The 57,671-nt window shown below is 68.3% G+C and carries 42 protein-coding genes and 2 tRNA genes (1 of these 44 running past the window's edge); 13 read left to right on the plus strand and 31 right to left on the minus strand.

What is annotated here, in order from left to right:
* The 11 genes from ACNI14_RS00005 to ACNI14_RS00055 form a co-directional block, all read right to left on the minus strand.
* A partial coding sequence (locus ACNI14_RS00005; RefSeq protein WP_420517869.1) for a ThuA domain-containing protein occupies positions 1 to 7,233 on the minus strand: 7,233 nt, incomplete at its 3' end.
* 359 nt (positions 7,234 to 7,592) lie between these two features.
* Complete coding sequence (locus ACNI14_RS00010; RefSeq protein WP_420517870.1) at positions 7,593 to 7,844, minus strand: hypothetical protein; 252 nt, start codon at positions 7,842 to 7,844, stop codon at positions 7,593 to 7,595.
* Positions 7,845 to 8,125: 281 nt separating this feature from the next.
* Entirely contained in the window at positions 8,126 to 8,743 is a 618-nt protein-coding gene (locus ACNI14_RS00015) for a response regulator (RefSeq protein ID WP_420517871.1), read from the minus strand.
* Positions 8,744 to 8,779: 36 nt separating this feature from the next.
* Entirely contained in the window at positions 8,780 to 9,709 is a 930-nt protein-coding gene (mutM, locus tag ACNI14_RS00020; protein WP_420517872.1) for a bifunctional DNA-formamidopyrimidine glycosylase/DNA-(apurinic or apyrimidinic site) lyase, read from the minus strand.
* A 51-nt stretch (positions 9,710 to 9,760) separates the two neighbouring features.
* A complete protein-coding gene (rnc, locus tag ACNI14_RS00025; protein ID WP_420517873.1) occupies positions 9,761 to 10,480 on the minus strand; it encodes a ribonuclease III in 720 nt (239 codons plus the stop codon).
* A gap of 31 nt (positions 10,481 to 10,511) precedes the next feature.
* A complete protein-coding gene (rpmF, locus tag ACNI14_RS00030; RefSeq protein ID WP_062132798.1) occupies positions 10,512 to 10,706 on the minus strand; it encodes a 50S ribosomal protein L32 in 195 nt (64 codons plus the stop codon).
* Positions 10,707 to 10,708: 2 nt separating this feature from the next.
* On the minus strand, positions 10,709 to 11,260 hold the full coding sequence (locus tag ACNI14_RS00035; RefSeq protein WP_420517874.1) for a YceD family protein: 552 nt from the start codon (positions 11,258 to 11,260) through the stop codon (positions 10,709 to 10,711).
* A gap of 119 nt (positions 11,261 to 11,379) precedes the next feature.
* Complete coding sequence (gene coaD / locus ACNI14_RS00040; RefSeq protein ID WP_420517875.1) at positions 11,380 to 11,859, minus strand: pantetheine-phosphate adenylyltransferase; 480 nt, start codon at positions 11,857 to 11,859, stop codon at positions 11,380 to 11,382.
* Positions 11,856 to 12,416: a 16S rRNA (guanine(966)-N(2))-methyltransferase RsmD gene (gene rsmD / locus ACNI14_RS00045; protein ID WP_420517876.1), complete on the minus strand. Its 561-nt coding sequence runs from the start codon at positions 12,414 to 12,416 to the stop codon at positions 11,856 to 11,858. The genes coaD and rsmD overlap by 4 nt, the downstream gene beginning before the upstream one ends.
* A 63-nt stretch (positions 12,417 to 12,479) precedes the next feature.
* Positions 12,480 to 14,753 carry an ATP-dependent DNA helicase RecG gene (locus ACNI14_RS00050; RefSeq protein WP_420517877.1) on the minus strand — a complete coding sequence of 758 codons (2,274 nt, stop codon included), beginning with the start codon at positions 14,751 to 14,753 and terminating at the stop codon, positions 12,480 to 12,482.
* A complete protein-coding gene (locus ACNI14_RS00055) occupies positions 14,750 to 16,252 on the minus strand; it encodes a DAK2 domain-containing protein (RefSeq protein ID WP_420517878.1) in 1,503 nt (500 codons plus the stop codon). The genes ACNI14_RS00050 and ACNI14_RS00055 overlap by 4 nt, the downstream gene beginning before the upstream one ends.
* Before the next feature lie 262 nt (positions 16,253 to 16,514).
* On the opposite strand from ACNI14_RS00055, the gene rpmB reads away from it, so the two are divergent.
* Positions 16,515 to 16,706, plus strand: a complete 192-nt coding sequence (gene rpmB, locus ACNI14_RS00060) for a 50S ribosomal protein L28 (protein ID WP_420517879.1) — start codon at positions 16,515 to 16,517, stop codon at positions 16,704 to 16,706.
* A 118-nt stretch (positions 16,707 to 16,824) separates the two neighbouring features.
* On the opposite strand, the gene ACNI14_RS00065 is transcribed toward rpmB, so the two are convergent.
* Genes ACNI14_RS00065 through ACNI14_RS00075 form a run of 3 tightly spaced genes read right to left on the minus strand, consistent with a single transcriptional unit; the run spans position 16,825 to position 19,851 of the window.
* Positions 16,825 to 17,469: a hypothetical protein gene (locus ACNI14_RS00065; RefSeq protein ID WP_420517880.1), complete on the minus strand. Its 645-nt coding sequence runs from the start codon at positions 17,467 to 17,469 to the stop codon at positions 16,825 to 16,827.
* Between the two features lie 54 nt (positions 17,470 to 17,523).
* On the minus strand, positions 17,524 to 18,468 hold the full coding sequence (locus ACNI14_RS00070; protein WP_420517881.1) for a thiamine-phosphate kinase: 945 nt from the start codon (positions 18,466 to 18,468) through the stop codon (positions 17,524 to 17,526).
* A 9-nt stretch (positions 18,469 to 18,477) separates the two neighbouring features.
* The gene (locus ACNI14_RS00075) at positions 18,478 to 19,851 is read right to left on the minus strand and encodes an MATE family efflux transporter (protein WP_420517882.1); all 1,374 of its coding nucleotides are present in this window, start codon (positions 19,849 to 19,851) and stop codon (positions 18,478 to 18,480) included.
* Between the two features lie 98 nt (positions 19,852 to 19,949).
* Between ACNI14_RS00075 and ACNI14_RS00080 the strand changes: the two genes are divergently transcribed.
* The 4 genes from ACNI14_RS00080 to ACNI14_RS00095 all read left to right on the plus strand — a co-directional run bounded on the left by ACNI14_RS00080 (position 19,950) and on the right by ACNI14_RS00095 (position 32,567).
* Positions 19,950 to 20,417, plus strand: coding sequence for a DUF3515 family protein (locus ACNI14_RS00080; protein ID WP_420517883.1), 468 nt, complete (start codon positions 19,950 to 19,952; stop codon positions 20,415 to 20,417).
* Positions 20,418 to 20,609: 192 nt separating this feature from the next.
* Positions 20,610 to 27,482 (plus strand): PQQ-dependent sugar dehydrogenase, encoded by a 6,873-nt coding sequence (locus ACNI14_RS00085; protein ID WP_420517884.1) that lies wholly within the window; start codon positions 20,610 to 20,612, stop codon positions 27,480 to 27,482.
* Positions 27,483 to 28,209: 727 nt separating this feature from the next.
* A complete protein-coding gene (locus ACNI14_RS00090; RefSeq protein WP_420517885.1) occupies positions 28,210 to 31,524 on the plus strand; it encodes a PQQ-dependent sugar dehydrogenase in 3,315 nt (1,104 codons plus the stop codon).
* Positions 31,525 to 31,769: 245 nt separating this feature from the next.
* On the plus strand, positions 31,770 to 32,567 hold the full coding sequence (locus ACNI14_RS00095) for a sugar phosphate isomerase/epimerase family protein (protein WP_420517886.1): 798 nt from the start codon (positions 31,770 to 31,772) through the stop codon (positions 32,565 to 32,567).
* A gap of 63 nt (positions 32,568 to 32,630) precedes the next feature.
* Here ACNI14_RS00095 and ACNI14_RS00100 read toward each other — a convergent pair whose 3' ends face one another.
* From ACNI14_RS00100 to murA, 4 genes are read right to left on the minus strand one after another with little or no spacing between them, the layout of a single operon-like run.
* A complete protein-coding gene (locus ACNI14_RS00100) occupies positions 32,631 to 33,731 on the minus strand; it encodes a D-alanine--D-alanine ligase family protein (RefSeq protein ID WP_420517887.1) in 1,101 nt (366 codons plus the stop codon).
* Between the two features lies 1 nt (position 33,732).
* Positions 33,733 to 34,734 carry an NAD(P)H-dependent glycerol-3-phosphate dehydrogenase gene (locus ACNI14_RS00105; RefSeq protein WP_420517888.1) on the minus strand — a complete coding sequence of 334 codons (1,002 nt, stop codon included), beginning with the start codon at positions 34,732 to 34,734 and terminating at the stop codon, positions 33,733 to 33,735.
* Positions 34,731 to 35,444: a lysophospholipid acyltransferase family protein gene (locus ACNI14_RS00110; RefSeq protein WP_420517889.1), complete on the minus strand. Its 714-nt coding sequence runs from the start codon at positions 35,442 to 35,444 to the stop codon at positions 34,731 to 34,733. Before ACNI14_RS00110 ends, ACNI14_RS00105 begins: the two co-directional genes overlap by 4 nt.
* Positions 35,445 to 35,447: 3 nt before the next feature.
* The gene (murA, locus tag ACNI14_RS00115; protein ID WP_420517891.1) at positions 35,448 to 36,758 is read right to left on the minus strand and encodes a UDP-N-acetylglucosamine 1-carboxyvinyltransferase; all 1,311 of its coding nucleotides are present in this window, start codon (positions 36,756 to 36,758) and stop codon (positions 35,448 to 35,450) included.
* A gap of 150 nt (positions 36,759 to 36,908) precedes the next feature.
* On the opposite strand from murA, the gene ACNI14_RS00120 reads away from it, so the two are divergent.
* Positions 36,909 to 37,781, plus strand: coding sequence for a PfkB family carbohydrate kinase (locus ACNI14_RS00120; protein ID WP_420517892.1), 873 nt, complete (start codon positions 36,909 to 36,911; stop codon positions 37,779 to 37,781).
* Between the two features lie 9 nt (positions 37,782 to 37,790).
* On the opposite strand, the gene ACNI14_RS00125 is transcribed toward ACNI14_RS00120, so the two are convergent.
* From ACNI14_RS00125 to leuC, 3 genes are all read right to left on the minus strand, one after another.
* The gene (locus tag ACNI14_RS00125) at positions 37,791 to 38,633 is read right to left on the minus strand and encodes a CPBP family intramembrane glutamic endopeptidase (RefSeq protein WP_420517893.1); all 843 of its coding nucleotides are present in this window, start codon (positions 38,631 to 38,633) and stop codon (positions 37,791 to 37,793) included.
* 125 nt (positions 38,634 to 38,758) lie between these two features.
* The gene (gene leuD / locus ACNI14_RS00130; protein WP_420518412.1) at positions 38,759 to 39,400 is read right to left on the minus strand and encodes a 3-isopropylmalate dehydratase small subunit; all 642 of its coding nucleotides are present in this window, start codon (positions 39,398 to 39,400) and stop codon (positions 38,759 to 38,761) included.
* Positions 39,401 to 39,413: 13 nt separating this feature from the next.
* On the minus strand, positions 39,414 to 40,847 hold the full coding sequence (gene leuC, locus ACNI14_RS00135; protein ID WP_420517894.1) for a 3-isopropylmalate dehydratase large subunit: 1,434 nt from the start codon (positions 40,845 to 40,847) through the stop codon (positions 39,414 to 39,416).
* Between the two features lie 50 nt (positions 40,848 to 40,897).
* Between leuC and ACNI14_RS00140 the strand changes: the two genes are divergently transcribed.
* The 4 genes from ACNI14_RS00140 (at position 40,898) to ACNI14_RS00155 (ending at position 46,402) form a co-directional block, all read left to right on the plus strand.
* On the plus strand, positions 40,898 to 41,617 hold the full coding sequence (locus tag ACNI14_RS00140) for an IclR family transcriptional regulator (protein WP_420517895.1): 720 nt from the start codon (positions 40,898 to 40,900) through the stop codon (positions 41,615 to 41,617).
* Positions 41,618 to 41,861: 244 nt separating this feature from the next.
* Positions 41,862 to 45,170 (plus strand): glycoside hydrolase family 9 protein, encoded by a 3,309-nt coding sequence (locus ACNI14_RS00145; RefSeq protein ID WP_420517896.1) that lies wholly within the window; start codon positions 41,862 to 41,864, stop codon positions 45,168 to 45,170.
* Between the two features lie 153 nt (positions 45,171 to 45,323).
* Positions 45,324 to 45,920 (plus strand): hypothetical protein, encoded by a 597-nt coding sequence (locus ACNI14_RS00150; RefSeq protein WP_420517897.1) that lies wholly within the window; start codon positions 45,324 to 45,326, stop codon positions 45,918 to 45,920.
* A 14-nt stretch (positions 45,921 to 45,934) separates the two neighbouring features.
* On the plus strand, positions 45,935 to 46,402 hold the full coding sequence (locus ACNI14_RS00155) for a thiol-disulfide oxidoreductase DCC family protein (protein ID WP_420517898.1): 468 nt from the start codon (positions 45,935 to 45,937) through the stop codon (positions 46,400 to 46,402).
* Here the strand turns inward: ACNI14_RS00155 and ACNI14_RS00160 are convergent.
* Together ACNI14_RS00160 and ACNI14_RS00165 are read right to left on the minus strand one after the other, a co-directional pair.
* Positions 46,374 to 46,802: a sigma factor gene (locus ACNI14_RS00160; protein ID WP_420517899.1), complete on the minus strand. Its 429-nt coding sequence runs from the start codon at positions 46,800 to 46,802 to the stop codon at positions 46,374 to 46,376. The genes ACNI14_RS00155 and ACNI14_RS00160 overlap by 29 nt on opposite strands.
* A gap of 118 nt (positions 46,803 to 46,920) precedes the next feature.
* Positions 46,921 to 46,993: transfer RNA gene (locus ACNI14_RS00165), tRNA-Glu, on the minus strand.
* A gap of 296 nt (positions 46,994 to 47,289) precedes the next feature.
* On the opposite strand from ACNI14_RS00165, the gene ACNI14_RS00170 reads away from it, so the two are divergent.
* Together ACNI14_RS00170 and ACNI14_RS00175 are read left to right on the plus strand one after the other, a co-directional pair.
* Positions 47,290 to 49,443, plus strand: coding sequence for an ATP-dependent Clp protease ATP-binding subunit (locus ACNI14_RS00170; RefSeq protein WP_420517900.1), 2,154 nt, complete (start codon positions 47,290 to 47,292; stop codon positions 49,441 to 49,443).
* A gap of 86 nt (positions 49,444 to 49,529) precedes the next feature.
* Positions 49,530 to 50,309, plus strand: coding sequence for an SDR family oxidoreductase (locus tag ACNI14_RS00175; protein ID WP_420517901.1), 780 nt, complete (start codon positions 49,530 to 49,532; stop codon positions 50,307 to 50,309).
* A gap of 46 nt (positions 50,310 to 50,355) precedes the next feature.
* On the opposite strand, the gene ACNI14_RS00180 is transcribed toward ACNI14_RS00175, so the two are convergent.
* From ACNI14_RS00180 to ACNI14_RS00215, 8 genes are all read right to left on the minus strand, one after another.
* Positions 50,356 to 50,430 (minus strand) — tRNA-Gln (locus ACNI14_RS00180).
* A 105-nt stretch (positions 50,431 to 50,535) separates the two neighbouring features.
* Positions 50,536 to 51,546 (minus strand): hypothetical protein, encoded by a 1,011-nt coding sequence (locus ACNI14_RS00185; RefSeq protein ID WP_420517902.1) that lies wholly within the window; start codon positions 51,544 to 51,546, stop codon positions 50,536 to 50,538.
* A 64-nt stretch (positions 51,547 to 51,610) separates the two neighbouring features.
* Positions 51,611 to 52,777, minus strand: a complete 1,167-nt coding sequence (locus ACNI14_RS00190) for a glycosyltransferase family 4 protein (RefSeq protein WP_420517903.1) — start codon at positions 52,775 to 52,777, stop codon at positions 51,611 to 51,613.
* 108 nt (positions 52,778 to 52,885) lie between these two features.
* On the minus strand, positions 52,886 to 53,851 hold the full coding sequence (locus ACNI14_RS00195; protein ID WP_420517904.1) for a hypothetical protein: 966 nt from the start codon (positions 53,849 to 53,851) through the stop codon (positions 52,886 to 52,888).
* A gap of 4 nt (positions 53,852 to 53,855) precedes the next feature.
* Positions 53,856 to 54,593, minus strand: a complete 738-nt coding sequence (locus ACNI14_RS00200) for an HAD family hydrolase (protein WP_420517905.1) — start codon at positions 54,591 to 54,593, stop codon at positions 53,856 to 53,858.
* Positions 54,566 to 55,153 carry a GNAT family N-acetyltransferase gene (locus tag ACNI14_RS00205; protein WP_420517906.1) on the minus strand — a complete coding sequence of 196 codons (588 nt, stop codon included), beginning with the start codon at positions 55,151 to 55,153 and terminating at the stop codon, positions 54,566 to 54,568. The genes ACNI14_RS00200 and ACNI14_RS00205 overlap by 28 nt, the downstream gene beginning before the upstream one ends.
* 4 nt (positions 55,154 to 55,157) lie before the next feature.
* Positions 55,158 to 56,678: a glutamate--tRNA ligase gene (gltX, locus tag ACNI14_RS00210; protein WP_420517907.1), complete on the minus strand. Its 1,521-nt coding sequence runs from the start codon at positions 56,676 to 56,678 to the stop codon at positions 55,158 to 55,160.
* Positions 56,675 to 57,460: a fumarylacetoacetate hydrolase family protein gene (locus tag ACNI14_RS00215; RefSeq protein ID WP_420517908.1), complete on the minus strand. Its 786-nt coding sequence runs from the start codon at positions 57,458 to 57,460 to the stop codon at positions 56,675 to 56,677. Before ACNI14_RS00215 ends, gltX begins: the two co-directional genes overlap by 4 nt.
* Before the next feature lie 91 nt (positions 57,461 to 57,551).
* On the opposite strand from ACNI14_RS00215, the gene ACNI14_RS00220 reads away from it, so the two are divergent.
* Positions 57,552 to 57,671: the 5' portion of a heparan-alpha-glucosaminide N-acetyltransferase domain-containing protein gene (locus tag ACNI14_RS00220; protein ID WP_420517909.1), read on the plus strand. Its footprint extends 957 nt past the window's final position; the window shows 120 of its 1,077 coding nt (coding positions 1-120); it begins with the start codon at positions 57,552 to 57,554; the stop codon falls past the right edge of the window.

A 57,671-nucleotide genomic window follows, 5' to 3' on the forward strand; every position in this document is an offset into this window, starting at 1 on the left:
GGTCGCCACCAAGTCGAGCTTGACGTAGTTGTCGTCATCGGCACGGACGATCAGGCCCGCCTGCTGGTACTGGTGCACCAGCTCCGACGTGTCGACCATGGTCTCCACGGTCCAGTCGCCCGACTGCTCCTGCACCACGAAGTTCGTGGCGCCGGTGGCGGCCTGGTAGATGTCGCCCGCTGCGGGGTCGATCTCCAGGAAGCCATTGGCAACGCGGTACGCGTCAGCGTCCTCGTTCTCAACAGTCCAGCGGCAGTTGTCCAGCGAGTCCCCATTGAACTCGTCGTCCAGACCGACAACCGGGTCGCAGACGGGCTCGTCGCTGATCACTCGGAAGTAATCGAACGCCACCGTCCTGGACTCGTCACCCTGGTTGGGGTGGCCGAGAGAGTAGACGCCCACCTGACCTGCGGCCGCAGCCGCATTGGTGAACTCCTCGCCGAACGGAACCCAGGTCTCACCATCAAGGCTGTACGAGCTCGTGAACACGTCACCAGTCTTCGACAGCTGGAACCAGATGATGCCGTCCTCGGGAACTGCATCGATGTTCGGCTGAGGCTGCTGAACCTCGCCGTCGATCTCGCTGCGCATCTCGAGGTTGGTGTCCACTGCGTTGCCGGCCTCGTTAGTCGCGAGGAAGTCGACCTTGACGTAGTTGTCATCGTCGGCCAACGCGATCAGTCCGGCCTGCTGGTACTGGCGATCCAGGGTCGAGACGTCCACCGACGTCTCCACGGTCCAGTCACCAGGCAGGTCCTGCACCACGAAGTTCGTGACGCCGGAGCCTCCCTCGTAGATGTCCGCAGAAGACGTGTCGATCTCGAGGTTGCCACCGGTGACCCGGTAGGCGGACTCGTCCTCGTTGATCACGGTCCACAGGCACTTGTCCAGGGCATCGCCCTCGAACTCGTCATCCCGCGATACGACCGGGTCGCACACGACCTCCTCGTACTCAGGGACATCGGCGGTCGCCGCCGCGGACTGGTTGCCCGCGGCGTCGATCGCACGTGCCGTGATGGTCTGAGCGTCGTTGGAGAGCTCGACGTCAGCCGTGAACTCCGTCCACGCACCTCCGTCGAGCTGGTACTCGAGCAGGGCCACGCCACTGGCCTCGTCCACGCCCGACACCGTGAAGGTGCGGGGCTGGGACGAGAGCTCAGTGTCGATGCTGGCCGTGGGGTCCGTGCCGTCGATCTTGAACGACACGGACTCGGTCACGGTGGCGGTGTCAGGGTTGGACGCGCGCACCTCAGCGGTGTGCTCACCATCCTCGGACACCTCGACGGGTGCAGTGAAGGCACTCCACTCGCCGCCATCGATGCTGATCTCCAGCTCGTTGCCGGCCTCCCCGCCGCCGGTGACGGTGGCATCCACCGTCACCGCCGACGTGTACCAGTCCGCGTCGCCGTCCGGGGTGGCGGGCGAGACGGAGACGCTCAGCTCGAGCGGGTCCACCTCGTCCACGGGTCCGAACTGCTGGTTGTACCGGTTGAGGAACGCGGCGAACGCGTCACGGGTGGTCTTGTTGAACGGACGGAACTCGGCAACGCCGTTGTCCACCCATCCCTCGGTGATACCCGTGGACTCGAGCCACGTGATCTCGGTGTAGAACTCCGTGTTCTCCGACGTGATGTCAGAGAACGGAGACTCGACCGGGTCGGTCCACTCGGGCTCGCCCGCGAAGCGGTACAAGAACGCTGCAATCGCGTCACGAGTGATCGGCTCGAACGGACGGAACTGCTGCTCGCCGTTCACCGTCCACCCAGTGGAGATGCCCTCCTGAGCCAGCCACACGATCTCCTTGTAGAACTCCGTGTTCGTGGGCGTGATGTCCACGAACGGAGACTGCGCAGGAAGCGTGACGTCCGGCTCACCGGCGTAGCGGTACAGGAACGCCGCCATCGCATCACGCGTGATCGAGTTGAACGGACGGAACTCAGTGCCCGACTCGGTAGTCCAACCCTTCGTGATGCCCTGGCTCGCGAGCCACATGATCGACTCGTAGTGCTCCAGGGAATTGTCGACATCCGTGAACACCATGTCACCGAGCTCCGGGACGAAGGCGTTCGCCGTCGCGGACACGTTGCCCGCAGCGTCGATGGCCCGCGCCCTGATGGTCTGCTCGTTGTCGGAGAGCTCGACCTGAGTCGTGTACTCCTCCCACGGACCACCATCGATGCGGTACTCGAGAGTGGCCACACCGCTCTCGTCGTCCTCGCCCATCACCACGAGGGTGCGGGGGTCGGCCGAGAGATCGGTGTCGATGTCAACCGTCGGAACCGTGGCGTCGATCTTGAACGACACGGACTCCGTGACCTCTGCAGCCCCGGAGCCGGAGGCGCGCACGTCAACCGTGTGCTCCCCGTCCGTCGAAACCACGACAGGAGCGGTGTACTCGCTCCAGTCGCCGCCGTCGACCCGGTACTCGCGGTAGACGGTGGACGCGCCGCCGCCGGTGACGGAGGCTTCCACCGTCACATCAGAGGTGTACCAGTCGTTATCGCCGTTCGGCGCCGCAGGCGACACCTCGACGTCCAGCACAATCGGATCCACCACGTCATCCCCGACCACTCGGAAGTAGTCGAAGCGGACGGTAGGCGTCACCGTCTGGTTGTTGGTCCCGAGCGCGAACACACCGACCTGGCCGGCAGCTGCACCGGGGTTGGTCATCTGATCGGGGAAGTCGGTCCACGTCTCTCCGTCGGAGCTGACGGCGCCAGTGATGACGTCGCCCTCCTTGGACATACGCAGCCAGACGATGCCGTTTGCAGGAGCGGGCAACTGCGAAGCCCCTGCTGTCACGGAACCATCGATCTCGCTCAGGATCTCGATACCGGTGTTCTTGGTACCACCAACAGCGTTGGTGGCCACCAGGTCGACCTTGACGTAGTTGTCCTCGTCGGCGAAGGCGAGCAAGCCGCCCTGCTGGTACTGGTGCTCCAGCTCCGACGTGTCAACCTTGGTCTCCACCGTCCAGTCACCCGCAACGTCCTGCATCACGAAGTTCGTGACACCGGTGCCGTCCTGGTACATGTCGCCGGCAGCAGGATCGATCTCCAACTGACCGCCGGTCACCCGGTAGGCGTCCGGGTCCTCGTTGTACACGGTCCAGCGGCACGCATCGAGAGCCGTGCCGTCGAACTCGTCGTTCGGCTCACCCGCGGCCGACGTGTCGTCGGGCGTGAAGTGGAACCAGTCGAACTCCGCGTCGATCTCTGCAGCGGGCGAGCCGGCGCTGGCAAGCGCAAGCAGGCCGATGCGGGGATCCTGGAGGTCCGCGATCGAGAACGTCTCGGGCATGTCAGTGAAGTTCTGACCATCGTCCGAGTAGGAGCCGTTGATGGACGAGCCATCGCTGGTGAGACGGACCCAAACGGTGTCCGGGTACTCGTCGCCGAGTGCTCCGGTGTTGTCTTCCGTGGCAGAGCCGTCAACCTCGTTGGCAAGCTGGAAGATACGACCGGCCGCGCTCTCGTCACGAGCCTGGACCACCATCTTGGTGTAGTTGTCGTCATCGCCATAGACCACGAGCCCTGCCTGCTGGTACTGCGCGCGAGCGGGGATCGTCACCTTCGTCGTGGCCTGCCAGGAGCCTGCGGGCAGGTCCTGGAGGACGATGTTGGGCGTGTCGTTGCTGTCCTGGTAGATGTCGGTGAGCGAGGCGGGGATGACCAAGTGGCCGTCCACGACACTCACTTCCTGGTTGAGGCGGACCGAAGCGTTCCAGCGCTCAGTGTCGAGCTGGTCGCCAGTGAAGTCGTCCGACCGTCCATCGAAGCAGAGAGCAACCTCCTGCGAGACGGTGATCTGGACATACTCTTCACCGGCCACGCCGGTCGCGTCCGTGGCACGCACACGCAGCAGGTAGCTGCCGGGCGTGTCGTAGACGAACTGCTCGGACCCGGTACCGGACACGAAACCGTTGCCAGTTCCCTGGTCCCACTCGAGCGTGACGTCGGTGCCCTCGGGGTCGACCGCCGAAGCAGTGGCGTTCACCGTGAGAGGAGCGATCCCCGACACGGTGTCGACCTCGAAGTCGATGACGGGAACGGAGTTGCCGTCCACGCCGTCGCCGAGCCACTCGAAGTAGTTGACGTTGACCTGGCCCTCGCGGTGAACGAAGTACAGGCTCCCCGACTCGGTCGGGAGTCCCGTCAGAGCGACCTCGAAGTCCTCGTAGGCCTGCCAGTCGCCGGTCTCCGTGAAGACGATCTCACCGAGCTCGGGTCCGTCAGGTGCACCCCAGTGCATGGTCATCGAACCAGCGCCACCCTCAGGAGACGCGAGGCGTGCACTCACACCGTCGATGCCCTTGAAGTTGATCGGGTCGTATGACCACCAGTCGCCGGGCTCGACGAAGGACAGGTTCTGTCCCTGGTCGAGGTCCGAGTTGTCCTCTACCTGGACGCCCTGACCATCGTTCGAGGGGTAGTCGTCCGTCAGCGCGCCGGTGGCGTCGAAGAACTCCGCCTCCATGCGCTTGGGGTTGAGGATGTGGGTCGTGGAACCCGACAGGGGAACCTCGACTGCGCCACCGTCGTCGGTGAATGACACGTCCACGGTCCAGAAGATGTTCTCCGTGATGCCGTGACCCTCATCGCGCTGCGTGGGAATGACTCCCGTGCAGCCGCTGAGCGCACCCGACGGGTGCTGGTGCGAGGCGTGTCCCAGTGCCGGAAGCACGTTGACGTTGTCGCAGTTGATCTCGCCGGTGGCGTCCGGGTCATCGATGATGACCTCGTAGTCGATCTGATCGCCCCAGTTGAAGAATCCTCCCTGTTCGGGGAAGACGATCTCCACGGTGGGAGCGGCGTTGCCGACCACGATGGTGACGTTCGAGACGCCGGTGAGGCCGTTCACATCCGTCACCGTGAGCTGCGCGGTGTATTCGCCCATCGCGGTGTAGGTGTGAGTCGGGTTGTCCTCGGTGCTGGTGTTTCCATCACCGAAGTTCCACTCCAGCGTGTAGTCGAGGAAGCCCGGGTGACGCGTTCCCTCGGAGGAGAAGTTCACCGTGAGCTCGTCGCCCGCACCGCTGGTGACATCGGCTGCTGCCCGCGCGATCGGCGAGGGGTTGCCCTCGACGTAGTCGATGCGGTAGACGCCGGAGTCCGGGTTGTTGGTGCCGTAGCCGGTTCCCCAGTCGATGACGTACAGCGAGCCTTCCGGGCCCCACGTGGCGTCCATGACCTGGTTGAAACTGGCGTTGTCCGAGATCAGACCAGGCAGCAGCGGGGTGATCTTGGTGATGTCCTCACGCGACTCGTTCATGGTGATCGCGAAGGCGTCGCCGGCGTTCCAGTCTCCGAGGAACGCCTTGCCGTCCCAGTACTCCGGGAACTTCGTCTCGGAGACGAGGTCCGGGTCGTAGTCGTAGGCAGGGCCACCCATGGGTGCACCGGTGTAGCCGTTGCCACCGACGATGGGCCACGGGTTGTCCTGAGCACCGCGCTCACCGTAGTACTCGGGCCAGATGACTGGCGGGAGGTTCGTCAGACCGGTGTTGTTCGGGCTGTCGTTCACGAGCGCGTTGGGGTCGAACGGGTCGCCCGAAGCGCCATTGGCGAAGTTGTAGTCGTTGTAGCACTTGACTCCGTGGCAGAACGGCCAGCCGTAGTTGCCCGGCTCGTCGACGATGTTCCACTCGGTCGTCGCGGCAGGACCGCGAGTGCTGCTGGCGCTACCAGCGTCGGGCCCGTAGTCCGCCACCAGCAGGTTGCCGGTGTGGGGGTCGAGCCCGATGCGGAACGGGTTGCGGAAGCCCATGGCATAGATCTCCGGGCGCGTCAGGTCGACGCCCTCCTCGAAGAGGTTGCCGTCGGGAACCGTGTAGGAGCCATCGGGCTGAGGCGTGATGCGCACGATCTTGCCGCGCAGGTTATTGGTGTTGCCCGAGGTGCCCTGGGCGTCCCACGAGGAACGGCCAGCACGCTCGTCGATCGGCGTGTAGCCGCTCGAATCGAACGGGTTGACGTTGTCGCCGGTGGCGAGGATCAGGTTGCCGTCGTTGTCGAAGACCATGTCTCCACCCGCGTGGCAGCACTCATCGCGCTGGGTCTCGACCTTCAGGACCAGGACCTCGCTGGAAGGATCGAAGGTGCCCGAGGACGGGTCGTACGTGAAGCGCGAGATGCGGTTGTGCGGTCCGTCCTCTGGTGACACCGTCGCGGGAGACCAGTAGATGAACGCGTGATAGTTGGTCTCGAAGTCCGGGTCCAGGGCCATTCCCAGGAGTCCGTCCTCGTTGCCGTTCGTCACGTTGAGGTTCATGGCCGTCGAGACCTGCTGGGTGTCGGGGTCGATGCGCAGGAGCTCGCCGTTGCGCTCGAGGTAGAACACCGTCCCGTCCTCAGTCACGTTCAGCGACATCGGGTTGCGAGTGTCCTCGTCGAGAGCCACGAGCTCGTACGCGTCGCTGTCCGAGGCGTTGCAGTCGGACTGGATGACGCCCGCCGCGGTGCGGATGCCCTCGAGCACGTGCGTAGTGAACTCCGGCTCAGAGAAGGACTGGGACGTGTGCCCACCTGCCGTGTACCAGGAACGACCACCGTCGTAGTTGTGACACCAGGCGATCGGGTGGTCGTCACCCATGGTGCCGCCGGTGTAGGAGTCGTTATCGAGGCTCGCCAGCACGTGAACGTCCGCACGGGGGTTGCTCGTGAAGGAGTACCACTCGTCCGTGCGGTTCCACACGCTGGGGAGGTGCTCCGTGGAGGGGTGAGCGAAGTCCTCGACGATCACGTCCGCGTTGGGCGTGCCCGGGGGGTGGCCCTGGAAGTATGCGCCGACCAGGCCCTCGTACCACGGCCAGTCGTATTCGGTGTCGCTCGCGGCGTGGATGCCGGCGAAGCCGCCGCCGTTCTGAATGTAGGTCTCGAACGCGGCTTCCTGGTCAGTGTTGAGGACGTTGCCGGTGGTCGAGAAGAAGATGACGACGTCGTAGTTGGCGAGGTTCTCCTCGGTGAAGGCCGTGGCGTCCTCGGTGGCATCCACGGTGAACCCATTGTCGAGGCCCATCTGCTCGATGGTCGAGATGCCTGTGGGGATGTTGCCGTGACGGAAGCCTTCCGTCTTGGTGAACAGGAGGGCCGAGAACTCGGGTTCCCCGGTGACGTCAGTCGCCAGGATGTTCGGGGCCTCGGATAGCGAAGCTTGGGAGGCTGTGCCGACAGGCTCAGCCTGAGCGGGTGCTGCTGCCACGAGCAGTGAGGTGCCGGCTAGCGCCGCTCCCATCACCGCCGCGGTGAGCCTAGAGCGGCTCTTATGCACGTCTTTGTACAAGGGCTTTCCTTCCGATCATCGCGACATCGCGACTCAGCTGGTGTTCGGGTCGCGCACACCGGGACCTAGGTCCTGGGGCACGCTGATAGCGACACTACGAAGACTTATGTTGATTGTCAACACAAAGACCCCCCTCCCGACAGTCTTTCGACGCAAACCACGCACTAGTAGCCGTCGACGCGGCGAAAGATGGCGGAAACGGCTGGTATGGCACAGATGTGCGGTGAGTTCTGCCGGGTTCCTCTGCCCATCTGGAGCGCCCAATACTGAACGAAGCGCACTCGCGTCACAAGCCGTCGTCGCGCCCCTTGCTACCCCGCCGCCGTGAGCGGAAGGGGTGGGCGGCGCTGCCCGGTCACTCGTTGAAGCGAGGCGGTCATGTGGGGGTGTTCACGTGGGTGCAGCGGTAGAGGAACGCCGCCATCGGTGTCGTGGCCCGTGGTGACCTCCGTGCTCGCGAGCCACGTGGTCTCGACATAGAAAACCGTGTTCTCGATGGCGATGTCGTCCAGCAGAGCCTCAGTCGGCACTTCCCACGTGGGCTCGTCTGCGTTGCGATGCAAGCGCGTAGCAATTAAGTAAGGCCACTATCTATTCGAGGGCCACGATTCCCGTCGGGATGCGCCCGCGCCGCCAACGTTCGGTCGTGGACAAGACGGGCGCCGAGGATGCAGGGGCGCCCTCTCCGTCCTGCGCAGGAACCGGCCAGCGCCGGACATCACCGAGGGTCCGCTCATGCCAACGCAGGAAGGGTTTTGACGAGAGTCGACTTAAGAGCGACAGGCGTCACTCAAAAGTAGACCGCAGTCGCGCACACGCGCGGTTCAGACCGGCTGCGGCCGAGTCAGCGGCGGAAGGACTGCGCGCGGCGCTGGGTCGCCCATGCGACCACCTGCGTGCGCCGCTGGAGGCCCATCTTGGCGAGGATGCTCGTCACATGGTTCTTCACGGTCTTCTCTGCGATGCCGAGCTGGTCCGCGATCTCCTTGTTGGACAGCCCGTCGCCGACGGCCGTCACGATCTTGCGCTCGGTGGGCGTGAGCGTGGCGATCGCCGCGTCCTCCTGCACATCGATGTGCTGTCCGTGCTCCCGGCCCGAGGCTGCGTCCCGCACGGCCTTGAGCACCTCGGCCGAACCCGCGGTCTTCGCCACGAAGGCGTCCGCTCCCGCAGTGCGGGCGGCGGCCTTGGCGTCGTCATCGTCGTAGCTGGTGAGCACGACGATGTGCGTGTCGGGATGAGTCGCCCGCACGTGCGCGATGACGTCCAGCCCGGTGCCGTCAGGCAGGCGCAGGTCGGACAGCACCACGTCGGGGCGGGTCGCGTCCACGCGGCGGATCGCCTGCGCGACGTTGGCGGCCTCCGCCACCACCTCGATCCCGTCGGCGCGGTCGAGGATGTCGCAGATCCCTCGTCGCACGACCTCGTGGTCATCCAGCACGAGCACTCTCACATCAGACATACCCCGCATCGTAGCCCGATGCTCGCTCCGTCTCCCTCAGCCGCGCGCGGCGTAGCGACGCTGGCAGCGCGCGCACCAGTGAGTGGACCGGCCGCCGATGCTCTCTCGGCGGATGATCGAGCCGCATCTCGCGCACGGCTCGCCCGCGCGTCCGTACGCCTCGAGCGATCGGGAGAAGTAGCCGGACTCACCGTTGACGTTGACATAGAGCGCGTCGAAGCTGGTGCCGCCCTGCGCCAGCGCGCGGCCCATCACCGCCCGCGCCGCGTCCAGCAGGGCGCGTGCCTGTGGCGCCGAGACGGCCGATGCGGGCCGCTCGGGATGGATGCGCGCGAGCCACAGCGCCTCATCGGCATAGATGTTGCCGATCCCGCTCACCAGGGTCTGGTCCAGCAGCACCTGCTTGATCCCGCGGGCGCCTCGCCTCCACGCCCGTGCCACCGCACGCTCGTCAAGGTGCGGGTCGAGCGCGTCGCGGCCGATGTGCGCCACCGATCCCGGGACCGACGCGAGGGCCGAACCCTGTCCCCCGGCCCGCGCATCGGCCGTGGGCTCCAAAGGCTCGATGTGCAGGTAGCCGAAGGTGCGCTGGTCCAGGAAGTCGAGAGTGAGGGCCGTGCCGCCGCGGTCGAGCCGCAGCCGCGCACGGCAGTGCGGATGGGGGTCGGGGGCCTCGTCCCAGGGCCCGAGGTGGACTCGGAACTGCCCGGACATGCCCAGGTGCGCCGACAGCGCCTCGTCCGGCTCACGATCGCCCGCATGAGTGAGAGGCAGCCACAGGAACTTTCCGCGCCGCACGACGGCGGCGACCCGCGCATCTGTCGCGAGACCCGCGAACTCGGCCGGCCCGCCCGGCAGCAGGCGCACGCAGCTGTCGCGGCGGATGTCGACCGCCCGGATGTCGGCGCCCGTGATGACCGGCGCCAGGCCCGCACGGACGGTCTCGACTTCGGGGAGTTCGGGCATCGTCAGTGCTCAGGCAAGGTCATGAGGCGCGCGTCGCGACGAGTACGAGGGTCAGGACAGCGTGGCCGAGGCCGGATCGTCCGCGACGATCGACGCATACGCGCGCTCTGCGGCCTCCTGCTCCGCGTGCTTCTTCGCACTGCCGGTGCCGGTGCCGCGCACGTCGCCGTCGACGGTCACGGTGGCCGTGAAGGTGCGGGAGTGATCGGGGCCGGAGCCCTCTGCGGAGTACACGGGCACTCCCAGGCCGCGCTGCGCGCATGCCTCCTGCAGCGAGGTCTTCCAATCCAGGGCGACCCCGGACGAGGCCGCCGCGATCATGGTGGGTCCCACGAGCCGCAGGATCACCTCGCGAGACTTCTCGATGCCGTGAGTGAGATAGACCGCGCCGAACACGGCCTCGAGAGAGTCGCACAGGATCGAATCCTTGTCGGCTCCGCCCGTGGCGGTCTCGCCCTTGCCGAGCAGCACGCACGGGCCAAGCTCGAGTTCGCGAGCCACCTTCGCCAGGGCGCGCTGAGAGACGGTGCCCGCGCGCATCTTGGCGAGCTCGCCCTCGGGGAGGTCGGGGTGATCGCGGTACAGACGGTCGGTGACGACCACGCCAAGCACCGCATCCCCGAGGAACTCGAGGCGCTCGTTGGTGGGCAGTCCGCCCGCCTCGTACGCGAACGACCGGTGCGTGAGCGCGAGAACGAGCAGTTCGGGTTCGACGACGACACCCAACCGCTCGGCCAGGGCATTGGCCGCAGCCTGCCCCGGAATGCTCACCTGCTCGCCTCGCACGTGCGGCGAGGCCCGATCAGGCCCCGTGCTCGGTGCGGAGCGCCTCGGAGTACTGGCGGCCGTTGTAGGCGCCGCACGTGGGGCATGCTGCGTGTGCGAGCTTCGCACCCTTGCACGCCGGGCACGCGGTGAGGTTCGCAGCAGTGGTCTTCCACTGGGAGCGACGTGCACGCGTGTTCGAACGCGACATCTTGCGCTTCGGAACTGCCACGGTTAACTCTCTTCCTGTTCAGTCAAACTTGTGAGCGCCGACCACCTCGGGTCGATCACTTCGTGGGCGTGGTCTGGATCGTCCTCGAGCCTAGCGCCACATTGGTCGCACAGCCCCGGGCAATCCGGCCGGCACAGCGGGGTGAACGGCAGCTGCAACACCACCGCGTCCCGCACCACCTCTTCGAGGTCCAGGGTCTCCCCGTCGAACTCGAAGACGTCCTCCGACTCACCTTCCTCGTCACCCACCTGGGATTGGTCGAACACGAACAACCCTTGGACCGGGGCGGCGACGTCGAATCGCACCTCGTCCAGGCATCGTCCGCACTCGCCGACCGCTTCAGCGGCGACGGTTCCGGAGACCCAGATTCCTTCGGACACGGCTTCCAGGCTCGCGTCGAGCCTGATCTCCGCACCCTCCGGCACGCCGACCATCACTGTGCCGAGGACCGCGGGGGCCGGAAAGGTCTCGCTGACCGTGCGCTGGGCGCCCGGGCTCCGCGCGAAATCCCTGATGAGGAACCGATACGGAGAGCTGTCTGGGCGGTGCGACATCCGCGCCTCCCATCCTTCCGGTCCTAGTGGACCCCGGCCCGTGCTCGTTCGGCAGGACCGGCGCACTATCCTACGTGATCCCGGGGAGGTCTCTCAACACGGGTGCCTCTGGTCCGAAGCTAGTGGGTCTCGAGCGCTGCTCGGACCGCTGCGCCGACACCGGCGGGCACGTACGCGTCGATGTCGCCGCCATGCCGCGCGACGTCTCGTACCAGCGACGACGCGATGTGGCTGAGCGCGTTGTCCCCGGTCAGGAAGACGGTCTCGACGCCGGTGAGTGAGCGGTTCATGAGCGCCATGGGGCGCTCGACGTCGTAGTCGGCTCCACCCCGCAGTCCCTTCACGATCGCCGTCGCACCCACCTGCTCGCAGAAGTGCACCAACAGCCCTTCGATGACCTCGACACGCACACCCTCGAGGTGCGCGGTCGCCTCTCGAGCGAGGCCTGCGCGGGTCTCGACGTCGAGCAGCGGGGTCTTGGTCGAGTTGTGGGCGATGCCGATCACCACCTCGTCGAAGAGCGTGGCGGCACGCGCCGCGATGTCGACGTGCCCCAGGGTGATGGGGTCATAGGTGCCTGGCAGGACCGCGAGCGTCATGCCTCGACGCTACCCCAGCGAGCCCAGTGCACCCGGGTCTCCCCGTAGTCCCGCTCCCGCTCGACCTCGAGCCCGCGTGGCCACTCGAGGCGCGGAGCCCTGCTGGTCCATTCCAGGACCACCACCGCATCGGCCGCCAGGCGCGGCGTGAGCGCGCCGAGCACGGCGGTCAGGTCCGCGAGCGGGATGTCGTACGGAGGGTCGAGCAGCACGAGGTCCCACTCGTCGGTGGTGCGAGTGAGGAACGGCAGTGCCTTCTCCTTGACCACGCGCGCACGGTCGCCGATGCCGAGATCGCGGGCATTCGCCTGGATCACCCGCGCCGCAGAGGAGGCCGCCTCGACGAACGTCGCCGCGGACGCACCGCGGCTGATCGCCTCGAGCCCCAGCGCACCCGAACCGGCGTACAGATCGAGCACCCGCGCGCCGTGCATCGCGTCCTGATGATCCAGGCGCGAGAACAGCGCCTCGCGGACGCGATCGGTGGTGGGTCGGGTGCCGCGCGGGGGCACGGCGATGCGGCGCCCCCCGAGGTCTCCGGCGATGATGCGAGTCACGCGGACACTCTATGACCCGCAGTCGGGAACGCACGGACACGTGCGGACCACGAGCGGGTCCGGTCAGCCGCGCTCCAGGTAGTCCTCGCGCTCGGGGCCGAGCCACGCATCGATCGCCGATGCGAGTGCCGGCGCCCCTGCCAGCTCAGGGTCGGCGGCGACCAGCCGCCGCGCGATCCCGCGCGCCAGGTCGATGAGATCGGCGTCCTTCACGACGCGCAGCAGTCGGAGCGAGTTGCGACCGCCCGACTGCGCCGCCCCCAGCACGTCGCCCTCGCGGCGCAGCTCGAGGTCCTTCTCGGCGAGCTCGAAGCCGTCGGTCGTGGCCGCGAGCGCGTCGAGGCGTTCGCGAGAGAGCGATCCCGGCTCGGCCCTCGTCACCAGGAGGCACAGGCCCGGGAGCGTGCTGCGTCCCACGCGACCGCGCAGCTGGTGCAGCTGGGACAGGCCAAAGCGCTCGGCGTCGAGCACGATCATCACGGTGGCCTCGGCGACGTCCACGCCCACCTCGATCACGGTGGTGGACACCATCACCGGCGCCTCTCCCGCGGCGAAGGCCGCCATTGCGGCGTCCTTGGCCTCGGCGGCCAACCGGCCGTGCATGCGGCCGATGCGCACGCCCACCAATTCGGGACGCTCCGCCAGCATCGCGGCAGTCTCGGCGACGGAGGCCATGGGCACGGCCGGCCTCTGGGCCCCGTCCCCCTCCCACTCGAGGATCGGCTGCTCGTCGCCGGGAGCATCGGCGCCAGGGTCTCCCCCGGCCCCCGCGAGCGCGGCCTCCGGCTCGGGACCCGGCTCGTCGGGGTCGATGCGCGGGCACACCACGTACACCCGCCTGCCCTGGTCGACCTCTTCTCGCACCCGCTGCCAGGTGCGCGCGAGCCACGCCTCGTTGTCCGCCGGCACCACATGCGTCACGGTCTCGGCGCGGCCGGGAGGGCGTTCCCCGAGCGTCGACGTCTCGAGGTCGCCGAACACCGTCATCGCGACCGTGCGGGGAATCGGGGTGGCGGTCATCACGAGCATGTGAGGCGGTCGCTCTCCGCGCGCGCGCAGGGCGTCCCGCTGCTCGACGCCGAACCGGTGCTGCTCGTCCACGACGACGAGCCCGAGATCCGCGAACTGGACTCCCTCGCTGAGCAGCGCGTGAGTGCCGACCACGATGCCGGCGGCCCCCGATGCGGCCTCGCCGAGCGCCTGGCGCCTGGCCTTCGAGCCCTGCGAGCCCGTGAGGAGCGTGACGCGCGTGGCGCGTTCGTCGCCACCGAGCATCCCGCCGTGACCAAGCGGCCCCAGCAACTGCTCGAGGCTGCGCATGTGCTGGGCGGCGAGCACCTCGGTGGGCGCCAAGAGGGCCGCCTGCCCACCTGCATCCACCACCTGCAGCATCGCGCGCAGCGCGACCACGGTCTTGCCTGCCCCCACATCCCCCTGGAGCAGCCGCATCATCGGAATGGTGCCGGTCAGCGAACGCGAGATCTCCTGACCCACGGCGTCCTGAGCAGAGGTGAGAGCGAACGGCAGGCGCGCGTCCAACGCGCTCACCAGGCCGTCGTCGCGCGCCGGACGCGGCGTCGCCGCGAGCTGCTCTCTCGCGGCCCTGCGCCGCGCGAGAGCGGTCTGCAGCACCAGCGCCTCCTCGAACCGCAGCCGATCGCGCCCGCGCTGCCAGGCCACGACGGAATCGGGCACATGCACGGCTCGAAGCGCCTCGAGCAGGCTGGGAAGGGAGCGCTCGTCTCGCACCTCCGCGGGGATCGGATCGGGCACGTCCTCCTCGGTCAGCGGATCCAGCACGGTGCGCACCGAGCGGCCGATGCGCCACGTGGGGACCGCGGCCGCGGCCGGGTAGATCGGGATGGGGCGGGAGGCCTCGATCACGGCCTCCTGCTCGTCCGCGGCATCGACCCCGACGATGAGGTAGTCGGGGTGCGTGAGCTGTCGCCTGCCGCGGTACTCCCCCACTGTGCCGGTGAACAGACCGGTGCTGCCGGGCTTCAGCTTGGACTCGTGCATGCGCAGCACGCCCGCGCGCTTGGCGAAGAACGTGAGCTGAAGGGTGTCGCGACCGTCCGTCACGATCGCCTCGAGCATGGCGCCTCCCCGGGAGCGCATGCTGCGCACCTGGGTGGACCGGACCTCCGCCATGACCGTCACGTGCTCGCCGGTCGCGAGGGAGGCCATGTCCGTGCGCTCGCCCGGGGAGCCGTAGCGGCGCGGGTAGTGGCGCAGCAGGTCCTCGACGGTCTCGAGCCCGAGCTTCTTCAGTCCACCCGCCGTGCGGGCGCCGAGCACACGCGACAACGGCTCAGCGAGCCTGGTCGCGCCACTCATGACGGTGCGCGCTCGACGCCGATCAGCACCCCGGGGTGGGCGTGCTCGCCGCGGTACACGTTCACGTCGGCGTTGGGAGCAGCTCCGCGCACGGACATGCGCGCCGCGTCCGCGACGCCGTTGGAGACTCCTGCGGCGAGGATCAGCGAGACCACCTCCGTCGACGCGTCGATCAGGCGGTCAACGTCGTCGTCAAGGGCGTCGCCCGTGCTCTGACCCACCGTCGTGGCGGCCACCGCCGCGGCCATCTCGTCGCCGAGGTCCTGGCCGGGCGTGACCAGGGCAGCTGCGGCCACGGCCGCGATCACCTGCGCCTCGTGCTGACTGTCGAGCACCGTGAGGGCGGGCTTGCGGCGCTTGCGCGCGAGCTCCTCCGCCGCCGCGCGCAAAGCCGGATGACCCGCGACGACCACAGCGTCGACGCCGGACGCGTCTCGCACCGCGCGTCTCAGCGCGCGCCGCTTGAGGGCGGTCGGGTCGGGCACCACCAGCACGATCGCACCCGCATCCGCGAGCGGCTCCGCGAGCCCGGGGCACTGCGTGAGCGCGACGATGCCGGTCGATGCACGGTCGGCGTCGTGGCCCACACGGACGTTGCGGACCACGATCTGGCGAGCGCGCGCCTCGATTCCCCGGGCCACCGCCAGGTGGGGCTCGTCGGTGTGGACATGGGCCTGCCACAGGTCGTGCGCGCCCGAGACGGAGACCGAGTCCCCCAAGGCCTCGAGGTCACGGGTGAGCGGCTCGCGGAGATCGTCGCTGGACGACGCCACGAACATCACCTCGTAGGTCCCGCCGCGATGGTGGTGGACGTGGGAGATGCGGGTGGCGCCCCCTTCGGTGACCTCCCACTCCACCCGGTCCAACGGAGCCAGGACGTCGGGACCGCCCAAGGTCTCGGCCAGCATCTCGAGCTGGAGGACGAGCCCTGCGGCTCCCGCGTCGACGACCCCGGCCTCCTTGGCGAGGGGCAGCTGTTCGTTCGTGAGGGAGAGAGCGGTGCGCCCCGCCTCCACAGCGGCGACGAGGGTCGCGTCGCGCGCAGCCCCTCCATCCACCGCCTGCCGCGCGCCCGTGGCCGCCGCGCGCGCCACGGTGAGGATGGTGCCCTCGACCGGCGAGCCGACAGCGCGGTAGGCGGCATCGGCCGCGCGATCGAGGGACTGCGCGATGCCTCGCGCGTCGACGCTGCCGAGCCCGCCGTGCTCGTCGATCGCGGAGAGAAAACCGGTGAGGTACTGAGAGAGGATCACTCCCGAGTTGCCCCGCGCCCCCACGAGCGAGCCCCGTGCGAACGCTGCCACGACCTCGCGGTGGCTGGCGTCGGGTCGGAGCTTCGCCACGGCGCGATTGCCTTCGTGGAGCGTCAGGTACAGATTGGTGCCGGTGTCGGAATCGGCGACGGGGAACACGTTGATCGCGTCGAGCCGCTCACGGGCATGCTTGACGGCGCGTGCGCCGGCGTCGAGCCAGCGCCTCACGTCCGTCGATTCGTGCATTCATCCCGTCCATCAGCGCGCAGGCGCGCGGTCCACGGGCGCCGCCATCACGGCACCGGTCTTCGCCATTTTCCTGGGACCATGGTGGCATGGCGTCCTTTGGAAGCGGACGAGGCCAGCCTCGCCGCAGTCCCTCCGGAGGCCGCCGGTTGCCCGGTCCGGCATTCGTCAGATACCCTAGTGCGGTTGTCCGACACCGGACAGATGAACGTGGCGCCGCCCAGTCAGGGCGCAGCGCAAGTGAAATTTGAGGAGAACTATCGTGGCTGCCAACTGCGACGTCTGCGGTAAGCGTCCGTCCTTCGGACACTCGATCTCGCACTCGCACCGCCGTACCAAGCGTCGCTGGAACCCGAACATCCAGCGTGTGCGCGCCGTCGTCGCGGGATCGCCCAAGCGCGTGAACGTGTGCACCTCCTGCCTCAAGGCGGGCAAGGTTCAGCGCGCCATCTAGTCTCGGCGCACCAGCGAAGCCGACGCACCCCACGGGGGGCGTCGGCTTTTTCGCGCCCGGCTTCGCCTGAGACGCTCGCACGGCGTTGCTGCGTCGACCCGGGCGCCGGAGTTGCGCGTCAGCGGTCGCGGCTGCTCTGGCGGTCCTGGAGGCGGTCGCGCCACCGATCATCGCTCCAGTCGACCTGCTCGATCGAGGAACCCTCTGAGCCCGCGTCGAGCTCCCGCGAGAGCTCGTGCAGGATCTCGGCCCACGAGTCTCGCTGGGCGTCCCACCATCGACGCCACTCGACCCAGCCATCTTCGCGCACGGGCTCGGGATCGCCCGCGGCCGGGGGCGAGGCATCGTCCGCGGGTGGCGCGTCGCTGACCGCGGGGCCTCCGTCTCCCCCCGGTTCGCTCGGGGCTGCACCCGCGCCGTGACCCTCGCGGGCCACCGGGATCGGAGCCCGCTCCGGCTCCACGAGGTGCGGCTGCACGAGCACCGTACCGAGGCCGGGTTCGGTCGCCACCACCGGAGAGTCGACCTCGGGCACATGGGCTGCGACCCGCGTGCCGCGATCGCTCCTGGCCACGCCATCGGTGGCGGTTCCTGCGTCCCCCAACCCCGCCTGCGCCGCGACGTATGCGAGGCCGATCGACGCGACCGCGACCGCAGCCGCGACCCCTGAGGCACGCGCCACGATGCGACCTTCGCGATCGCTGGATTCCGCGCCGCCGGCGCGCGGCTCGCGGCCGCCCGACTCCGGCATCTTCCCTGGCATGAGGATGACCGTACCAGCAGGCGAACCGCTGATGTGGAGATCGTCACACCGGCGTCAGGAGAAGTGATCCCACCCTTGATCCGCGGGGGCGGCACCGTCCACCAGCAGCTGCGCGGCACCCTCCTCGGCCGATCCGATCACGTGCCATCCGGCGGGCACGTCGGCCGCTCGCGGGAACGTCGCCAGCATGTGGTGATCCTCGCCCCCGGCGAGCGCCCACGCGAGCGCCGCCTCGGGCATCTCCAGCGCTGCGGCCGTGCGCCGAGCCGCGTCGTGAACCGGAACGGAGGACGAGTCGATCGCGATCGTCAGCCCCGATGCGCGAGCGAGCCTGCCGGCATCCCGGGCCAACCCATCGGACAGGTCCATCATGGCCGTCGCCCGGTGCAGCGCGGCCTCGAGCCCGGCGCCGATGCGCGGCTGCGGCCGCAGGAACAGTTCGATCGCCTGTTCGTCTACGCGTTCGCCGCGCGACAGCTGCGCGTAGCCCGCTCGGGCGGCTCCGAGCGCGCCCGCGACGGCGACGACGTCCCCGGCCCGCGCATCGGCCCGCGTGATGGGTTCGGTCCCGTGGGTCTCTCCGATGGCCGTCACTGCGACCACGATCTCGCTCGCGCCGGAGAGGTCCCCGCCGACGACCCCGACTCCGTGCGGCTCGCACGCCTCCCGCAGGCCATCGGCCAGCTCGAGCACGAACTCGACAGGAGTCGATGCGGGCGCGCACAAGGTCACCTCGAGTGCGGTCGGGACGGCGCCCATCGCGTCGATGTCGGCAAGGTTCTGCATGGCCGCGCGCCAGCCGACGTCCGTCCCGTTCGACCATTCGAGCCGAAAGTGCCGGTTCTCCACGAGCACATCGGTGCTGACCACCAGGTCGCCATCGACCGCGAGCACCGCCGCGTCGTCGCCGGGGCCGAGGATCTCCGCATCGGTGCTGGGCAGTCGCGGGGCGAAGAGCGCGATCAGCGCGTCCTCGCCCATCTCTCCGAAAGTCGTCATGCGAAGAGCCTAGGCTCCCGCATCGGCCGTCCTGAGCCAGCCCCGCGTGCGGGTGAGCCGCCAGTACGCGACTCCCAGCAGCAGCCCCCGTGCCACGTTGAGCATCGTGAAGGCGAGCCATAGGTCGTCGTTACTCGCCTGACCCCTCACCCACGCGGGCACGAGGAACACTGGCAGGTACACGCCCACCACGGCTACCAGCATCATGTTGCGCATGATCCGTGTCTGGCCGCTGCCGATGAAGATCCCGTCGAGCTGATAGGCCGCCACCGAGATCAGCGGCAGCCACGCAGCCCAGTGGTAGTACTCCGCGGTGGTCGCCGCGAGGTCCGGCAGGCTCGTCATGAGCGCGATGAAGGGAACTTGTCCCACGAGGAACAGCGCGGTGAACGCCGCCGCGATCCCGAGAGCAGGCAGGGTCGCCGCCGCGTTCGCACGGTGGAACCGCTGGAGGTCTCTGCTGCCGAGCTCCTTGGCGCTCATCGCCTCGGCCGCGTGGGCGTAGCCGTCGAGCCCGTAGCTCGCCAGCAGCGTGATCTGGAGCAGGATCGCGTTCGCCGCGAGCACGTCCTCGCTGATGCGGCCGCCGGCGGCGGTCAGGAAGGTGAGCGCCACATACAGCAGCGCGGTGCGAATGGCGAGGTCCGCGTTCATGGTCAGCAGCGCCCGCCAGCGCGAGCGCAGCCCCTGCCCTCGCCACTGTCGCAAGCGTTCACGCAGATCGGCGTCGAGGAACCGCCACAGCAGCACGACTGCGACGACCAGTCCGATCCACTCGGCGATCAGCGTCGCCCACGCGGCGCCCGACGCACCCCAGCGCAGGCCCCCGACGAAGGCGATGTCCAGACCGAGGTTCAGGAGGTTGACGACGACCGCGATCGCGAGCGGGCGGCGGGTGTCCTGGGATCCGATGAAGTAGCCGGTGATCACCGAGGTGCCGAGCACCGCCGGCAGCGAGTGCACCCGGATCTGGCCATAGGTGGTCGCGAGATCGCGCACCTCCCCCGCCGGCGCGACGATGGACATCGCCAACGGGATCAGCACCCACTGCACCACCAGGATCGCCCCCGCGATGACGCCGGCGAGCAGCAGGCTGCGCTGCAGGTGGGAGATGGTGTCCAGCGGGCGTCCGGCCCCGACCGCGCGCCCCACCAGGCTCGTCGTGCCGAGCCTCAGGAACGACAGCACCCAGTAGGCAGCGGACAGCACGATCGCCCCCGCCGCGACGGCTCCGAGGTTCTGCGTGTCCGAGAAGTGACCCAGCATCGCCGTGTCGACCAGACCCACGAGCGGCACCGAGATGTTCGCGACGATCATGGGCCACGCGAGGGACAGCGCGTGACGGTGCGGTAGCCCGGTGAACAGGGCGCGGCGAGATGTCACGGATCGACGCTACCCGCTCGGATCGGCGCCACAGACCCGCGGCAGCACGGCCGATGCGGTGGCCGGGGGCGTCTCCCACCCGAACTACGCTGGAAGGCATGCCTGGTCGCCTCGCCGTCGCCACCGCATCGGCCGTCTTGGCGGTGCCGGTGCTCGCCGGCTGCGCGCACGCGGCCGTGGTCGAGGCCGCTCCCTACGCCGCGGACCCGGACTGCGCACGAGTGATGCTCGCGATCCCCGAGACCGTGGGGGGTCTGGAGATGCGCGCAACGACATCGCAGGCGACCCAGGCGTGGGGCGAGGAGTACCCCATCGTCGCGCGCTGTGGCGTCGAGCCCCCTGGCCCCACGACCGAGCAATGCATCGCCGTGGAGACACCCGCCGCGACGGTCGACTGGCTGCTGCGCGAGGAGGGCGAGGATTGGGTCGCCGTCACGTTCGGGGCCTCCCCCGCGCTCGAGCTCGTCGTGCCGCAGATCCGCGCGGACGAGGCGGTGGGCGACGTGCTCGCCGAGCTGTCGCCCGCGGCCGCTCTCGCACCCGCCAACGGTCTCGAGTGCTCGTAGCCTCCTGACCGCTGCGCCCTCCCCCTCCAAGAAAACTTGGGGGTGGCGCCGGAGCCCGGTAGCGGTATTATGCCGCCATGTGACCAATGTCACATTCACACGTTTTGGGGGGAACGGTTGGCGATGAGCGGTGCTCGGCCCGGGGGGGAACACACGAAAGCCGCCAAGCCATGGGGGATCCGACTGCTCATCGTGCTGCTGGTCGCAGCACTGGGCAGCGTGGTCCTCGTCGCCTCGCCTCCCTCCGCCATGGCGGACACGGAGCCGCTGTCGCTGGAGGGGTTCAGCGATGAGGCGGTGCTGACCACGGGGATCAGCGAGCCGATCTCGATGGAGTTCCTGCCCGATGGCCGCATGCTCGTGCTCCAGAAGGGCGGGCAGATCAAGATCGGCAATCCCGCCACGGTGCCGATGGCGACCGAGGTCTACCTGACGCTCACCGACCTCGACAACAACGCCGAGCGCGGACTGATCGACATCGCGATCGATCCCAATTTCACCAGCAACGGCTACGTGTATCTCTACTACCACCCCAAGTCGGCCGGGAAGGGTCGCATCGCGCGGTTCACGCACGTCGAGAACACCGGCGAGACGTCGAGTCGCGCCGACGCCGGCTCGGAGTTCGTCGTGTGGCAGGACACCACGGGGTATACGAGCTGCTGCCACTACGGCGGCGGGCTCGACTTCGGACCCGACGGCAACATCTGGCTCACTCTCGGGGACCAGTTCAACCCCGACCGCGCACAGGACCTCACCGACGCGAGCGGTTCGATCATCCGAGTGGAGCCCGATGGCGGCGTGCCGCCCGACAACCCATTCGCGGATGGCGCCGTCGGCCAGCACCCCTACATCTGGGCCTATGGGCTAAGGAACCCGTTCCGGGCCAGCTGGGACGTGGCGACGAACCGCTTCTTCATCGGCGAAGTCGGCGGCAACGACATCCCCGAGTCGTGGGAGGACCTGCACGTCGCGAAGTACGACGACGCCTACAAAGGCCTGAACTATCAGTGGCCCGGGTGCGAGGGCCCATTCCCCTACAGCGACTTCCCCGAGTGCCCGATCGCCGACGGGGACCTCGCCGAACCCATCTTCGCGTACCCCCACACGGGCGGCGGGACCGGCAACGCATCGCTGACGGGCGGCGTCGTGTACCGAGGCAACCAGTTCCCTGCAGCGTGGAACGGCGTGTACTTCTACGGCGACTACACGCGGCACTTCATCCGCTACCTGAGGTTCGACGAGTCGGGAGAGACGGTGACGGGAGACTTCCCGTTCATGCCGTCCGGGCAGATGCCTGGCGGAGCGACGACCGTGGTGTCGATCGAACAGGGACCAGATGGCGCCCTCTACTACGCCCTCATTGCGACGGGGCAGATTCGCCGCGTGGTGTACGAGGGCGGGAACCAGGCGCCGACCATCACGATGGCCCAGGGAGATGTCACATCCGGCACTGCGCCGTTGACCGTGGCGTTCTCCGCCACAGCCACCGATCCGGAGAACGACCCGCTGGAGTACACCTGGCACTTCGGCGATGGCAGCACCGCCAGCGGGGCTGCTGTGGAGCACACCTACACGGCCGAGGGCCCCTATGACGCCTACGTCAGCGTGTCTGACGCGAGCCATGCGAAGACATCCGAGCCGATCCGCATCCAGGTCGGCACGGTCCCCGATGTGACGATCACCTCCCCCAGCGCCGACGCGCTCTTCAGGGCGGGCGACACGATTCAGGTCGCGGGACAGGCCACCGACGATGACCCACTGGCGGACGCCGATTTCGCGTGGACCGTCCAGTTCGGCCACGACAACCATTTTCACCCCGCGGACCTCATCCCGAACGGGACATCGGGCGAGTTCGCGGTGCCGACCAGCGGCCACGACTACAGCAATGAGACGTGGTACCGGATCACGCTGACCGTCACGGACGCGGACGGCCTCGTGGGCACCGATACCGTGGAAATCTATCCCGACAAGGTCAACTTCACCCTCGCGACGGAACCGGCAGGACTGGTCGTGAACCTGGACAGCGTTCCTCACGCGACGCCATGGGTGCACGACACCCTCATCGGCTTCGAGCACACGGTGACCGCGAGATCGCCACAGTGCTTGGGGGGCGACTCCTACGTCTTCGACTCGTGGTCGGACGGCGGCGCGGCGACTCATGGCTACACGGTGCCCGAGGCGGATTCGACGCTGACCGCAGTGTTCGTGCCGAACGGGCTGTGCTCGTCGCCGGTCACGGAGGGCCTGGTCATGCGCCTCCAGGGTGATCAGGGCGTGAGCGGGTCGGGCGGCAACGTCACCGGCTGGACGGACCTGTCCGACTCCGGCAACAGCCTGGGGCTCGTGTCTGGCTCCCCCACCGTCGTCACCGGCGCGCTGAACGGGCACAACGTGGTGAGCTTCGACGGCGAGGATGACGGCCTGGGCCGCACCGGTTTCAACGACCTTCCCACCGGCAACGCCGATCGCTCGGTGTTCGCCGTGGTCAAGTACGACGGCGCGTCCCCCGCAGGCGGGTGGGCCGGGTTCACCTACGGCTCCACCTACCCGAATCAGTCGTGGGGACCGGTGCGCACCAGCGACGGCGACCTTGGGATCCAGGGGTGGGGCGGAGGCAACGACTTCGACTCCAACGCGCGGGCCGATGGCGAGGGCTGGCTGGTCCAATCCATCGTGAAGAGCGGTGACGGGTTCGTCCACTACAAGGACGGCACCGAGATCGATTCGGGCAGCCACGCTCACAACACCGGTACGGGTGTGATCCGGCTGGGAACCGAGCTCAATGGCGTCCGCAAGGTGGACATGGACGTTGCCGAGGTGCTGGTGTACGACCGTGCTGTCAGCGAAACGGAACGCGCCCAGATCGAGGCGTACTTCGAGCAGCAGTACCTGCAGGGCGGCTCCACCCCGCCGGTACCGCCCACCGCCGCGATCACTGCTCCTGCGCCCGGTGCGACCGTGCGGAGCGCGGATGTCCAGGTGTCGTGGAGCGTGGGCGGCGACCTCGCTCCGGGCGATCATGTCCACTTGAGCCTCGACGGCGGGGAGCACGTCACCCTCTCGGGGGCCGAGGGCTCACACACCTTCGCGGACGTCGCCGACGGCAACCACTCGGTGGAGATGCAGATCGCTCGCGCGGACCACACGGTCTACACGCACCCGGGGTCCACGGACACCGTGGCCTTCACTGTCGACACCGCGCCTCCCAGTGGCGACCTCCCGCTCGCGGGGCTCGTCCTGCATCTGGAGTCCGACCTCAACGTGATCAGCTCCGGCGCTGGCGGGGTGGGCGGATGGCTCGACCAGTCAGGTCGCGGCAACGATTTGGACGTGGCATCGGGGGCTCCGACCATAGGTGCCGCGACGACGCCGAGCGGCGTGGCCGCGATCTCCTTCGACGGAGCTGACGACTCGCTCAGGCGGAACGGCGCCCTCAACGGGATTCCCACGGGAGAGGACGCCCGCACAGTGTTCCTCGTCACGGACTACCAGTCGAACGGCTGGGGCGGCTTCTCCTGGGGCGCACCCTACTGCGACATGACGTTCGGCACCACCGTCTCCGGCGACGGCGACCTCGCCGTCCAGGGCTGGTGCGGCGACCACGACTCCAACGTCGACGGCAACGGCGCCGGGTGGCTGGTCCAGTCCGTGGTCTACGACTCGACCACGTTCACCCACTACGCCGATGGCATCGAGATCGACTCCGGCACCCATCGCTTCAACACCTCCGGCGACCGGATGATCCTCGGCGCAGAGATCGACGGGACGCCCTACGTCGACATGGATGTCGCAGCAGTACTGGTCTACAACCGTGCTCTCGGCGCTGCCGAGCACGATGAGGTGTCGTCGTACCTGGACCAGAAGTACTTCTCGGGAGCCGTGGAGCCAGTCGCACCATCAGTGCCGCAGGGTCTTGATGCGGCCGCGGGCGACGGCGCTGTCACGCTGTCGTGGACGGCCTCCACCGACGCCAACGGCGACCTCGCCGGATACCGGATCTACCGCTCGGAGACCGCCGGCACCATCGACCCCGCCACCGACACCCCGATCGCAACCGTCGCGACACCTGGGTACGTCGACGACACCGTGACCAACGGCACCGAGTACTTCTACGTGGTCACCGCCGTCGATGACGCCGACAATGAGTCCGCCGGCTCACCCGAGGTCTGGGCGATGCCTGAAGTGGTGGAGGACGTGGCGCCGTCGGTGCCTCAAGATCTCGAGGCCACTGCGGGCGACAGCACGGTCGAGTTGTCGTGGACGGCTTCGACTGACATCAACGGCAACCTTGCGGGATACCGCATCTACCGCTCGGAGACCGCGGGCACCATCGACCCCGCCACCGATGCTCCGATCGCGACCGTCGCGGAACCCGGGTACATCGACGACACCGTGACCAACGACGTCGAGTACTTCTACGTGGTCACGGCCATCGACGATGCCGACAACCAATCAGCGCCTTCGGCCGAGGCCGCCGCAACTCCCGCTCCCCCGTTGCCCGACACCACACCGCCGGCGGCACCGACGGGACTCGACGCTGCTGCCGGGGACGGCGCCGTGGCGCTCACCTGGGATGACCAGTCCGAACCCGACCTCGCCGGATACCGCATCTACCGTTCTGAGACCACGGGCACCATCGACCCGACCACCGACACTCCGATCGCCATAGTGACCACACCGGGGCACACTGACGACACGGTGACCAACGACGTCGAGTACTTCTACGCCGTCACCGCCATTGACGACGCAGGCAACCAGTCGGCAGCTTCTGCCGAGGCCGCCGCGACGCCGGCACCGACCCCGGATGGGTGCGCGGCTCCCTCCGGCGCCAGCGCCGTGCTGTGCCTCGAGTCGGACACCGGGCTGACCGGCACCACTCCGGTCACGGCCTGGTCCGACATGTCGGGCCACGGAAACGACCTCACCGCCACGGGCGGCCCGACCCGCACCACGACCCCCAGCGGGATGCCGGCCGTGTCGTTCGACGGAGTGGACGACTCCATGCGTCGAGACGGGTCCTTGAACGGAATTCCCACTGGCGGCGCCGCACGCACCGTCTTCTTCGTGACCCAGTACCGCTCCAACGGCTGGGGCGGCTTCTCCTGGGGAGCTCCGTACTGCGGCATGACGTTCGGCACCACCGTCTCCGGCGACGGCGACCTCGCCGTCCAGGGCTGGTGTGGCGACCACGACTCCAACGTCGACGGCAACGGCGCCGGGTGGCTGGTCCAGTCCGTGGTCTACGACTCGACGACTTTCACCCACTACGCCGATGGCATCGAGATCGACTCCGGCACCCACTCGTTCAACACCTCCGGGGACAGGATGATCCTCGGCGCAGAGATCGACGGGACCCCCTACATCGACATGGATGTCGCGGCGGCCCTGGTCTACGACCGGGCTCTCGGGGCGGCGGAGCACGCGGCCGTGTCCTCGTACTTGAGCCAGAAGTACCTTTCCGGAGCTGAGGAAGATGCGGCGCCGTCGGCACCCGGCGACCTCGTGTCGACCGGCGACGACGGCAAGGTGACGCTGTCGTGGACGGCCTCCAGCGACGCCAATGGCGACCTCGCCGGATACCGCATCTACCGTTCCGAGACCGCCGGCACCATCGACCCCGCCACCGACACCCCGATCGCAACCGTCGCGGAACCCGGGCACACCGACGACACCGTGACCAACGACGTCGAATACTTCTACCTCGTCACCGCCATCGACGACGCAGGCAACCAATCAGCACCTTCGGCCGAGGTTTCGGCAACGCCCCAAGCACCCGCGCCACCCGAACCCGACACCACCCCACCAGCGGCCCCAACGGGTCTTAACGCGACGTCCGGGGACGGCACCGTAGCGCTCACCTGGGACGACCAGGCCGAGCCCGACCTCGCCGGATACCGCATCTACCGTTCCGAGACCGCCGGCACCATCGACCCCGCCACCGACACCCCGATCGCAACCGTCGCGGAACCCGGGCACACCGACGACACCGTGACCAACGACGTCGAATACTTCTACCTCGTCACCGCCATCGACGACGCAGGCAACCAATCAGCACCTTCGGCCGAGGTCTCAGCGACGCCCCAAGCACCTGCGCCACCCGAACCCGACACCACCCCACCAGCGGCCCCAACGGGACTCGACGCTGCTGCCGACGACGGCACCGTAGCGCTCACCTGGGACGACCAGGCCGAGCCCGACCTCGCCGGATACCGCATCTACCGCTCCGAGACCACGGGCACCATCGACCCCGCCACCGACACCCCGATCGCAACCGTCGCGACACCTGGGTACGTCGACGACACCGTGACCAACGACGTCGAGTACTTCTACGTCGTCACCGCCATCGACGACGCAGACAACGAATCCGCTGCGTCACAGGAGACCTCCGCGACGCCGGCGGCGGCGCCGGCTGGCTGCGCGGCTCCCTCCGGCGCCAGCGCCGCGCTGTGCCTCGAATCGGACACCGGGCTGACCGGCACCTCTCCGGTCACGGCCTGGTCCGACATGTCGGGACACGGGAACGACCTGACCGCAGTGGGCGGCCCGACCCGCACCACGACCCCCAGCGGCATGCCGGCGGTCTCGTTCGACGGAGTCGACGATGCGCTGATCCGCGACGGCTCGCTGCACGAAATCCCGAGGGGCGACGCGGCGCGAACTGTCTTCGTCGTGACCCAGTACCGCTCGAACGGCTGGGGCGGCTTCTCCTGGGGAGCTCCGTACTGCGGCATGACATTCGGCACCACCGTCTCCTCCGACGGCGACCTCGCGATCCAGGGCTGGTGCGGCGACCACGACTCCAACGTCGACGGCAACGGCGCCGGGTGGCTGGTCCAGTCCGTGGTCTACGACTCGACCACGTTCACCCACTACGCGAACGGCACCGAGATCGACTCCGGCACCCACTCGTTCAACACCTCCGGGGACAGGATGATCCTCGGCGCAGAGATCGACGGGACCCCCTACATCGACATGGACATCGCGGCGGCACTGGTATTCGACCGCGCACTCACCACGGCCGAGCACCAAGCCGTCATCAGCTACCTGCAGGCCAAGTACCTGTAGCGAGATCACCAGCGCGGCCTCGCATTGCCTGACGTCTGTGTTCTTCACGCCCCACTGCGATTGTCGTGAACGCACCGCTGTCACCACCGCGCAGCTGCACACCTCACGATCGACGCTCGGATCGCCTCGGGTGAAGTCCCACCGGTGAGCTACGACCATGATCGTGGCAGCAGACAAGGGCCACACCGCGAGCACGAGCGCATTCCGGTCTGCCGCGCCACTACCCGCGTGTTCCTCATTCCTCGTCAGGGCTTGGCGAGACCGACCCGCCATCAATCCAAATACTGGCCATAACGGTCGAAACCCTATCGAAACGTTGCGCCGACCGTCGAGCATCTTTTGCTTGACTGCCGACACAAGGGGGGCTAGGTTCAAGAACATGATCGATGACGATCAGATTGGTTCAGCCTCTGCTGAACAGAGAAGTTGCGGGGCGTTCACCGTCCGCAACTACGCGCCTGCACTCACTCGCGGGCACCTCCTTGCGCATTACGCGCCTCCCGCATCACGGCCCTCACGGCCCTCACGGCCCCCTGTACACGCAGCCTTCGCGGGGGATCGTCGGCGCGAGAGGAGGTGTCCTCTCCGCACTTGACATGACGGTGCCCCGCCATCGCACCGCTGGAACGGGTTAGCGCCGACGGGGCACCAGCATTGCCAACCAGAAAAAGGCGTCGGCCCCATCTCACACGGAAACCGGCGTCTTCTCCCCCGGAAGGAACGCAAGATGAATTCTACCCGAGCAGGCGTAGCGGCCTTAATAGCCGCCGCGCTAGCGATGACGTCGATCGCCACCGTGGCTCAAGCCCACGATGGCGTCGACCACGACGACGAGCCGGGTGCCGCAGCGGCGCTGGACTGGTCGAACTACGAGAAGATTCTTCTCACCAAGGACGTGGGCGAGCCGATCGGTATGACGATCATGCCCGACGGCTCCGTCCTTCACACGGCCCGCAACGGCGACATCCGTCACACCGATCCGTCGACGGGCGTGACGGACGTCATAAACACGATCGACGTGTACGCGAACTCCGAGGACGGCCTCCAGGCCGTGGCGCTCGCTCCCGACTTCGAGGAGTCGGGCTGGGTGTACCTGTACTACGCACCTCGCACGATGGATGGCCCATATCCGACGACCACCCCCAATGGTTCCGCGCCCAACTCTCTGCCTGACGGGGAGGATGAGTCGTACTGGGACATATGGAAGGGCTACAACCAGCTCACCCGCGCGCAATGGGACGACACCTCCGGCTCGATCGACCTGTCGACCGAGCAGGTGCTGCTGCAGGTCGAGGTCCAGCGCGGCCAGTGCTGCCACGTGGGCGGTGACATCGACTTCGACGGCGAGGGCAACGTCTACCTATCGACCGGTGACAACACCCCCGCGAGCACCCCTGGCTCCAACGGCTTCGCGCCTAACAACAACGCTCCCGGCATGAACCCCGGATTCGACGCTCGACGCGGCGCGGGCAACACCAATGACCTGCGGGGCGCAATCCTGCGCATCCATCCCGAAGAGGACGGCTCGTACACGATTCCCGAGGGGAACCTGTTCGATCCTGGCACGGAGCTCACACGGCCCGAGATCTTCGTCATGGGCCTGCGGAACCCCTTCCGCATTGATGTGGACGACCAAACCGGCGCAGTGAGCTGGGGCGAGTACGGGCCCGACTCAGGAGTCTCGAACCCCAACCGCGGCCCGATGGGCTATGTGGAGTGGCAGTCCACGACCACCGCACTCAATGGCGGATGGCCGTATTGCCATGGACCCAATGCGAACTACAACGAGTGGGACTTCGAGACTGCCACTCCCGGTGAGTTCTTTGACTGCGACGCGGGCGCTGAGAATAACTCGACGTGGAACACCGGACTCGACGTGGTACCCGCGGCGACCGCGCCGCAGGTGTACTACGGCGACAACACTGGGGACCAGCCCTTCGATGAGTTCGTGGAGTTCGACTCACAGGGAGGCCAGGGGCCCATGGGAGGCCCCACGTTCCGCTACGACCCGGACGGCCCGAGCACGCAGTGGCCGGCGTACTGGGACGGGAAGGCGTTCTTCTACGAGTTTTCTCAGGACTACATCGCTGCGCTCACCATCCCGGACCCGGACGGCCCCGTGACTCACGTCGAGCACGTGCTGCCCAACGCAGCTCTCACTGACAATGTGCAGGCGATCACCGATAGCCCGATCGACATGGAATTCGGGCCTGACGGCTCGCTGTACATCCTGGATTACGGCAACGGCTTCTTCCGCCAGAACCCCGAGGCGGGTCTCTACCGCGTCGACTACGCCGAGGGCGACAAGAGCCCCACGGCCGTCATCGCCGCTGACCCGATCTCGTCCTCGACCGCACCGCTGACCGTCGACCTGGACGGGTCCGGTTCCTCCGATCCGGAAGGTGGAGCGCTCACGTACGAATGGGACCTCGACGGAGACGGCGTATTCGACGAGACTGGCGTCTCTGTCTCAGCGCAGTACACGGAACTGGGCCAGTACACGGTCCGGCTGCGCGTCACCGACCCGGGTGGGCGCACCGGTATCACCTCACGTGCGATCACCGTGGGCAACGTCGCTCCGACGCTCACGGCTGAGTACCCGGCCGATGGTGGGTTCTTCAACTGGGGCGACGCGGTCCCGTACTCGTTCTCGACGACCGATCCGGAGGACGGCGACGAGACCGTGTGCTCGAACCTGAGCTGGACGCTCGGGCTCGGTCACGACACTCACGCCCACCCAGAGGTGCTCGGAAGTGGCTGCGCAGGCGCGTGGGCTACTCCCGCGGATGCTCCTGAGCACGGCGAGACCGAGAAGCTGTTCGGCGTCGTCGTCGCCACGTACGACGACCAGGGCAACGGCGACATCCCGTCCGCTCAGGCGGAGACATCGCTGGTGCTGAATCCGTTCGTCCAGGAGGCCGAGCACGCCGACGTCATCTCCGGTGCCGACGTGGTGGCGGATGACACGGCCGGTGCCCTGTCGAAGGTGACATCGCTCGACCCGGGCGACTACCTCTCGTGGAATCCGGTCAACTTCACCGGCATCGACGGAGTAGTAGTTCGCGGCCAAGGCAGCGGAACAATCGAGCTTCGCTGGGGTGCGGCCGATGCGGCACCATTCGCCACGGCAGCGATCGACTCCGCGAGCTGGTCTGACGTGCAGGCCGATATCGACGCCTTCCCCGAAGGAACCGGTGAGCTTTATGTGACATCCACCGGTGGCGTCGAACTCGACACGCTCACGTTCCAGGGCGACGGCGTCACGGACGTCACGCCGCCCGAGGCGACCATGTCACTCAACCCGGCCGAACCGACCGGCGAGAACGGCTGGTACACCGGCCCCGTCACCCTGCAGTTGAGTGCTACTGACAACGGACAGATCGCCGACGGTGAAGTCTCCTACGACGGCGGCGACACCTGGTCGAGCGTCCGCAACCGGAGGTCCGGGGCGCTGCGGCCCGTCACGATCAACGAGGAGGGGGTCACCGAGGTGCATTACCGTGCCATCGACAATGGAGGCAACATCTCCGAGGTCGGATCGATCACGGTCAGCATCGACGGCACGGCCCCCGAGGTCGCGATCACAGGGGTGGCTGACGGCGACATCGTCAGATCGACCTCGACGATCGACCTGGGGATCACGGCTGAGGACGCCGTCTCGGGGATCGACTCGACCACGTTCACGCTCGACGGCGAGACCGTCGAGCCGGGCGAGATCGACGTCGCGACCCTCGAACTCGGCGAGCACAGCCTGATGGCGACGGCGACCGATGTCGCCGGCAACGTCAGCGAGGACACTGTGACCTTCACAGTCGAGGCCACGATCGCCGACCTGGAGGTCCACGTCGACCGCGTCATTGCGGACGATGACACTGCTCGCAGCGAGGCGGCGCATCTGAGCGCCTTCCTCGACCAGGCCATGCGTCATGTCGACGCAGGCCGGAACGGCCAGGCGATTAAGGCGCTCGAGAGATTGGCTGATGCCACGTCCGACGACCTCCTCACTCGCGACATCGCGGCGATCATCGACTCGCTGCGCTAACCGTGGGGCGGAGCGCTCCTCGCGAGCGCTCCGCCTCGCATCGCCGGCCGCAGACCGCGGCCGGGTTTCCCACCACGGCGACGACGAAGTCGCCCAAAAGGAGAACCACAATGAACACCACTCTCACTCTCAAGCGAAGGACCGTGACTGCCCTCGCCGCAGCGGCGGCCGTAGCCGGAAGTGCGTTCGCGCTCGCCGGCCCGGCAACAGCTGCCCCACCAAGCGACAACGCCAACGATGCAGCGATGTGCGCTGGGCGATCAGTCCCTGCCAGCAAGATCTCGATCCAACTGTTCAGCTACCGCAGTTGGCAGAACCAGATCGGGATCGAAGCCATGCTGGATGAACTGGAGGACATCGGTCTGCGCAATGTCGAGCCCTTCGGCGGTTCCTATGGCGGCTACTCCAGAGAGGAGTACCGCGACTTGCTCAAGGACCGCAAGATGAAGGCACCGTCGTCGCATGGAAGCACCAATGAGGCGAACTTCGACGCCACGCTCGAGGACGCGAAGGACCTGGGACAGAAGTACGTCGGCTCGGGCGGCTTCGCCTCACCGGGCATCGGCTCGTACGAGAACACCCTCGCCACAGCGGAGACGATGAACCGACTAGGCGAACGTTCGGTGAAGAACGGGACCGGCAAGTTCTTCGGACACAATCACGCGAGCGAGTTCACTACGCAGTATGAGGACCCTGACACCGGCGAGATGAAGAGCGCGTGGCAGATCCTCGTCGAGAACACCGACCCGCGGTATGTCACGTTCCAGCTCGACGTGTACTGGGCGATCTCTGGTGGCGCTGATGTTGTCGCCCTCCTGGAAGAGTACGGTGACCGCATCGAACTTCTCCACATCAAGGACGGCACTGCACCCTATGGCCGCGCAGACCTCACGGATGTGGGCGAGGGCGACATCGACTGGGACCCGATCCTCCAGGCGGCCCAGGGCAACGTGAAGCTCTACGTGCTCGAGCGCGACGGTGCACCGGCCGACGCAGAGTTCGCGCGCGACAGCTTCAACTTCCTCACGTGCAACACGTTCTGATCCACACCTGAACTAGCGAGCGCCCCGGCCCCATCGGGCCGGGGCGCTCGTGCGTCTGATCAGCTATCGCAGGCCGACGGGACGCGCGAGCGCGCCAGCAAGCAGCATCTCAACGAGTTCGGGGTAACTGACCCCACCTGCGGCCCACATCCGCGGGTACATGCTGGTCGACGTGAATCCCGGCATGGTGTTGATCTCGTTCACCGTGACCGTGCCGTCCTCGGCGACGAACACGTCCACGCGCGCGAGCGACTCCGCCCCCACCGCCTGGAAGGCCCGCAGCGCCATGTCGGCCACGCGCAGCGCCACGTCGTCGGGGAGCTCGGTGGGGCAGCGCAGATCCACCGCCGCCTCGTCGAGGTACTTCGCCTCGAAGTCGTAGAACTCGCGACCACCGCCCGTGACGATCTCACCGGCCGGCGACGCCACTGGACCCTCGGGCCCGTCGAGCACCGCAGTCTCGATCTCCCGACCGACCACCGCCTGCTCCACCAGCACCTTCGGGTCGTGCACGACAGCCGCGGCGACGGCCGCCGCCAGCTGCGACCAGCGCGACACCTTCGAGATCCCCATCGAGGACCCGGCCCGCGCCGGCTTCACGAACACCGGCATCCCGAGCGCCTCGATCTCCGCGCGCCGGGAGTCGGGGTCCTCCCCCGGTGCCAGCACCACGTCGGGCGTCACCGGCAGGCCCGCGGCGCGCAGCACGATCTTCATGTACGCCTTGTCCATGCCCACGGCCGAGGCCAGCACGCCGGACCCCACGTAGCGCACGTCGATCAGCTCGAGGGCGCCCTGGATGGTCCCGTCCTCGCCGAACGGCCCGTGCAGCAGCGGCAGGACGACGTCAACCTCTGCCAACGCCGATGCGCGGCCATCCGCCCCTTGGACGCGCCAGGTGCGCTCACTGGAGTCGCGCGGCGGCAGCACGGTGCGCTCGTCCGGCGCGACTCGGGGCAGCTCGCCCCCACGGATGCGCCAGGACTGCGCGTCGTCCGAGGCCGGCACCCAGCGCCCGTCCTCGGTGATGCCCACGGCCACGACGTTCCAACGCTCGCGGTCGATCGCCTCGAGCACTCCTCCTGCGGTCGCGCACGACACTGCGTGCTCGGAGGACCGCCCACCGAACATCACGGCCACGGTGGGCCGGGAAGCCTCAGCCACGCTAGCTCAGCTCCGCCTTGCGCGGCCGCGACAGCAGCGAAGTGAGAACCTCGCCGAGTGGCTGCCCGTGGTGAAGCATGTCGACCACCGCGTCGCAGATCGGCACATCGATGCCGTGCTCGCGCGCGAGCTCCTGGATCGACAGGGACGTCTGGACGCCCTCGGCGGTGCCTCCGGTGCGGTCGATCGCGTCGGCCAGGCCGAGCCCGCGGCCGATGTGCGCGCCCAGGGTGTGGTTACGTGACAGCGGGGATGCGCAGGTGGCGATGAGGTCGCCCATGCCCGCGAGACCCGAGAAGGTGTCGGGGTGCGCGCCCAGCGCGACGCCCAGGCGCGTGATCTCCGCGAGGCCGCGGGTGATGACGGTGGCCGTCGTGTTGTGTCCGAACCCCATGCCGTCCGTCACGCCCACGCCGACGGCGATGACGTTCTTGAACGCTCCGCACAGTTCGACGCCCACTACATCGGGGTTCGTGTACGGGCGGAAGTAGCTGGAGGCCGTCGCGGTGGCGAGCATCTCTGCGGCCGATGTGTCCGTGCCGGCCACCACAGTCGCGGTGGGCTGCTTGACGGCGATCTCGCGCGCCAAGTTGGGGCCCGACACCACGAGAGTGCGCTCGGCGGTCAGTCCCCACACCTCGCGCAGGACGTCGCTCATGCGCGCGTGCGTACCGACCTCGATGCCCTTCATCAAGGACGCCACGACCGCATCGGCCGGGACCGCATCGGCGAGATCGCCGATGATGCTGCGCACTTTCTGCGCCGGAAGTGCGACCGCCACGAAGTCCGCGCCCGCCAGGGCGACCCGCGCATCGGCCGTCGCGGCGATCCCCTCGGGGAGCTCCATGCCGGGCAGGAACCGTTCGTTGCGGCGTTCGGTGTTGATCTGGTGCGCGACGTCCTCGTCACGGCCCCAGAGGGTCACCTCGGTGCCGGCGTCGGCCAGCACCGCGGCGAAGGTCGTGCCCCAGGCCCCGGATCCCAGCACTGCGGCCCGGGTCATCGGCCGCCGCCCTCGCGGCGCATGTCCCACGGCTTGGGCGGCGCCGTCTCTCCGCGGATCTCCTCGAGCATGGAAGTCAGCGTAGCCATGATGCGGTCGGTCGCGCCGCGCAGCACCTCGATGTCGAGCGGACGTCCGCGAAACTCCTCCAGGTCGACCGGTGGGCCAGCCTGCACCGTCACCGTCTTCCTGGGGCAGAGGTTGGGCCGCTTCGAGTAGGGCGCGAGCAGCTGATGAGCACCCCACTGGGCCACCGGCACCACCGGGACGTCGTATTCAAGGGCCATCCGTGCGGCGCCGGTGCGCGCGAGCATGGGCCACATCTCAGGATCTCGCGTCAGCGTGCCCTCGGGGAACACCGCGATCGAGTCGCCGCGCGCGAGCAGCTTCGCGGACGCCTCGACGGCGTCACGCGCCTGGGAGCCTCCCCGGTGCACGGGAACCTGGTCGAGGTGCGCGAGGAACCTGCCAGCGACGGGCAGGTCGAACAGCGATGCCTTCGCCAGGAAGTGCGGCGCGAAGCCGTGGTCGTACAGGTAGTGAGCGAACGTGAAGGGATCCGCGTAGGTCACGTGGTTCGAGACCGCGATGAAGCCACGGTCCGCGGGAAGGTGCTCACTGCCCGACCACACGCGTCGCGTCGAGCCGAGGAGCACGGGCTTGACGAGCGCCGCCGCGGCGCGGAACCCGGCGGGGATCTTGGGGGACATCGGCTACTCGACCGAGGCGCCGAGCGCCGTCAGCTTGTCGCGGAACGCCTCATACCCGCGGTCGATGATGCCGATGCCCGACACGGTCGAGGTGCCCTGCGCCGCGAGCGCGGCGATCAGGTGCGAGAAACCTCCGCGCAGGTCCGGCACCTCGATGTCCGCCGCCGTCAGCGGCGTGGGGCCCGAGATGACGGCGCTGTGGCGGAAGTTGCGCTGGCCGAACCGGCACTTCTTGTCGCCCAGGCACTCGCGGTAGAGCTGCACCTGCGCGCCCATCGCCACCAGTGCGTCCGTGAATCCGAACCGGTTCTCGTACACCGTCTCGTGCACGATGCTGAGCCCCTTGGCCTGCGTGAGGGCGACCACCAGCGGCTGCTGCCAATCCGTCATGAACCCGGGGTGCACGTCCGTCTGCAACGGGATGGCGTTGAGGTCGCCGCCCGGGTGCCAGAACCGGATGCCGTCCTGCTGCACATCGAACTCGCCGCCCACCTTGCGGAACACATTGAGGAACATCCCCATGGTGCGCTGCTGCGCGCCGCGGATCGTGATGTCCCCGCGGGTCGCGAGCGCGGCGGAGGCCCACGACCCCACCTCGATACGGTCCGCGAGCGCCGTGTGGTCGTATCCGCCCAGCCGCTCGACGCCCTCGATGGTGATCGAGCGGTCGGTGTCGACCGAGATGATCGCACCCATCTTCTGCAGCGTGTCGATGAGGTCCTTGATCTCTGGCTCGACCGCGGCGTTGTCGAGGGTCGTGATGCCCTTCGCGAGCACTGCGGTGAGCAGCAGCTGCTCGGTGGCACCCACCGACGGGTAGGTGAGCGTGTGCGCGATGCCAGTGAGGCCGTTCGGTGCGGTCAGGTGGAGACCGTCGCCGGCCTGCTCGACCTGCGCGCCGAACTTCTCGAGGATCTCGAGGTGGAAGTTGATGGGGCGATCGCCGATCCGGCAGCCGCCGAGGTCTGGGATCACGGCCTCTCCGAGGCGGTGCAGCAGCGGGCCGCACAGCAGAATCGGGATCCGCGAGGAGCCGGCGTGGTTCGCGATCTGAAGGGCGTCCGCGGACTGCAGCGTCGTGGTGTCGAGAGCGATCTCGCCGCTCTCGACGTTGTAGTCGACGCCGGCGCCGTGCAGGCGCAGGAGCTCGGAGACGACCTTCACGTCGCGAATGTTGGGGACATTGCGCAGGGTGGACGGCGCTGACCCGAGCAGGGCCGCGACCATGGCCTTCGACACGAAGTTCTTGGCGCCACGCACCGTGATCTCGCCGCGCAGGGGCGCGCCGCCGTGCACACGAATGGAGTCGGTCATGCGCTCTATCTTCCCCCATCGTCGACAAGTGCGCGTCTCCGGCGCGCGCCACCCCTCCCGTCCCCCTGTAGGAAGGTTCTGTACCCACTTCGCGTTCGAGGTGCGCGCTGTAGGAAGAATCCGTTCACGACCGGATGGCACGATGGCACCGTGACGCCCCACGCCCTGTTCACCGGACTGTGCACACTCGACGTGATTCAGTCCGTCGACCGCGTGCCCGCGGCCAACGAGAAGGTGGCCGCACTGGACATGCTCATCGCGGCGGGAGGTCCCGCGACCAACGCCGCCGTGGCCATGGCCCATCTGGGCGGTGCCGCGACCCTCGTGACCCGGCTGCCCCGCCACCCGCTCGCTGACATCATCCGCGCGGACCTCGCCGAGTGCGGCGTTGCCCTCCTCGCCGAGGACGGCGGAACCGAGCCGCCCGTCACCGCGTCGATCATGGTGACGCGTGCCACGGGCGACCGCGCAGTGGTGTCGCCATCGTCCGGTGCGGCCGGACTCGAGTCACCTGCATGCGCGCTGCCCAGTCTCGACGGGATCGGTGCAGTTCTGGTCGATGGCTACCACCCGCGGACGGCGATCGCGGCTGCCAAGGCGGCCCGCGCATCGGGCATCCCCGTGCTGATGGACGCCGGGAGCCTCAAGCCGCACACCGCCGATGTGGCGCGGGAGACCGACCTGGTGATCGCATCGGCCGATCTCTCCACCCCGCAAGGCTCGCGTGAACCGGACGACGTGTTCGCGTGGCTCGCCTCGCTTGGCGTCGAACGCGCCGTCATTACGCGCGGCGCCGGCGACGTGCTGTGGCGCGCCCCGGGCGCCTCGGGCACCGTCGCGGTCGAGCGCACCGACGTGATCGACACCCTGGGCGCGGGCGACTTCTTCCACGGCGCCATGACCGCGCGAGTGGCTGAGCAGGGTCTGGACGATGCGCGGCTCGCAGAGGACCTCGCGTGGGCCTCACGGGCGATGGCGCCTTCGCTGGCCTCGTTCGGCACGCGGGCGTGGCTGCGCGCGTAGGCGGCGGAGCTAGCGCCCCGGCACCGTGATGAAGAAGTTGAACAGGTCTGGGTGGTGCGCGTGCACGAGCACCGCGAACACCACCGCGTCGAACAGCAGGTGCACCGTGATCACGTACGGCAGCGACTTGTACTTCGAGAAGATCCACGCCTGGATGAGCGCGAACGGGATCGTCAGCAGTGGACCCCACTCGCGGTAGCCGAGCTCCCACAGGAACGACACGAACACGAGCGACTGCAGGATGTTGGCGAGCCACATCGGAAAGTGGCGTCGCAGCAGCGCGAACACCGTGCAGATGAAGAACAGCTCGTCCCAGATGCCCACCGCGTTGACGCCGACGAACAGGCGCGCGATCTCGTCTCCGCCGGTGATCTCAGGCCAGTTCATGTACGCGCCTGAGCCGATGAAATAGAACGGCAGGATCAGGTACCCGGCAAGGATCACGAACCCCAGGTACCACCACTGCGCCTTCGTCCACCGCACCCCGGTGTTGACCGGGAACTTCACCGCGTCGTGCTTCAGCCAATAGCGGGCCAGCGCCCATGGCACTAGCACGGCCAGCGACAGCGCGATGGCGAACCGCGTGATCCCCGCATCGGAGAGGTCGGCCTCCAGCGAGATCGTGGAGATGATCAGCTGGCCGATCGCGATCAGGCTCAGGTCCTTCGCGAGGCTGCGGTCGATCAGGAACGCCAGCACCACGCCCGCGATCAGCGGAACGTAGCCGAGCGGGCGCTCGTGAATGGCGAACAGCAGCACCGCTGCGCCGCACACGAGGACGGCGGCGGTGATGCGGCCTGCCGTGAGCGCGTCGGCGCGCAGGGGCGTGCTCTCAACCGGGGCGGAAGTCATGGTGAAGAGCATCCCATGACTCGCGGCCGATGCGGTCGCTTAGTTCGGCGGGCAAGCGCACCAAATCTTCCTACAGCACGCACCGCCACGGCGAACCGTGAACAGAACCTTCCTACAGGGGGAGGTCAGGCGTCGACCGCGCGGGCCGCCTCCACGTGGAAGGTGGGCTCGGTCTTGGCCGGCAGCGTCTTGGGTCGCCACGAGCCACGCGTGGCCTCGAAGGCCGTGATGTCCTCTTCGTGCTGGAGGGTCAGGCTGATGTCGTCGAGCCCCTCGAGCAGGCGCCACCGGACGTAGTCGTCGATCTCGAAAGGAACAGTGAGCTCGCCGCAGGTGACCGTGCGGTCCTCGAGGGAGACGGTGATCTGCTTGCCGGGCTCGGCCTCGAGCAGCTTCCAGATCAGTTCGATGTTCTCCTGCGTCACGATGCCGGTGACCAGGCCCTGCTTGCCGGAGTTGCCACGGAAGATGTCCGCGAACCGCGGGGCGAGCACGACCTTGAAGCCGTAGTCCTTGAGCGCCCAGACGGCGTGCTCGCGGGACGAGCCGGTGCCGAAGTCGGGGCCAGTGACCAGCACGGAGCCCTGCTTGTAGGCCTCCTGGTTGAGGACGAACGAATCGTCCCCGCGCCACGCCGCGAACAGCGCGTCCTCGAAGCCCGTGCGCGTCACTCGCTTGAGGTAGACGGCGGGGATGATCTGGTCGGTGTCGACGTTGGAACGGCGCAGCGGGACGCCGATGCCGGTGTGGGTGGTGATCTTCTCCATCATGGCTGGCTCCTTAGGCCGGGGCGCCGACGAGCACGTCGGCATCCTCGAGGTCGGCGGGGCTGGACAGGGTGCCGCGCACTGCGGTCGCGGCGGCGATGAGCGGGCTCACCAGGTGGGTGCGGCCGCCCTTGCCCTGGCGACCCTCGAAGTTGCGGTTCGAGGTGGAGGCCGCGCGCTCCTTGGGCTTCAGCTGGTCGGGGTTCATCCCGAGGCACATCGAACAGCCGGCATTGCGCCACTCGGCGCCGAAGTCCTTGAACACCTGGTCCAGGCCCTCCTGCTCGGCCTGCAGGCGCACGCGGGCGGAGCCGGGCACCACGAGCATGCGGGTGTTGGGCGCCTTGGTGCGGCCCTGGATGATCGCGGCGGCGGCGCGCAGGTCCTCGATGCGGCCGTTGGTGCACGAGCCCAGGAACACGGTGTCGATCGCCAACTCGCGCAGCGGCTGACCCGGCTTGAGGCCCATGTAGACCAGCGCGTTCTCGGCGGCCTCACGCTCGTCGGCGTCCGCAATCTGCTCCGGGTTCGGGATCGAAGCGCTGAGCGGCAGGCCCTGACCGGGGTTGGTGCCCCAGGTGACGAAGGGCTCGAGCTCGCTCGCATCGAGGGTGACCTCGGTGTCGAAGACCGCGTCGTCGTCGGTGGTGAGAGTGCGCCAGTACTCGACGGCCTCGTCCCAGTCCTCGCCCTCGGGGGCGTGCGGGCGGCCCTTCACGTACTCGAAGGTGGTCTCGTCCGGGGCGATGAGCCCCGCGCGGGCACCGGCCTCGATGGACATGTTGCAGATGGTCATCCGCGCCTCCATCGACAAGGACCGGATGGCCTCGCCGCGGTACTCGAGCACGTAGCCCTGACCGCCGCCGGTGCCGATCTTGGCGATGACCGCAAGGATGATGTCCTTCGCCGTCGAGCCCTCGGGCAGCTCGCCGTCGACGTTGATCGCCATCGTCTTGAACTCCTTGAGCGGCAGCGTCTGCGTGGCGAGCACGTGCTCGACCTCGGACGTGCCGATGCCGAACGCCAGCGCGCCGAACGCGCCGTGAGTCGACGTGTGCGAGTCGCCGCAGACCACGGTCATGCCGGGCATCGTGAGCCCCAGCTGCGGTCCCACCACGTGGACGATTCCCTGGTCGGCGTCTCCCAGCGAGTGGATGCGCACGCCGAACTCGCGGGCGTTGTTGCGTAGTGTGTCGACCTGCGTGCGGCTCGTGAGGTCCGCGATCGGCTTGTCGATGTCGAGCGTGGGGGTGTTGTGGTCCTCGGTCGCGATGGTCAGGTCCGGTCGGCGCACCTCGCGGCCGGCCAGGCGCAGCCCCTCGAAGGCCTGCGGACTCGTGACCTCGTGACACATGTGAAGGTCGATATAGATGAGATCGGGCGCGCCGTCCTCACCTTTGCGGACCAGGTGGTCGGCCCACAGCTTCTCTGCCAGCGTTGTGCCCATCTCAACCTCCGTGCTCGACATCTCACATTTTGAGACGCTAGTATCGCTCTATGGACAAGCATAGCGGCGTCGGCGTCGTTGACAAGACGGCAGCGATACTCGGCGCGCTCGAGCAGGGTCCCGCGACCCTCGCGGAACTCGTCAACTCCACCCACCTCGCCCGCCCCACGGTCCACCGCCTGGCCCTCGCCCTCGAGCACCACCACCTCGTGGGCCGCGACCCCAGCGGAGCGTTCATCCTGGGTCGCCGCTTCTCCGAGCTCGCCGCGACCGTCGGCGAAGACAGACTGGTCTCCGCCGCGCTTCCCGTCCTCACCACGCTGCGCGATCGCACGGGCGAGTCGAGCCAGCTCTACCGCCCCCACGGCGATCAACGCATCTGCATCGCAGCCGTCGACCGCCCCGTGGGGCTGCGCGACTCGATTCCCGTGGGAACCACCATGACGATGAGCGCCGGCTCGGCGGCCAAGGTGCTGCTCGCGTGGGACGAGCCCGGCCGCGTGCACCAGGCGCTCGCGCACGCGAACTTCACGGCAGCGGACCTCGCCCAGGTGCGCGAGGCGGGCCACGCCGAGAGCGCGGGCGAGCGCGAGGCCGGCGTCTCCTCGGTCTCCGCCCCCGTGTGGGGCACGGGCGGGACCGTCATCGCGGCGGTGTCGATCTCCGGCCCGATCGAGAGGCTCACGGGCCATCCCGCCGCAGCCCACGCATCGGCAGTGATGGACGCCGCGCGACAGCTCAGCGACGTGCTGCGCCGCACGGATCACTAAGTCATCGGCCACTCGACATTCGGCCCCCAGACCGGCCGATGCGCGGGCCTGCAGGCGCGATCACGCACCTGCGCGAACACTTGGGAAAAGTACCTGGCAGATGACCTATTCTCAAATGTGAGCGCTCAGATTCGTGCGCATCGAAACGTTTCTTGCTAGGATCCTGATGCATGTACCGAATCGTTTCGATTGACGGCGGTGCGGAGGCAGATACGGCCTCACAGAGAGCTCAAAGGAGAGCACAGTGAAAAGAACAGCGTTGCGAAGCGCCTCCGTCGCCCTGGCGACGGCGGCGGCCATCATGGTCGCGGGAGTGTCCCCGGCTAGCGCGGACGTCGCGAACGGCGATTTCGAGTCCGGAATCGATCCGTGGTTCACGACCTCAAACCTCACCCCCAGCGCCACCGTCGAGTCGGGCGCCCTGTGCGTTGACGTTCCCGGCGGCACCGCCAACCCGTGGGACGCGATTGTCGGTCAGAACGGTGTCAACCTTGCTGCGGGCGAGTACGTCTTCGGTTTCGAGGCGTCTGCCTCAGCCGGATCGCCGACCGCTGTGGGGCTCGTGCAGTTGCCGAATGACCCCTACACACAGTTCGCGAACGTGACGGAGCCCCTCACCGACGAACTGCAGCGATACGAAGTGGCATTCACGCTCGAGGAGGACATGACTGACCTCCAGACCGCATTCCAGGTGGGCGGCGCGAGCGACCCGTGGACGTTCTGCGTGGACAACGTCTCCGTGGCGTCTGCGGGCACGGAGTACCTGAGCAATACCGACTTTGTCGACGGATCCGAGCCTTGGTGGACGACAGAGAACGTCACCGACTCGGCGGTGACCGACGGCGTGTGGTGCATCGGCATCCCGGGAGGCACATCCAACCCCTGGGACGTGATCGTGGGCTACAACGACGTCGGTTCGCTCGACCCAGACACCGGCCAGTACGTGCTGCCCGCCGGCGACTACTCGTTGAGCTTCACGGGCACCGGAACGGGACCCGTGCGGGCGATCGTCGGCGACAACGGCGCGCCCTATGGCACCTATGGGGAGCTCATTCAGAGCGCCCCCAACGGCACCTACTCGACCAGCTTCTCGCTCGACGAGCCCACGCCCTCGACCCCCGAGGCCCCCAACCTCCAGGTCGCGTTCCAGCTGGGCGGCTCCGCTCAGCCGTGGACGTTCTGCCTGGACGAGGCCTCGCTCCTGGGCGGCGGCACTGTCGAGGCATATGAGCCCGAGACCGGTCCGCGCGTGCGGGTCAACCAGGTCGGCTACCTCTCCCACGGCCCCAAGGAGGCCACGCTCGTCACCGACGAGACGGATCCGGTGGCCTGGGAACTGCACGACAGCGCCGATGCAGTCGTCGCCTCCGGTTCGACCGAGCCGATGGGCGTGGACGAGTCCGCAGGGCTGAACGTACACGGCATCGACTTCTCGGACATCACGGCGGCCGGCAGTTACACCCTCGTCTCGGACGGCGAGACGTCGTACGAGTTCGAGATCGGCACCGACGCGTACGACCAACTTCGCTACGACTCCCTGAACTACTTCTATCTCGCCCGCTCGGGAATCGAGATCGAGGCGGGCATCGTGGGCGAGGACTACGCACGGGCCGCTGGCCACGTCTCCTCCCCTGCAGACGGCGTGGCGAACAAGGGCGACCTCGACGTGCCATGCCAGAACGCGACCGACGTGGCCGCGGTCTACACGGACAGCTACGGCTGGGACGCGTGCGACTACACGCTGGACGTGGTGGGCGGCTGGTACGACGCTGGCGACCACGGCAAGTACGTGGTGAACGGCGGCATCTCGACGGCGCAGCTCCTCGGCACCTACGAGCGCACCACGACCGCCGCGGCGACTGAGGCTGGCGCTCTTGGCGACAGCACGCTCAACCTGCCCGAGACCGGAAACGACGTGCCGGACGTGCTCGATGAGGCCCGCTGGCAGCTCGAGTTCATGACCGCGATGCAGGTCCCGGAGGGTGCGCAGTTCGAGGGAATGGTCCACCACAAGATTCACGACGACGGCTGGACCGGCCTTCCCTTGATGCCGGTCAACGACTCCCAGGTGCGCGAGCTGCACCGCCCCTCCACGGCAGCGACGCTCAACGTCGCCGCCACGGCGGCGCAGGGAGCGCGACTGTTCGCGGATTACGACGCGGAGTTCGCGGACGAGTTGCTCGCTGCGGCAGAGTCGACGTGGGAGGCGGCGCTCGGTACACCCGATCTGTACGCCCCGGCAGCTGACGGCGCGGACGGCGGCGGTCCTTACAACGACGACGACGTGACGGACGAGTTCTATTGGGCCGCGGCCGAGCTGTTCCTGACGACCGGCGAGGACGAGTACGAGGACTTCCTGCTCGCGTCGCCGGTGCACGAGGCCGACTCGTTCCCCACGGGAGGCTTCAGCTGGGACGCTCTCGATGCGATCGCCAAGATGAACCTCGCGACTGTGGAAAGCGACTTCTCCGACCGCGGCGAGGTGCGCGCTCAGGTCGTCGCGGGTGCGGACGGCATCCTCGCAGTACAGGAGGCCCAGGAGTTCGGACTGGCGCTGCCGGACGACGGTTTCGTGTGGGGCTCCAACGCCTCGGTGCTCAACAACCAGGTGGTGTTGGGCACGGCATTCGACCTCACCGGCAATCGCGAATACGCCGACTCCGCCATCGAGTCGATGGATTACCTGTTGGGTCGCAACGCGCTCAACTGGTCCTACGTCACGGACTACGGCACGGTCACCAGCCAGAACCAGCACTCGCGCTGGTTCGCGAACCAGCTCAACGCCGAGCTCCCCAACCCGCCTGCGGGTTCGGTTGCGGGCGGCCCCAACACCACCACCAGCACGTGGGATCCCACGTTTGCTGCCCTGTACCCCAACCAGGACTGCGCTCCGCAGCGGTGCTACGTCGACCACATTCAATCGTGGGCGACCAACGAGATCACCGTAAACTGGAACTCGGCGCTGAGCTGGGTGGCGTCGTGGATGGCGGACGTCGACCAGGCGGACGGCATCGGCTACCCCTCGTTCTCGGACGTGGACGTGTCACTCGAGCACTACGAGCACATCATGTGGATGTCGCAGCAGGGCATCTCCAATGGTTGGGCAGACGGCACGTTCCGTCCGTTCAACAACGCGACCCGTGACGCGATCGCCGCGTTCCTGTTCCGGTGGCAGGACGGTGAGCCGGTGGAGCCCGGCGACGACCTGCCGAGCGACGTGACTGAGTCGCTGGAGCACTACGAGGACATCGTCTGGCTTCTCGAGTCGGGCTACGCGCAGGGCTGGGACGACGGCTCCTTCCGTCCGTTCTCGAATGTCACGCGTGACGCGATGGCGGCGTTCCTGTTCCGGATCATGGGAGACGACGAGTACACGGCTCCCCTGGTGCCCACGTTCCCGGACGTTCTGCCGACCTCGGAGCACTACGAGGCCATCGAATGGGCCGCAGAGCAAGGCATCGTCGAGGGCTGGTCGGACGGCACCTTCCGTCCGTTCGAGCCGATCACCCGCGATGCGATAGCGGCGTTCCTCCACCGCGCATCCGAGAGCTAACTTAAGCACCACAGCGGCGCCCGCTCCCGAGGACATCTCGGGGGCGGGCGCCGTTGCGTGTGAAGAGCCGATGCGCTGGCTCGCTCGACCCGCACGCGACAGTCGGGACTTAGGTCCGTCACTACCCAACGCCCCAAGGTGTATACCGGGGATATGGACGCCGTCGTCGTATACGAGTCGCTGTGGGGCAATACCGCCGCCATCGCGCGGGCCATTGCGCGGGGACTCGGGAACGGCGCCGTCGCACTCCCCACGGACAAGGCCACCCCGGCGGTTCTCGCGCACGCGCGACTCGTGGTGGCGGGCGCCCCTGTTCACGCGATGAACCTTCCGACCGAGGCCTCGCGCAAGTCCGCGATGGCAAAGACCTACGGTCGACCCGGCCTGCATGCCGATGTCAGCCACCCCTCGATCCGACAGTGGCTCGAGGATCTTGGTCCCTCGAGCGTTCACTGCGCGGCCTTCGAGACCGGCATCCGCGGCCCGCTCGGACATGGAGCGGCGCGAGCGATCCTGGCCCGGCTGGGCTCCCTGGGGTACGTGCCCCTCGACGAGCCGCACACCTTCACCGTCGCGCTCGTCACCGGCTCCGCGGAGCCGGGGGCCCTCCTGCTCGGCGGCCAAGAGGAGAAGGCCATGCATTGGGGGGAGCACCTCGCGAGGTCTTTGGCCGCGTCTCAAAATGACGGGGTCCCGGCACCCACCAGTCGTGGGGCGACACGCGCCGACAAGCCGCATCCCGGGCAGTGACCTACCCTGACGGCATGCCTTCGCAGCCGCGCCCCATCGTCGTGTTCGACGGCGACTGCGGCCTGTGCAATGGCTTCGTGGCGTGGTTGATCAGGCGCGACGGCGACCGGCGATTCCTCATCGCGGGCAGCGACGGCCCCGTGGGGCGCGCGGCGCTCAGCGCCATGGGGTTGCCACCCGAGGTGGCGGCCTCGACGCTTGTGGTGGCGACGGCGCGGGGTCCCCAGTTACGGTCCGATGCGGTCGCCGCGGTGGCGGCAGGCCTCGGCTGGCCGTGGCGCGCGGCCGCTGCGATGAGGGCCCTCCCGCGCGGCATACGCGACACGGTGTATCGGTTCGTGGCGGCGAGGCGTCCCCGGCGTCCCGCCGAGGACCCGTCGTGCGGCACTCCCCCGCGCGCACTCGTCGATCAGTGGCGGGCGCGACTCGCGACCCTCGACGACGTCGCGGAGCTTACGGGAGCGGGCAACGCTCCATGCTGAGTCCGCGAATGACGGCCCTCAATTCGACCAAGGACAGGTCCCCAAGCGGCAGACGGCCGTCGGACGTCAGGCAGTGGCGCGCGGCCAGGTCAGAGGCGTGCACGGAGTCCGTAGCGGCATGAGCGCTCCCCGATGCCCGCCACTCCGCTTCGACGGCGTGGCGGGTAATTTCGAACGCCCATGCCCGAAAGTCGTCCTCGTCTCCCTCGAAGCGATGGATCTCGCGCGCCATCCGCAGAAAAGTCTCGGGGAGAAGGTCGTCGTCAGACGAGTCGACGCTCGAGCCGCGGACGTACGCGTGCAAGGGGCCGTGGAGGTCTCGATAGATCGAGACCCAGGCCCATACGGAGCCCTTGCGGGCTGCCGCGAGGGCACCAGAAAAATATTGTCCGAGGACCATGATCGCGCTCCACCGTCCCTGTCGCAAAGATCGCGGCACGGGGAGGGGTGGTCGTGCAGGACCGGGTGCAGCCGCTGCACGGAAAAGCCTCACAAGAACTGTGAGTAGAAAAGAAAAGTAGCCCCGACGGGATTCGAACCCGCGCTACCGCCGTGAGAGGGCGGCGTGCTAGGCCGCTACACAACGGGGCCCTAGCCATCCACCAACCAGCGGCGGACGCGAGTCACGATGATAGCCCATGTTTGGGCCGTCGCGCCAATCGCGTCTGTGCACCCCTGTCGACCCGCTCTGAGCCACCTCGATTGCCCACGCGACCGTGCCCCGGCACGCACGCACGATGCCCAGCCCCACGACCGCCGCCGCTCCCGCGGGGGACCCCTCCCCCGCATCGGCCCCGCTCCTCTTGCCCGGCAAGTGTCCGTTATGTAAACTTGAGCCCATCAGACTCAAGTTCGAGTTCACGCAGTGTCACACCAGGAGGTTCGCCATGAGTAGCAACGAGCAGTCCCCTCAAACGGAACAACAGCCGAGCGCCCTCGAGCAGTTCGGCCAGGACTTCACGGCTCTCGCCGAGTCGGGAGCGCTTGACCCCGTCATCGGCCGCGACGAAGAGATTCGACGCGTCATGCAGGTGCTCACGCGCCGTACCAAGAACAACGCCGTCCTCATCGGCGAGCCCGGCGTGGGCAAGACCGCGATAGTCGAGGGCCTCGCTCAGCGCATCGTCGCCGGCGACGTCCCGTCCTCGCTCAAGGACCGGCGCGTGATCGAGATCGCCATGAGCTCCGTCGTCGCGGGCGCGGCCTATCGCGGGCAGTTCGAGGAGCGACTCAAGGCCATCCTCACCGAGGTCGAGCAGGCCGAGGGCCGCATCCTGCTGTTCGTCGACGAGCTCCACACCATCGTGGGGGCCGGCAAGGCGGACGGCAGCGTCGACGCGGGCAACATCCTCAAGCCGATGCTCGCCCGCGGCAAGCTGCGCATGATCGGCGCCACCACGCTCGGCGAGTACCGCGAGCACATCGAGACCGACTCCGCGCTCGAACGGCGCTTCCAGCCCGTCTACGTGGGCGAGCCGTCCATCGAGGACACGGTCGCGATCCTGCGCGGCCTCCAGGAGAAGTACGAGGTCCACCACGGGGTGAAGATCACCGACGAGGCGATCGTCGCCTCCGCCCGGCTGTCGGACCGCTACATCTCCGACCGATTCCTCCCCGACAAGGCCGTCGACCTCATCGACGAGGCCACCAGCGCCCTGAAGATGCAGCTCGACTCGATGCCGATCGAGCTCGACCGCGCGCGCCGGCGCATCATGCAGCTCGAGATCGAGCGCACGCAGGTGGCGAAGGACAAGTCCCCCGCCGCACGTGCCCGTCGCGACGAGATCGATGACGACATCGCGCGCCTGAAGGCCGAGTCGGACGAGCTCAATATGCGCTGGGCGCGCGAGAAGGACCTCATCGTGCGCGTCTCCTCCGCGACCGAGCGTCTCGAGTCGTTGCGCGGAGACCTGGAGCGCGCCGAGCGCTACGGTGAGCTCGAGCGCGCCGGCCGCATCCGCTACGGGGAGATCCCTGCGGCGGACAAGGAGATGGCCGATGCGCGGGCTGAGTTGGAGTCGATCGCCCCCGAGGAGCGCATGCTCCGTGAGGAGGTGACCGGCGAGGACATCGCCAGCGTCGTGGCGAAGTGGACGGGCGTGCCGGTGGAGAAGCTGCTGACCGACGAATCGTCCAAGCTCGGCCAGCTGGAGGACCGCCTTCACGAACGCGTGGTCGGCCAGCACCGGGCGATCGCGAGCGTCGCCGATGCGATCAGGCGGGCCCGCGCGGGGCTCGCGGACGAGCACCGGCCCATCGGCTCGTTCCTCTTTCTGGGCCCCACGGGTGTGGGCAAGACCGAGCTGGCGCGAGCCCTCGCCGAGCAGCTGTTCGACGATGAGCGCGCGATGGTCCGCATCGACATGTCGGAGTACATGGAGAGCCACGCGGTGAGCCGCCTCATAGGTGCGCCTCCCGGCTACGTAGGCTACGACCAGGGCGGTCAGCTCACCGAGGCGGTGCGCCGCCGTCCGTACAGCATCGTGCTGTTCGACGAGGTCGAGAAGGCCCACCCGGACGTGTGGAACGTGCTGCTGCAGGTGCTCGATGACGGTCGACTTACGGACGGCCGCGGACGCACGGTGAACTTCGCGAACACCATCCTCATCATGACGTCGAACCTCGGCAGCGACATCGTCCTGGGATGGGACGGCGTCCACCGGGACGCTCTCGAGGCAGACCTCCACGCGGTGCTCCGCAAGGCCTTCCGACCCGAGTTCCTCAACCGTCTGGACGACGTGGTGATCTTCGACCGCATCGACCCCTCCGCGATGGGCGACATCGTCGAGACGGAGCTCGCGAAGGCCGTCGCACGGATCGCATCGCAGAAGGACATCGCGCTCACCGTCACCGACGCCCTGCGCGAATCGCTCGCACGCGACGGCTTCGACCCCGCCTTCGGCGCGCGGCCCCTGCGCCGGCTGATTCAGACCCGCGTGCTGAACGCTCTCGCCAAGGAGATCGTGGACGGCACCGTCGGCGAAGGCGACCAGGTGCGCGCGGACTGGGATGGCGACCAGGTGGTGCTGATGTCCGCGTAGACGGGCGGCGCCGTCTCGTCCCGTTGCCGCCGCCGCCCACCGGGTCTAGCCTGGAAGTGGTCCCCCTGAGTCAAGGGAGGTGCGCCATGCCGCGCACGTATGTAGTGACCGGAGCCGCCTCGGGCATTGGAGAGTCGACGGCTCAATTGCTGAAGGATCGCGGGCACACAGTGATCGGTGTGGACCTGCACGATGCGGACATCACCGCGGATCTCACCAGCGCCGACGACCGCGAGGGGCTGGCCGAAGCCGTCAAGGAGCGCGCGGGCGGCGGCGTCGACGCGATCGTCGCTGTCGCGGGGCTCGCACTGCCCGTTGCCGCCACCGTGGCCGTGAACTACTTCGGCATGATCGCCACACTCGAGAACCTGCGACCGTTGCTCGCCGAGTCCCCCGCCCCGCGCGCGGTCGGAGTGGGGTCGATGGCGAGCCTGATGGACCACGACACCGAGCTCGTGGACCACATGCTGGCGGGCGACGAACCCGCGGCCATGGCGCGGGCCGAGACCCTCGCAGCGGACGAGCAGACCGGACAGCTCATCTACGCGTCCACCAAGGTCGCGTTCGCCCGCTGGATCCGGCGCAACGCCGCCGCCGACGAGTGGGCCGGGGCATCGATCCCGCTCAACGCGGTCGCGCCCGGGGTGATTCTCACGCCCATGGTCGAGCCCATTCTCGCGACAGAGGAGGGCCGTGAGCAGATCGCCAAGGGCGTGCCCATGCCGCTGAACGGCTTCGCGGAGCCCATCGCGGTCGCCACGCTGCTCGCCTGGCTCGCCGGGGAGGAGAACACTCACCTGTGCGGACAGGTGGTGTACGTCGACGGCGGTTCCGACGTGGTCATCCGCGGAGATTCGATCTGGTGACTCACCCGGAAACGAGAAAAGGCCCGCCGTAGCGGGCCTTTTCTTCTGGCTGGGGTACCAGGACTCGAACCTAGACTAAATGAACCAGAATCACTCGTGCTGCCAATTACACCATACCCCAACGGCCCCGACCGGGGCCGAGACAAAGCCGAGCAAGAAGCCCGGCCGACGAACCACTCTACCGTGCCCGGGCCGCCGGACAAAACTGACCTCGCATGCACGCGCGTCAGTCCCAGTACACGTCCGCGAGGCTCTCACCCTCGACGATCCCGGCCCCGATGAGAGCGTTGCAGGCGGGCCCCAGTGCATCCATGACGTTCGCCAGCTCCTCCGTGGTTCCCCACGGATTCTTCACCCCTGCGCTGATGGTCACGGGGCCGCAGGCGATGGCGTCCGTGCGCGTCAGGTAGCTGTCCCGGTCGAGCGAGGCGGCCTCGTCCCCTACCCGCACCGCCACCGCTCCCCCGCCGTCGGTGAGCCCCACCGCCTGCGCGAACGACTCCTCCGACCCCGTCACGACAGGCACCCACACCGCCCGTTCCTGCACCACTGCGGCGACCGCCTCCACCGCCTCGCTCCACGGGCCGGCCTCGCCTGCGATCGCCCCTTCCTGGCGCAGCAGCGAGATCGCGTGCGTGACCTGCGCGGGGTGCTGCTCGACCCACACCTGCTCGGCGACGGTGGTGAGGAACCGCTCGTCCTCGCGGGCAGACGCCACCGCGCGCTCCAGCGCCTCGTCATCGAGCGTCGACACCGAGGTGCGCGGCGGCATGGTGCACGCTGAGCCGCCGCGAGTGCGCTCGGCCATCGCCGCCCCTCCCCTCCCCAGGTAGAGATCGGGTTGGCGCAGAAGAGGGACGGGCGCGTCGGGGTGAGCCGTCGAGGGCTCGAGCCCGAGGAACTGCGCCACGGTCTCCAGCGAATCGGCGTGATCCACGATCCTCACCTCGTAGGGGAACCCGCGCTCCTCCATGCACTCCACCAGGACGTTGCGATCGAGCCACTCTTGGTAGACCACGGCCGTGATTCTCGCGGCTGTGGCCGCGCGGTCGTCGGGTTCGGGAACGGGGTCGGGCCCCCGGTCGGGCCACGCGAGGGCAGCGCCCATGGCGACGAACGCGAGCGCGGCACCGGTCAGGAGCGCCGCCCGGACGCGGCGCCTCGACGTCGCGCCGTCCCGATCCGGCCGTTCACGCGGGGCGTGCGGGTCTTCGACGACCACGTACTCCTGAGTCACCTCTCACCCCGCCTCTTCGCGCCCTCAAAAAGACGATACGCCGACGGGCCGAGAGTCGCTGGCGCTAGGTCTCGCGGACGGGGGTGGTCCCCGCGTACACGTCCAGCAGCGCCGGATACACCTCATCGATGTCGTAGTGCGCGTCGAAGTACGCGCGCTGCTGGTCCTTGCAGTCCTCCAGCTCGCGGTCGTTCATCGTCAGCACGCGAGTGATGAGCGCCGCGAGAGCGTCGCTGTCGTGCGGCGGGACGAGGTAGTCCGAGGCGAGCTCACCCATCGTGCTCGCGTAGCCCACGTTGGCGTAGCCCACGCACACCGCCCTCCGGCTCATCGCCTCGAGCAGCACGATCCCGAACGTCTCGCCATACAGGGTGGGGAACACCGCGAGGTCGGCCTCGTCGTACAGCGCGGACTTCTCCTCATTCACTGCGCCGACGAACTCCACGTCGAGCCCGGCCTCCTTCACCGCCTCGTGAGCCGCCTCCCATTCGCGCCCGTCGCCGGCGATCGTGACGCGCGCCTGCGACACGAGTTCGCGGGGTCGGACCTTCGACAGCGCGTCGATGAACTGCAGCACGCCCTTGCGCTCCTGTAGTCGGCCCAGGAAGAGCACCCGCCGTGGCTGGCCAGAGCGAGGCGGCGCGACGGTGGCCGGCGCCGGGATGCCGATGGGGATGTGCACGCTCGTGCGCCCCAGGTACTTCTCGCTGTAGTGAGCCGTGGGAGTTCCGGTGTCCACCACCGCGTCGAGCCGGCGGATGCTGCGCCGCTGCACCGCAGCGAGCACCCGGTTGGCCGCGATGCGCACCTTGTGCTCCTCGACGTACACATGAAGGGTCGCCACGGCCCGCGGCCGTCTGCCCGTGCGGCGCTCCAGATGCCGCAGCTGCCGGATGACCACGCCGGACACCAGCGGCGAGAAGGGGTACTGGAAGTGCACGACGTCGAAGTCGCCTCGTTCGAGCTCGTCGCGAACGATCGCGCGAGACGCCGCGCCCGGGAAGACCGAGACCCCGCCATTGGGAGCGAAGAACGGCACCTCGACGCCTTTGGCGATCTCGACCACGCGGATGCGCGGATCGATGTCGCGCTGGGGCACGTCCGCGTTAGCCGAGTGCAGCACCGTGACGTCGTGGCCCCGGTCGATGAGCCACACGGCCAGGTCGAGGACGTAGTACTGGACCCCCGCGGGACGGTAGATGCTCTCGTCCGCGACAAAGCAGATCCGCATCAGGCGACCGCCACCGGGTGCAGGGGTATGCGGGGTCCGTTCGTCCTCATGCCCTCACCGTATCCGGCGCCGCAGGGCCTCCGCCGCGACACTCGATGAGGCATGGGGTCAGTCCGCGGCCGCCGCTTCGCACGCGGACCGCAACGAGGATGCGTCGAACGGCCCGTCGGCGCCGACGCTCACGGTGATCTCGCCGCACGACTGGTCCCAGTTGCGATTCCACGAGTTGGCGAGATCCGCGTCCTGGCCGGACACCCGCACGATGATCACGTCTCCCTCGACGCCGAGCCCCGCAGCGTGCGCGTACTGGTCCGTCGCGTCGCTCGCGATCAGGACCCACTGGTCGTCAAGAGTCGCAGTGACGCGTTCGAGCCGCTCGCTCCATCGGCGCTGCGCCGCAGGGTCCATCGTGGTCTCCTCGAACACGTCCTGCACCCTCGCCACGGCCAGCGCGACGGGAGCGGGGTTCTCGGCCAGCCATGCGTACTCCGCGAGCGCGTCCAGAAAGGCCTGGTCGGATCGTGCCTCGTCCACGAGGGATTCGTTGTCCGACCCGCCTGGCCGCTGCAGCGCGGGCGCATCGGGCAGGCAGCTGTCCGGGGAGCCCGGCTCGGTGAGGCGCCGCGCCGGTGGTGAGCTCGGCCCGCCGGGGCCGTGCTCCGCCGCCCACCGCAGGTCCGGGCTGGGAAGAGAGACGTCGTCGGTCGCCGCCTCGACACCGAGAAACCCCGCGACCCTCGGCACCCGATCGAGCTCGTAGCGCAGGAACGGTTCGCGGGGGAAGCCGGCCTCAGTGAAGCAGTCCGCGACGTGGCGCCAGCGCAGCCAGTCGTAATAGAGCAGCGCCGTCTCCTGAGCGGCGGTGGGCCCGGCGCCATCCGTCACGGACGGGGTGGGGGTGGGGGCCGGATCCGGGGCCTCCTCGCCCTCGTCCTGCAGCACCCACCACACGATCGCCGCGATCACGGCGAGCGCCAGCACCACCACGGCCGCGACCGCCGCCGCACGCTTGAACCCGTGCGCCGAGAGTCGCGACACGCGTGAACGGCGCGGCGGCTCGACGTCGATGCTCATAGGTTCACCGTAGTGACGCGAGCACCTCGTCCAGTCCAGCGACGGTCACCACTCGCCCGGCGAGGGGCCGCGACTCCTCCGCCGTACCCCGACGCGCACCCGGGCGGTCAAGCCATACCCCGGTGAGGCCCGCATCGGCCGCAGCGCCGGCATCGATGTCCGGCTCGTCGCCTACGTAGGCGACCTCACCCGGCTCGAGGCCCAACCGGTGCACTCCCTCGAGAAAGACGCGGGAATCGGGCTTTCCCACGCCGAACAGATCGACTCCGACGAACACGTCTACGCGCTCGAGACCGCATGCCGCGAGCTTGAGCCGCTGATAGCCCGACTCGGCATTGGTCACGGCTCCGTACGGGATGCCGGCCCCGTCAAGCGAGTCGAGGAAGGGGACGGCGTCCTCGAATGCGCGCCATCCCTCGCGGAAGTACGTCTCGAAGCCCTGGTCCCAGATGTCATAGGCGTCGTCGTCCATGGGATCGCCGCCGAACTCGGCGTGCAGCTCGTTCGCGCGCCGCTGACGCTGCTCGCGGTGGGTCAGCTCGCCGCGCGTGTGGGCCCGGTACCAGCCGGAGCCGTCGGCGCGCCAGAACTGCACCAGCTCCTCAGGGTCGATCCCGTCAGCCAGGTGCTCCTCGGCCACGCGCACCAACGCGTGCCGGAACGCGCCGCGCGTGTCGACGAGGGTGTCGTCGACGTCCAGCAGCAGGCCGCGGATCATGCGGCCCCCTGCGCCGTCGTCCATGCGTCGCGCGTGAGCTCCATGTCCATCCATTTCTCGCCGTCCTCCAGCCGTCGCCCCGTCTCCACGAAGCCCGCACTCTCGTAGGCACGCACTGCTCGAGGGTTGCGCGCGAGCACATCGAGGGTGACCTGCGTGAGGCCGATGCTCGTGAAGGCGTGCGCCACGACCAGGCGGGTCGCCTCGGTGCCGAGGCCGCGGCCGAACCACGCGGGACCGCGCAATGAGATGCGGAAGTTCGCGCTCATCGCAGTCCCGAGCGGGCCCGATCTCGGCTCGTTGAGCACCGCCTCCCCCGCCCACTCGCCAGTCGCATTGTCGATGATCGAGAGATCGAGACGCTCGGGAGCATCGGCGCGAGACGCCACCCACGCGTCGATCTGGTCTCGATCGAACGTGGCTGTGGTCGCTGTCAGCTCGCGACCCACCGGGTCGCTCAGCATCTCCCACACCGCGTCCGCGTCGTCAGCACGGTACGGGCGAAGCGTGACGCGTTCGCCCACAAGGGTGGGCTTGGCCCACACGCCCAGCCTCACGGCCGGATCGGCCCCGCGCTCGCCCACGTCCCTACAGCGTCGAGCGCAGCCGGCGCAGTCGGGCCAGTGCGTGGTCCTTCCCGAGGATCTCCATGGACTCGAACAGCGGCGGCGACACGAGCCGGCCGGTGATCGCGACGCGCAGGGGGCCGTACGCGAAGCGCGGCTTGATCCCCATCTGCTCCACGAGCACGGCCTGCAACGCCTCCTGCTGCGCCTGCGCCCCGAACTCCTCGAGCCCCTCGATCACGCCGATCGCGGCGTCGAGCACCTCGGCGGCGTTCTCCGGAAGCTTGCCGAGGGCGGCCTCGTCGTGCGGCAGCTCATCGTCGCCGACGAAGAGGAACCCGAGCATGCCGGCCGCCTCCCCGAGCAGCGTCATGCGGGTCTGCACCAGCGGCGCGGCCTCGGCGAGGATCTGCTCCTCGTGGGGCTGGAGCTCGCGGGTGTCCGCGGTGGAGACGTGGCCGCTGGCGTGCAGGTACGGCACCAGGCGGGACACGAAATCCCCCACGGGCAGCATGCGGATGTGCTCCGCGTTGATCGCCTCCGCCTTCTTGAGGTCGAACCGCGCGGGGTTGGGGTTGACGTCGCGGATGTCGAACGCCGCCACCAACTCGTCGGGCGTGAACACGTCGCGATCGGGGCCGATGCTCCAGCCCAGCAGCGACAGATAGTTCAGCAGCCCCTCGCGGGTGAAGCCGCGGTCGCGGTGCAGGAACAGGTTGGACTCGGGCGCTCGCTTGGACAGCTTCTTGTTGCCCTCTCCCGTGACCATGGGCATGTGCCCGAACTCGGGCACGCGCTCGGCGACGCCCAGCGCCACCATCGCCCGGTGCAGCACGATCTGGCGCGGCGTCGAGGACAGCAGGTCCTCTCCCCGCAGCACGTGGGTGATGCGCATCAGAGCGTCGTCCACCGGGTTGACCAGCGTGTACAGCGGCTGACCGTTGCCGCGCACGATCACGAAGTCGGGGATGCTGCCCGCGGGGAACGTGACGTCGCCGCGGATCAGGTCCGTGAAGGTGATGTCCTCGTCGGGCATGCGGACGCGGATCACGGGCACCCGGCCCTCGGCGCGGTACGCGGCCTTCTGCTCTTCGGTGAGGTCGCGGTCGAAGCCGTCGTAGCCCCGCTTGGGGTCCCGCCCGGCCGCGCGATGGCGCTCCTCGACCTCCTCGGGCGTCGAGAAGGACTCGTAGGCGTAGCCGCCCTCGACGAGCCTGCGCGCCACGTCCATGTGCATCGCGTGCCGCTCGGACTGGCGGTACGGCGCATACGGGCCGCCCACCTCAGGCCCCTCGTCCCACGTCAGCCCGAGCCAGCGCAGCGCATCGAGCAGCTGCTCGTACGACTCCTGGGAGTCGCGCTCCGCGTCAGTGTCCTCGATGCGGAACACGAACGTGCCGCCGTGACGGCGCGCGTGCGCCCAGTTGAACAGCGCAGTGCGGATGAGCCCCACGTGAGGCGTGCCCGTCGGTGACGGGCAGAACCGGACCCTGACCGCATCGGCTGTCGTATCGCCGGTCGCCTGAATCGTCGTCTCCGTCATCGCCGGATCACCGGGTTGCGCAGCACCCCGAGCCCCTCGATCTCGATCTCGACGATGTCGGCGTGATTGAGCTTGGTCACTCCCGAGGGGGTGCCGGTGAGGATGACGTCGCCCGGCAGCAGGGTCGTCACCTCGGAGACCATCGCCACGGCCTGCGCGATGTTGCGGATCATGTCGCGAGTGTTGCCGCTCTGCGCGGTCTCACCGTTGATGCGCGAGGTGATCTCCGCGCTGTCCGTCGCAAGGTCGGTCTCGATCCACGGGCCGAGCGGCAGCGACGTGTCGAACGCCTTGGCGCGGAACCACTGGTCCTCGGCGCGCTGCGAGTCGCGGGCGGTGACGTCGTTCGCGCAGGTGTAGCCGTAGATGAAGTCCTCGGCGCGCTCCGCGGTGACGTCCTTGCACACGCGGCCGATCACGACGGCGAGCTCCGCCTCGAGCTGGACGTCGTCGCTGTAGTGCGGCAGCACGATGGGATCGTCCGGGCCGATCACGGCGGTGTTGGGCTTGAGGAAGACGATCGGCACCTCGGAGGCCGGACCGCGGTGAGGAATCTCCTTGGCATGGGCCTCGTAGTTCTTGCCCAGGCAGATCGCCTTGGAGCGAGGGATCACCGGCGCGAGCAGCCGCACGTCGTCGGTGAGCGGGATGCGCTCGTCCGTCACCTCCCCCGGCGTGTACATGGGGTCCCCAGTGAGGACCACCAGCTCTTCCTTGCCTGGCTCGCCGTCGACCACCGCGTAGCGCGGCTCGCCTCCGGTCGTGAATCTCGCGATACGCATGTTCTCCAGCCTAGCCGGGCGTCGCCGCGCCGCACGCGCGGCGCGGTCGCACCGGCCGATGCGGTCGCTGGGTCTGCGTACGATGCGGAGTATGCACACGGCCGATGCGATCGACCCGGCAGGGACGGACGCGCGGCGGCTGCGGATCGACGGCCTGGACGTGGCGCGCGCCCTCGCGATCCTGGGGATGGTCGGCTCGCATACGGGCGAC

This window comes from Demequina pilifera (assembly GCF_048814985.1).
Lineage (GTDB): Bacteria > Actinomycetota > Actinomycetes > Actinomycetales > Demequinaceae > Demequina.

Coding starts and splice junctions, on each gene's coding strand:
- ACNI14_RS00015 (WP_420517871.1), bottom strand. CDS start 8,743: ATGTCTGATGTGAGAGTGCTCGTGCTGGATGACCACGAGGTCGTGCGA.
- mutM (WP_420517872.1), bottom strand. CDS start 9,709: ATGCCCGAACTCCCCGAAGTCGAGACCGTCCGTGCGGGCCTGGCGCCG.
- ACNI14_RS00035 (WP_420517874.1), bottom strand. CDS start 11,260: ATGTCGCACCGCCCAGACAGCTCTCCGTATCGGTTCCTCATCAGGGAT.
- coaD (WP_420517875.1), bottom strand. CDS start 11,859: ATGACGCTCGCGGTCCTGCCAGGCACCTATGACCCCATCACCCTGGGG.
- ACNI14_RS00050 (WP_420517877.1), bottom strand. CDS start 14,753: ATGAGTGGCGCGACCAGGCTCGCTGAGCCGTTGTCGCGTGTGCTCGGC.
- ACNI14_RS00055 (WP_420517878.1), bottom strand. CDS start 16,252: ATGCACGAATCGACGGACGTGAGGCGCTGGCTCGACGCCGGCGCACGC.
- ACNI14_RS00065 (WP_420517880.1), bottom strand. CDS start 17,469: ATGCCAGGGAAGATGCCGGAGTCGGGCGGCCGCGAGCCGCGCGCCGGC.
- ACNI14_RS00070 (WP_420517881.1), bottom strand. CDS start 18,468: ATGACGACTTTCGGAGAGATGGGCGAGGACGCGCTGATCGCGCTCTTC.
- ACNI14_RS00080 (WP_420517883.1), top strand. CDS start 19,950: ATGCCTGGTCGCCTCGCCGTCGCCACCGCATCGGCCGTCTTGGCGGTG.
- ACNI14_RS00090 (WP_420517885.1), top strand. CDS start 28,210: ATGAATTCTACCCGAGCAGGCGTAGCGGCCTTAATAGCCGCCGCGCTA.
- ACNI14_RS00095 (WP_420517886.1), top strand. CDS start 31,770: ATGTGCGCTGGGCGATCAGTCCCTGCCAGCAAGATCTCGATCCAACTG.
- ACNI14_RS00105 (WP_420517888.1), bottom strand. CDS start 34,734: ATGACCCGGGCCGCAGTGCTGGGATCCGGGGCCTGGGGCACGACCTTC.
- ACNI14_RS00110 (WP_420517889.1), bottom strand. CDS start 35,444: ATGTCCCCCAAGATCCCCGCCGGGTTCCGCGCCGCGGCGGCGCTCGTC.
- murA (WP_420517891.1), bottom strand. CDS start 36,758: ATGACCGACTCCATTCGTGTGCACGGCGGCGCGCCCCTGCGCGGCGAG.
- ACNI14_RS00125 (WP_420517893.1), bottom strand. CDS start 38,633: ATGACTTCCGCCCCGGTTGAGAGCACGCCCCTGCGCGCCGACGCGCTC.
- leuD (WP_420518412.1), bottom strand. CDS start 39,400: ATGGAGAAGATCACCACCCACACCGGCATCGGCGTCCCGCTGCGCCGT.
- leuC (WP_420517894.1), bottom strand. CDS start 40,847: ATGGGCACAACGCTGGCAGAGAAGCTGTGGGCCGACCACCTGGTCCGC.
- ACNI14_RS00140 (WP_420517895.1), top strand. CDS start 40,898: ATGGACAAGCATAGCGGCGTCGGCGTCGTTGACAAGACGGCAGCGATA.
- ACNI14_RS00150 (WP_420517897.1), top strand. CDS start 45,324: ATGGACGCCGTCGTCGTATACGAGTCGCTGTGGGGCAATACCGCCGCC.
- ACNI14_RS00155 (WP_420517898.1), top strand. CDS start 45,935: ATGCCTTCGCAGCCGCGCCCCATCGTCGTGTTCGACGGCGACTGCGGC.
- ACNI14_RS00160 (WP_420517899.1), bottom strand. CDS start 46,802: ATGGTCCTCGGACAATATTTTTCTGGTGCCCTCGCGGCAGCCCGCAAG.
- ACNI14_RS00170 (WP_420517900.1), top strand. CDS start 47,290: ATGAGTAGCAACGAGCAGTCCCCTCAAACGGAACAACAGCCGAGCGCC.
- ACNI14_RS00175 (WP_420517901.1), top strand. CDS start 49,530: ATGCCGCGCACGTATGTAGTGACCGGAGCCGCCTCGGGCATTGGAGAG.
- ACNI14_RS00190 (WP_420517903.1), bottom strand. CDS start 52,777: ATGCGGATCTGCTTTGTCGCGGACGAGAGCATCTACCGTCCCGCGGGG.
- ACNI14_RS00195 (WP_420517904.1), bottom strand. CDS start 53,851: ATGAGCATCGACGTCGAGCCGCCGCGCCGTTCACGCGTGTCGCGACTC.
- ACNI14_RS00200 (WP_420517905.1), bottom strand. CDS start 54,593: ATGGACGACGGCGCAGGGGGCCGCATGATCCGCGGCCTGCTGCTGGAC.
- gltX (WP_420517907.1), bottom strand. CDS start 56,678: ATGACGGAGACGACGATTCAGGCGACCGGCGATACGACAGCCGATGCG.
- ACNI14_RS00215 (WP_420517908.1), bottom strand. CDS start 57,460: ATGCGTATCGCGAGATTCACGACCGGAGGCGAGCCGCGCTACGCGGTG.